This is a genomic window from Exiguobacterium sp. NPDC077395 (genome assembly GCF_050269125.1).
Taxonomy (GTDB): Bacteria; Bacillota; Bacilli; order Exiguobacteriales; family Exiguobacteriaceae; genus Exiguobacterium; species Exiguobacterium aestuarii_A.
In genome coordinates this window covers 1,948,158-2,005,828 of the sequence record NZ_JBNNHU010000001.1, presented here as the reverse complement: position 1 = coordinate 2,005,828, position 57,671 = coordinate 1,948,158, and the positions used below count along the sequence as shown (strand labels likewise).

The window sequence follows — 57,671 nt, the reverse complement described above, 5'->3', positions numbered from 1 at the left end:
TTCCGTCACCGAATGAGAGGCCGAATCCGACCGCCCAAAAAGCGAGTGCCGCCACAGAGAGGCTGATAATTTGTTTGACCGCGACGTGACCGGCGTTCTTCGCCCGAAGCGTCCCTGTCTCGAGTAATCCGAAACCTAATTGCATCGTCAATACGAGCAATGCAGCGATGAGTACATACAGCGTGTCCATATAATAGAGAATGTCTTCCATGTTCATGCCCTCCTTTTTCTTAGGTGCTTTCCAAAAGTTGACTTCAGTTTAAAACGAAAATTTGATGTTGGATTGCATTTTGTCAGATTATCTGACATAGTTTTTTTATTAAGGAGGGCGAGGGTGAATGGACTATAAATCGAAGAAAGTAATCGGGATGGGCGTCGTGACTGAGTTGACGGGACTTTCTGAGCGTCAGGTCCGTTATTATGAAGAAAAAGGTCTCGTCTTTCCTGAACGCACGAAAGGCGGTTCGCGTAAATATTCTTTCCATGACGTGGAGCGTTTGGTCGAAGTTGCGACCAAGCTAGAAGATGGGTGGCGAATTCAAGATATTAAAGAACGCGAGCGTCGATTGTCGGCGAAGCAGCGTGACGATTTGATTCGCGGTCAGTTGAATTCGGCTTTCCGAACTTTTCCGACAAAAAAATGACACAAAGAAAACACAATGAAAATGCTTCACATTAGCATAATTCTAATTAATTTCTGTATAATGTTTTTGAGTTCACAAACACGAGAATAAAGAGTGTAGGAGAAATTTAGAGGGGAATGACGCGACGTATGAACGATACTATTTTAAAAGCGTTTAAAGGAGAGGCGACGGACTATGTACCTGTATGGTATATGCGCCAAGCCGGACGCTATCAACCGGAATATCGAGAGATTAAAAAGACGAGGTCACTATTCGAGATCACGCATGATCCTGAACTTTGTGCATATGTCACGGAACTTCCGGTGAAACAACTCGGAGTCGACGCGGCCATTCTATATAAAGACATCATGACGCCACTTCCGTCGATGGGAGTGGATGTCGAGATTAAGAGCGGGATCGGACCGGTCATCGACAACCCATATCGAACGATGGAAGATGTGGAACGCTTAAAGCCGTTAAACCCAGATGATATCTCATACGTCTTCGACACGATTCGTTTACTTCGGGAACGATTAGAAGTACCGCTCATCGGCTTTTCAGGGGCGCCGTTCACATTGGCGAGCTACATGATCGAAGGTGGTCCATCACGGAACTACCATCTCACGAAAGCGCTCATGTATGCAGAACCGGATGTATGGAATGCGTTGATGGAAAAACTCGGTGACATGGTCATCACGTATGCGAAGGCGCAAGCGGATGCTGGCATTCAGGCGTTCCAATTGTTTGATTCGTGGGTCGGGACGCTCAGCCGTAAAGACTACGCGCGTTACATCAAGCCGACGACGGAACGTATTTTCAAAGAATTACGTTCTCTTGACATCCCGCTCATCATGCATGGAGTCGGAGCGAGTCATCAAATCGAAGAATGGCACGACCTTCCACTTGATGTGGTCGGACTCGATTGGCGTCTATCGGTACAAGAAGCGCGCGACCGCGGGATCACAAAGGCTGTCCAAGGAAACTTGGACCCATCGTTCTTACTGGCACCGTGGCCGGTCATCGAAGAGAAGGTAAAAGAAATTTTGGATGAAGGAATGAAGCAGCCAGGATACGTCTTCAACTTGGGACATGGGGTTTTCCCAGAAGTCGATCCAGCCGTACTCGTCAAATTGACGGCATTCATTCACGATTACTCACGCGAAAAAATGGGAGGCAATGAATCATGAAAACAGTCGGACTACTTGTCATGGCGTACGGGACACCGTACAAGCCGGAAGATATCGAACGCTACTACACGCACATTCGGTACGGACGTAAACCATCGCCGGAAGCGCTCCAAGATTTGACGGAACGCTATGAAGCGATTGGCGGCGTATCTCCGCTCGCAAAAATCACGATCGATCAAGCGGAGACGCTTCGTGACATCTTGAATGAGCGCCATGTAGGTGAAATCGAGTTCAAACTGTATATCGGATTGAAGCATATCGAACCGTTCGTAGAAGATGCGGTCGCGCAAATGGCGAACGACGGCATCAAAGAAGCGGTATCCGTCGTCTTGGCACCTCATTACTCGTCATATAGCGTCAAGTCATATAACGGTCGTGCCCATGAAGAAGCAGCGAAGTATGGCATTGACATCCGTTCAGTCGACTCATGGTATGACGAGCCAAAGTTTATCAATTGGTGGGCAGAGGCGATCAAAGAGACGTTCGCGAACTTGCCTGTACCGGCTGAAAAAGCATGTCTCATCGTATCAGCACATAGTCTTCCTGAAAAGATCTTGGCTGGGGGCGACCCGTATCCAGATCAATTGAAAGAGACGGCAGACAAAATCGCTCAGGCGACAGGTGTACCAAACGTTGAAGTCGGTTGGCAGTCAGAAGGAAATACACCGGATCCATGGATTGGACCGGACGTGCAAGATTTGACGGCTGAACTTTATGAAAAACATGGCTACGAAGCGTTCGTCTACACGCCGGTTGGCTTTGTCGCAGACCATCTCGAAGTATTGTTCGACAACGATGTCGAATGTAAAGTCGTCTGTGACCGCCTTGGTGTCCACTACGCACGTCCAGCTATGCCAAATGCAGAGCGAAGCTTCATCGAAGCCATCGCGGATCGAATGGAAAGCGTGATTGTGCATCATGCGTAATTTTACGATTGTCGGTGGTGGGATCACAGGTCTCACCGCCGCTTTTTATGCGGAGCGTTATTTGCCGGAAGACGTATCAATCACATTGCTCGAGGCGACAGACCGTCTCGGTGGGAAGATTGACACGTATGAGACGGGCGAGTTTGCGGTTGAACGCGGACCAGATTCGTACGTTTTTCGAAAGACAGCCATGACAGAATTGATTGAAGACGTCGGTTTAGGTGATGAACTCGTTCGAAACGGCGTCGGACAGGCTTACGTTCTCCATCGTGATGGACTCCATCCAATTCCAAAGCAGACAGTGATGGGAATTCCGCTTGACGTCAACGCGTTTCGTGAGACGACGTTGCTCTCGGAAGAAGAGCACGAAGACTTGAAACAGATGTTACTGACACCACCTGATGTAGAAGCGCCAGATTCGGACGTTTCCCTTGGTCTTTACCTTCGTGAACGTGTCGGGGATCCGATTGTCGACCGCTTGATCGAACCGTTGCTCTCTGGCATCTACGCCGGGGACATCGATCAAATGAGTGCGATGTCGACTTTCCCACAGTTCATCGAGGGAGAAAAGAAATACGGGAACTTGTATGAAGGGATGCGTCATCTACGTCCCGAACAACGGGTCGCTGAGGTCGGGGCGAAAAAAGTAGGGCAGTTTGCCTCATTAAAAAGAGGACTCAAATCGCTCACGGATCGTCTGGCCGAACGATTGGAACGGACGGAGATTGTATTGAACTGTGCCGTCGAACAAGTGTCCGAGCGCGAGGACGGGTATCGGTTATTTACGAATCGTGGAGATATCGACACGGATCATCTCGTATTGACGGTCCCACCACGCCTCATTCGTCAGTTCCTCCCGAAAGTCGATAGTGACTTTTTGGCGGATATGAAACCACATGCGACGGCGACTTGCTCGCTTGTCTTTAAAGAAGAAGATATCGAGCTCCCATTCGTCGGGACGGGATTTGTGACGAGTCAGGAAGCAGATGTGACGATTACGGCTTGTACGTTCATCGACCAGAAATGGCCACATGCCGTGCCGGAAGGGTATCACGTCCTCCGTGTCTTTTTAGGTCGTCCGGGGGCAGATGACATCGTGGAAGCGTCCGATGAAGAAATTATCGAGACAGCGTTGCATGATCTTCGAGGTCTCATGCAAATTCACCGTAATCCGATTCAGACAGTCGTCAGTCGACTTCGTGACGGACTGCCGCCGTATGCCGTTTTTCATGCGGACCGCGTCAAAGCGCTCCGTGCCGAGATGAGCCGGGTATATCCTGGAGTCATTCTGGCTGGAATCGCCTATGACGGAATCGGGATGCCGGACTGTGTGAAGAGTGTGCGGGAACAAGTGAAGGCATTGCGTGAAAAAAATTGAGATTTGATGAAGGGAGGGTTCGGATTGTTCCGAATCTCTCTCTTTTTGTTATAGTTAGAAGCGAAAGAGAAAAGGAGTGATGGAAGATGGCAACGTATAAACTTTTTGTATCAGACATGGACGGTACGATTTTGCACAACCACACCAAGATTGCGAACGAGACGGCAGAAATCGTTCGTGAAGCAGAGGCAGCAGGCATTCGATTCGCAATTGCGACGGGGCGCAACTATGTGAATGCGAAACAAATCTTAGATGAGGTCGGCCTTTCTTGCCCAATCGTATCGTCGAATGGGGGACGTGTGCTCGACACATCAGGAGAAGTCCTTCATGAGATCGACTTGACGATTGAAGAGGCACTTCAGGTCATCGAAGTCCTTCATCAAGACCATAAGTATGCGGACGTCTTTTACGAGATGTACACGGAAGCTGGGCTCGTGGCGAGCCGTGGCGACTTGATTGAAGCATCGATGAAAAACTTGAAAGCGAATGGTGACGACCGCTCGCTCGAGATGTATGAATTCTTTAAGAATCGCTATTACGTCAATGAAGATGTCAAGATTGTCGACGATATCGAGAGCTTCATTCGTGAGGAAGCAGGACGTGTCTATAAGTTCATCGCGTTCTCAAGCCATCTCGAGAAAATGACGGCGCTTTGGAAAGAAATCGAAGCACAAGTCGAAGGTGTGTACGTCACATCTTCAGGTAATGACAACATTGAAGTGATGGCGCACGGCGCAGATAAAGGGAACGGTGTGACGAAGCTCGCTGAACATTATGGCATCGATTTATCAGAAGTCGTTGTGATCGGCGATAACTTAAATGATGTACCGATGTTCAAAGTGGCTGGAAAAGGGATTGCGATGGGGAACAGCCATGAGGACTTGATTGCTATCAGCGACCACGTCACAGAGCGTCACGACGAGTATGGGGTGGCGAATGCCTTGAAACGAGTGATGACAGGTGAGTGGAAGTAAAAGATTTGTCGAGTCATCGTCTCGTCTCGTATAATACGAGTAACGAACATCCGACTAGGAGGAAATAGACTGTGAAATTTATTTTTAATCCAGATATCCGCGACCCGAAGCTTAACTTGGCGGTCGAAGAGTATATCTTAAAACATTTGAACGTAGACCATGAAGACTACTTCTTGTTTTATATCAACGGTCCATCGATTATCATCGGGAAAAACCAAAACACGTCTGAAGAGGTCAACTTGAAGTACATCGAAGAGAATGGCATCGATGTCGTACGTCGCCTCTCTGGTGGCGGTGCCGTCTATCACGATGAAGGAAACTTGAACTTCAGCTTCATCACAAAAGACGATGGCAACTCGTTCAATAACTATAAGAAGTTCACGCAACCGATTGTGGATGCGTTACGTAACCTCGGTGTCGAGGCGGAGCTAACAGGCCGTAACGATATTCAGGTCGGTGAACGTAAAATCAGCGGGAACGCACAATTCACGACGCGCGGACGCATGTTCAGCCACGGGACGCTCATGTTCAACTCGAACATTGAAGAAGTCGTCAACTCGCTCAACGTCTCGGAAGAGAAAATGCGTTCAAAAGGAATCAAGTCGGTCCGTAGCCGTGTGGCGAACATCACTGAATTTTTAGAGCGTGAGATGGAGATGGAACATTTCGTCGAAGCGTTGCTCCATTCGATTTACGATGGAGAGCAGCCAGAGCGTTACGTGCTTCGTGACGAGGATTGGGAAATTGTCCACGATATTTCGAAAGAGCGTTATGCGAACTGGGACTGGAACTTCGGGAAATCGCCGAAGTTTGATGTCGAGTCGAAACGTCGCTTCCCAATCGGGACGATCGATGTCCGCTTGAACGTCAACAAAGGGACGATCACTGAGGCGAAGATTTACGGTGATTTCTTCGGTGTCGGTGACATCCAAGATGTCGAGCAGGCGCTCGTCGGGACTCGTTTCGAACGTGCGGCCATCCGCGAGCAATTGATGCAACTCGATCTGAAGCACTACTTCGGAAATGTTGAGCTTGAGGAATTGGTTGATTTGATTAGTTAAAAGTAAAAAGGTGTTTCGGGATGAATTTCCGAAACACCTTTTTGATGTGATTCAAGAAAGGTTAACTTATTTCTGCTTTAAGGATGTCTAGGTTTCTCTCATAAAAATCTATATTTTGTTCAAGTCCTCTACGGTTACACCACCCAATACTGTTAAAAGCATCAGTAAATCGATAAAACGGAAGAACGCGTTCGAGATCGATCAATGGTCGAATACTTGTGTAACCTTCTTGATAGGCTTCGTATAACTGTAAGTCATGACTCAGATAGTCCCGATAAATCTTAGTGAAATCGACTTCTGTTGAACCAAAACGAACGGTTTCAAAGTCAATCAAACTTGAGACTTCAGATGATGTGACGAGGATATTACCTGGTCTAAAATCCATATGTATAAAACTAGGTCCATCAGGTTCCGGGAGCTGCAGTTTCATTTTTTCAAAAGTATGAATGGCTTTGTTATATAATGATTCCTCCAACAAAGGCTTTGCATCTGTCGCAAAACTATAAAATTGACGATCTAGAAATTGCGGCCACTCTTGAAAAACATTTTCGATATATGTGATTTTTTGATTAGTTGGTGGTGGAATGGAATGCATCTTAGCGTGCACTTCTCCCACCTGAAAAGCGATTGTGGCCGATGAATCTACGGAAAGTTGTACACCGGTTGATTCTTTCAAGAGCAGGGCACCGCTTGAATGTTCATCACCGGTCCAAAAGTCTAGCAATGTCGGAATTGGAATGTGAGCTTTTAAAAGTCGGTAAGCTTTAAGTTCACGAAATAATTTCACTTTCGAGAATGGGATTTTGATATAGACAGTCTCACTATTAGCTTGCACACACCGATAAACAGTTGAACTAAATGAATTTTCAACAGGAGCGGAATGTTGAATGTCCAAATCAAAAATATGGATAAGTTTTTCGAGCAATGTTCTCCCCCCTCAACACAAAAATCTATACATCTGACTAAAATACTTCACTCCAAAGTATAGCACCAGATTGTAGATGTTTGGCAGTTTCGTGAACGATGATGCTACGGATTGCACCTAGAAAAAATAAGGCGTATCATAATTTATGCAAACGCTTTCGTAGAGGCTGATCAAAACAGGAGGAGTAACGATGTATCGAAAGCTCAGTGAATGGATGGATCCAAGTCGGATGTGGGTGACGGAACAAGCGACGTTTGAACGTGCGATGATGGCGGTAGGTCTTGAATTAGAACGAAAAGGCATGGTCAGTTCTTCATTTACGCGAGTTGTTCTCGATCAAGAATCGATTATTCCTTCCGGGGTAAGTGATGTCGCTGTGCCAGTTGCGGTCATTGATGTTCCCATCTCTATAGCGAAACGAGACGGCATTTCCCTGCTTCACCTGTTGAATCCGTGTGAAGTAAAAACCATCACGGGAGAAACGATTCAAGCGAAAGCGATTTTATTGATTACGGCTACGAATGAATCGAAAAAACAGGGCTATCATAAACTGATTGATGATTTGCTCATGGATGATGAGTCACTCCAAGCGCTCGTTCACGTTCAAAGCCGAACGGGATTATATCACTTACAGACGAACTTTTTGGAAGCGTTTTCTTATTGAAACATTTCATGTACAATAGAAGTAATTGAAAAGAGCGCGGACAACGTGCTCTTTTTTATGGCTCAAAAGTGAATCATCATTCATTTAAAGGGGGATTACCATGGCAAACTTAGTCAAGTCACTACAAGAAGTGGTGGCCGCTCACCCGCAAAAAGCAGCGTATGTGTTTGGGGAAGACACAGTGAGTTACGGACAGTTTTATGGGCAAGTCAAGGCGATGGCATCGACGCTTGAACAAAAAGGGATTGGACAAGGCGATCACGTCGCCCTTGTTCTCGGCAACAGCCCAGCGTTCTTGATCGCGTACTTCGCCGTGTTGTCACGTGGAGGGGTCGTCATTCCGATCAACCCTACATACACGCCTGATGAAATGGCCTACATTCTGCTTGATGGGGACGTCAAAGGGATTGTCGGATTGTCACCGCTCGTCGCGCAGGCAGAGCCGGCACTCTCGAAGTTGCCTCAGTTGAAACTCGTCATCTCTGTCCCTTATGCGGATGTACCGGCATTGAAGCGTGAAGGTGAAATTGAGTTTATCCCGTTCGCGGAAGCGTTCGCACAAGCGGAAGGAACGTTCATTGAAGTCGATGAAGAAGAGGTCGCCGTCATTCTCTATACGAGTGGAACGACTGGAAAACCAAAAGGTGCGTTATTGACCCACCGGAACCTGTTCTCGAATGCGCATTCGATTGGAGAGTATTTGGACATCACACCGGAAGACAAGGCGTTGGCGGCATTACCGATGTTCCATGTGTTCTGTTTGACGGTCATCGTCAACGCGCCACTCCTTCGTGGGGCTACGATTGTCATCTTACCGAAGTTCTCACCACAAGACGTATTCGACTTGGTGCCGAAGCATCGTGTGACATTGTTTGCGGGAGTACCGACGATGTACAACTTCTTGCTGCAGACGGCGATGAAAGTACCGGCCTATACGTCCGCGTTGAAACATGTCCGCGTGTTCGTCTCAGGAGGGGCAAGCTTACCGGTCCAACTGCTCGAGTCGTTTGAGCAGATGTTCGAATGTAAGATTCTCGAAGGCTATGGTCTGTCTGAGGCGTCACCGGTCACTTGCTTCAACCCGCTCCACGGCGAGCGAAAAGCGGGATCGATTGGACCTTCAATCGTTCATGTCGAAAACAAAGTCGTCGACGAGCTTGGGGAAGAAGTCGGCGTCGGTGAAGTCGGGGAATTGATCGTACGTGGACCGAACGTCATGAAAGGGTATTACAAGTTGCCGGAAGAGACGATGATGACGCTTCGCGACGGCTGGCTCTATACAGGAGATTTGGCTCGACGTGACGAGGACGGCTATTTCTATATCGTCGACCGGAAAAAGGATATGGTCATCGTAGGAGGTTATAACGTATACCCTCGTGAGGTAGAAGAAGTTCTATATCAACATCCTGATATTGTGGAAGCAGCCGTGATTGGTGTGCCGGATGCGGAGCAAGGGGAAGCGGTGAAAGCGTTCGTCGTCACGAAACATGAAGACGTGACAAAAGAGGATATTCGTGCGTACACACAAACAAAGTTGGCGAAATATAAGCAACCGACTTATATTGAAATCATCGAAGAGCTTCCGCGAAATACGACAGGTAAGATTTTACGAACCGTCTTGAAGAGCGAGGCATTCCAAAATAGTTGAGCAGAGAGGAGCGACTTCATGTCGTTCCTTTTTTTATCATTTCATTTGACACTGTTACGGGGTAGGGGTATATTGGTGGTGAGGTGATCAACATGGATGAATTTTTGCATGACCAACCACTCGTTCCGCGTGATGATGCTGAACGGGAGGCACTCGGAAAGCGTCTAAAACGAATCGAAGGACAAGTCCGGGGGATTCAAAAGATGGTCGAGAACGACCGCTATTGTGTAGACATTTTGACACAGACATCAGCCATTCAGGCCGCACTGAAGCAAGTCGAGATGCAACTGTTAGAACGTCATATGCGCAAGTGTTTGGTTCATGCAAGTGAGACGGAAAACATGGAACCTTACATTGATGAATTGATGACGACTGTCAGCCGCATCAAAAAATAAGGAGGGATTTCATGAAAACCGTTGAGTTATCCATACAAGGAATGACCTGTGCGGCTTGTTCGGCACGAATTGAAAAAGTGTTGAACAAGATGGACGGTGTCGAAGCGACGGTTAACCTGCCGCTCGAGACGGCAACCATTCGTGTCGATGAAGGCATTACAGAAGAAGAACTGATCGCCCGAATCGAAAAAATCGGATACGGAGCTGAACCAAAAGTGGAGATGGCGCCACCGCATGACTTACGTCCATTACAGCGGAAAGTCATCATCTCTGCTTTATTGTCGGCACCTTTACTCCTCGTGATGTTGACGCATATACCAGGACTCGGATTTCATGCACCGTGGCTGATGAACCCGTGGTGGCAACTCGCTCTTGCCACACCCGTCCAGTTTTGGATTGGGGCACAGTTTTATCAAGGGGCCTATAAGAGCTTGAAGAGCGGTTCGGCGAACATGGATGTACTCGTCGCGACGGGAACGTCGGCCGCATATTTTTACTCTGTTTTTGAAATGATTGTGCACCCGATGAATCCACACCTCTACTTTGAGACGAGTGCCGTCCTCATCACGCTCGTCTTGCTCGGGAAATGGTTAGAGGGACGAGCGAAAGAGAAGACGACCGATGCGTTGAAATCACTCTTGTCACTTCAAGCGAAAGAGGCAATCCTCTTTGTCGATGGAGAAGAACGCTCTGTCGCCGTTGAACTCGTCAAAGTAGGTGACGTTCTCGTTGTGCGTCCAGGAGAGAAGATTCCAGTGGACGGACGCATCATCGAAGGGGAGACGGTCATTGATGAATCAATGTTGACGGGTGAATCAATTCCAGCCGAGAAAACGGTCGATGCTGAAGTTGTCGGCGGTACGATCAACCAGTCCCACCGAATCCTCATGCGGGCAGAACGAGTCGGGAAAGAGACAATGCTCGCTCAAATCGTCCGTGTCGTCGAGCAGGCACAAACGGATAAGGCACCGATTCAACGGCAGGCCGACCGTATCTCTGGTGTGTTCGTGCCAATCGTCGTAGCCATAAGTGCCGTCACATTTGCCGTCTGGGCATTTCTTTTAAATGATATCGATACGGCCATTCGCGCATCAATCGCAGTACTTGTCATCGCTTGTCCGTGTGCGCTCGGTTTGGCAACACCGACATCGATCATGGTCGGAACGGGACGAGCGGCCGAACAAGGTGTATTGTTCAAAGGTGGCGGGCAACTCGAATCACTTAATGAAGCAAACATCGTCGTTTTTGACAAAACAGGAACATTGACGAACGGGACACCGGAAGTGGTAGAAACGTTCGGAGATGAAGCGGCGCTCCGCCGTGCTGTCATGGCAGAACGGCAATCAACACATCCTTTGGCGGCAGCAATCGGTCGAGAACACGGTGATGGTATCGTGACGAAAGTGGAAGAGCTAGCGGGTCGTGGTGTCAAAGCGGTCGTTGATGGGAAAGAACTCATCATCGGGTCTGTTCGAATGATGGAAGAGCTCGGATATAACTTGCCAGATTGGTCGATGCGGGCGATGACCCCGGTCTATGTCGCAGATGAGAGTGGGATTGTCGCAGCGTTCGGACTACAAGATCAATTGAAACCGAAAAGCCGTGATGTCGTGCAAGCACTTAGCCAAACACGTGACGTGTATGTGTTGACGGGTGACCGAAAAGAAGTCGCCTATGCGATTGCCGATGAACTTGGCCTTCCACACCATCAAGTCATTGCCGAAGTCCTTCCGGTCGAGAAGGCAGACCAAATCGAACGCTTGAAGCAATCAGGTCGTGTCGCCATGGTAGGGGATGGGATGAACGACGCTCCGGCCCTTGCAGTCGCAGACGTCGGGATTGCATTCGGTAGCGGTACAGATGTCGCGCTCGAGGCGGCAGATGTTACAATTGTAGGGCAAGATATTGAAGGCGTGAGTCGAGCGATGAATATGAGCCGCTTGACGATGAAAAACATTCGTCAAAACTTGTTCTGGGCGCTCGCTTATAATAGTCTTGGCATACCGGTCGCTGCAGCGGGGTTACTTGCTCCATGGATTGCCGGTGCGGCGATGGCGTTCAGTTCGGTGTCTGTCGTCTTGAACGCATTACGATTAAAAACACAAGGAGGATCATCATCATGAAAGAAACAACGTTAACAGTAGAAGGTATGACATGCAATCACTGCAAAGCTGCCGTTGAGGGAGCATTGAACGAATTGAACGGTGTCGAATCAGCAACCGTATCGCTTCAAGAGCATCGTGTCGACGTGATTCACGAAGATTCTGTCTCACGCGAGGCGATGGTCGAAGCAGTCGAAGAGCAAGGATACGACGTAAAGGCATAAGAAGGGTCCCGAGTGAAATCGGGACTTTTTTTGTTGTATTCAACAAATAGGATGTGTGCTATATTTAAGTTGATAATGAGAATCGGTATCAACGGGAGGCGGACATCATGGAAATCATCATGATCAGTGGAGTATTGGCGTTGATTAGTGGGGGCACAGCGTTTTTGGCGCAACAGCTACGAACAAATTCAGTACGTTGAAGAAGGTGCGATTTCGTTGCCTTCTTTTTTTTGACTCTAAACCTTTCCCATCATTTCACGACAATTGTTTGATATGATGAGAAAAAACGTGTTGAGGTGACTTGAATGTATACAATCTACTTAGTCGACGATGAAGCAAACTTGAATAAAATGCTCGTCACGTATCTAGAACAGGAAGGATACAACGTTCGCTCATTCGCGGACGGGACATCCGCGCAAGAAGCGATCCCGGATCAGCCAGACTTATGGGTGCTTGACATCATGCTGCCGGACTTGGATGGTTTTCAATTGCTGAAACAAATCAAGGCCGTCAATGCCAATACACCGACCATCTTCATTTCAGCCCGAGACGAGGACATCGACAAAATCATTGGTCTTGAGATGGGATCGGATGATTACATTGCGAAGCCATTTCTCCCGAGAGAACTTGTCATTCGCGTCAAAAAACTGATTGATCGTGTCTACGGATCGAAGTCGAATGAACATATCGAGTACGGAGAGTATACAATCTATCCGGACAAACGACTCATCAAACACGGGGATGAAGAGATTGATTTGACTTCGAAAGAATTCGACTTACTCCTTCTCTTCCTCGAACATCCGGGTTCGGCTTTATCGCGTGAACAGATTCTTGAAGGAGTTTGGGGGAACGATTATTTCGGTTCGGACCGAGTCGTCGATGATTTGGTGCGCCGCGTTCGTAAGAAATTGCACCGTCTCGAGCTCGAAACGCTTTACGGTATCGGCTACCGTCTCGTCAGACCATGATGAACGCCATCAAGCCGAAGCGTCTCATGTGGAAGATTTGGGTGCTCATCCTTCTCATCATCGTGACCCTTGCGCTCATGATTTTGATCACGGTCCGCTCTTCTATTACCCAGTTCATCGATGAACAAGTATATGAGACGTTACGAGATGTAGACTATTATTTGGGAAATACGAACGAGTTGGAGAATTATCCGCAAAATCCGATCGAGTATGATCGACGTCAGCAAGAGTCGCGTTCGGTCAATCAATTGATTTTTCTTCCGAACGGACGAATCATCTACGGATCGGCACCGCTCGAATTGACGAATCGCATGTATCAGGAGGCGTTGAACCAAAGTGGGCAAGTCGAGCGATATCAGACGACGATTGACGGGGAAGACGTCTATTACATCATTCGTCAAAATGAATATGATGGTACGATCGTCTATCAAGCATCCTACGCTTGGGATGCGTACCGTCGTGAATTAGTCTCGACGTTGTATTTGCGCATTTCAATTCTGATCGGTGTCATCAGTCTCTTATCACTCATCCCGGCACTGCTCATGTCTCGCCAGTTGACGAAACCGATCGTCGAGATGGAACGTGCGGTCGAGAAAATTTCGAATCGCCAATGGGAGACGGCTCTTCCGCTAGATCGACAAGATGAACTTGGACAATTGGCCCATTCAATCGATGCGATGCGCAAGGAATTGAAGGAGCAGGATCTCGCTCAACAAGCGTTACTCCAAAACATCTCACATGATTTGAAAACGCCAATTATGGTCATCCGTGGATATGCCCAGTCGATCGGGGACGGGATCTATCCGACGGGAGACTTGAAAGGGTCTTCTGAAGTTATTGACGAAGAAGCATCTCGACTTGAAAAGAAAGTTGTCGACTTGCTGTATGTGACGAAGCTCGAATATTTCAAAGGACAAGAAATGAAACTTGAACCAATCAATCTGGATAAATTGATGGAACTCCTTGTCGCGCGCTTTAAACTGAGAGGACAGCTTGATTGGGAAATCAATGGAGAAGGCGGAGAGATGCTCGGGGACGGGGAACAGATTCGGGTCGCATTTGAGAACGCTCTCGACAATGCGCTTCGTTATGCGGAGACACGCATTCGCATTGACTTAAACCGAGATGAGTCTGGCGTGGAAATCATCATCTTTAATGATGGGCCACCCGTTGACGAGAGCCTTGATTTATTCCATCAGTTCTCTCGTGGCAAACAAGGAAAGTTCGGACTCGGGTTATTTATCGTCCAACGGATTGTGACACTTCACACAGGGGAAGTTTCCCTTCGAAATACAGGAGACGGAACTGCGGTGAGATTTTATTTTCCGCGACTCAAACCGAATCATGCTTTAAAATCTAACGCTTGATTTTGAAAACCAGCCAGGAAACGGCTGGTTTTTTTATGGGAAATGTCAAAAAGTCGATTTGCGGGGCGTGCAGAATCCTGGTATGAATGACATGTAAGTCATTACATACGTTATGGGGGATGAAAAGATGAGTAGATTGACCAATGAAACGAGAGCTTTAATTCCTGTATTTAACGAGTTTGGCGAAGCGGAGACGCTCGTGTATCAACCGGAAGGCGTGATGCGAGTGAAAGGGTCACCCATCGACCTATTAGAACATGCATGTTTGTACTATGGATCGAGCATTCAAGGTAGAATCGAGGCTGCGCGTCACGTTCTGGGTCCACATCGGAAAACACCTGTTGTGATGGATTGGCACGCTGACGCGGTCTTCTTTCCGACGATTGCAAAGGAGAGCCCAGACTGTGCGTGGATCAATTTTCAGCACGTGACAGCCATCAAAAAAGACGGAAATCAGACACTCATTCAGTTTTTGACAGGTGAATCCGTCAAGGTTCACGTATCCGACCATACGGTGGCAAGGCAAAAACAACGGTCAATCGAATTATCATACGCTTTTCAAAAACGTTTCCATGGCAGCACATTGCAACACGCTTAAGGATTGAATTCAATACGAAACCCCTCTATGATGAAGAAGAGATATCATATGTGTATTTGCACATCTTCCGAAAGTGAGGGGTTTTTATGTTTTTTGAAAAAATGATTGAGCGAGGGAAACTGGTCATCGTGTTTCTTCTCGTCGCAATCGTCGTAGGTGTGCTGACGTTCTTCCAGCTCCCTAAACGTGAGATTCCTGAAACGGGAATCAACATCGTACTCGTTCAAACACCATATCCTGGTGCGACTGCCGAAACGGTTGAACGTAGTGTGACCGGCGTGTTAGAAGAAGAACTACGTAGTCTAGAAGGAGTAGAGAACGTGACGTCGATTTCGGCTTCAGAGTTCTCAAACATTACGGTCGAGTATGCAGATGGGACTGACCAGGCAGAGTTTCAGGCGAACGTACGCCAAGCTTTGTCTGACGCGACACCAAAGCTACCAGAAAACGCACTTGCACCGACAGTCAATGACTCGCTCGGTCAATTACCGGTTGCCTCATACTTATTGACGGCAGATGATCGTGAATCATTCGAGGATGTTCGTGCAGACATCGAGGAATTAGAATCGAACCTTCTGCGAACAGATGGTGTGACAGGGGTCACCGTCAAAGGTCTACCGGAGCAAGAGTATGTCGTCTCACTCGACTCCGAAGAACTCAGTGCACGGCAGCTCGCCTTCCCTGACGTGTTGACAGCAATTAACGAAGAGTATAAGACGACACCACTCGGTCGCCAATCGACCGATGAAGGCATCTATCAACTGGCGATCGACAACTTGACGAATGTGAACGACATGGAGCAAGTCATTGTCGGTTCGTTCAATGGAGAACCAGTCTTGTTAGAAGATGTCGGAACGGTTGAAGAGACGGCGAAAAGTGAGACGGACCTCGTTTCATTAGACGGAAAACCAGCCGTTTCCATCACTGTACCGATTGAGTCAGGTTTAGATATCCCAACGATGCAAGACCGTGTCAACGAGGTAGTGGAAGACGGTCTTGGAGATTTGGACGGTTTTGAGCTTGTTCCGTATTATGAACAGGCGAAGGCTGTCGATGCAATCTTCTCGTCACTGACGCGTGAATTCATTATCGCGATCATCGCCGTCATCGCCGTGACAACGATTGGTCTCACGTTCTCTGGGTCAATCATCGTCAGTTTGGCGATTCCGCTGTCATTCTTGATCGCGTTGATCCCATTACAATTCACCGGGGTCGACTTGAACCAGATTTCGATTATTGGAGCAATCATCGCCTTGGGGATTTTGGTCGATGACGCGATCGTCGTCAACGACAACATTTTACGACGGTACCGTAGTGGTGATTCCGCGATGCTCGGAGCAGTGCGGGGAACGAAAGAAGTATGGGGCTCGATTGTCACGTCGACACTCGCGGTCGTCTTCGCCTTCCTTCCGCTCACGTTGCTATCTGGAGCGAACGGAAACTTCATCCGTGCCTTGCCGACGGTGCTCGCGCTCTCTGTTTTGGCCTCGATGGTCATCAGTTTGACGCTCGTCCCGATCGCGCAGTATCGCTTGAACCGAAAAGAAGTGAAAGTATCGAAGCGTGAACCGGGTTGGCTCGGCGGACCGCTCAATCGTCTCAGTAACTTCTATGCCGACCGTCTGTTACCGAGTGTCGCGAAACGTCCTTGGACGTTCGGGATTGTCGGTTTCGTCATCACGACAGCGTTATATGGCTTGATTCTTCTCACGCCGTTTGAGTTCTTCCCGGCGGCGAACCGTCCGGAAGTCGTGACAAGTGTGACGTTACCAGTACAGACGGATTTAGAAGAGACAGAAGCACGTCTTGAAGAAATCGAAGCAAGATTCCAGGAAGAAGAAGGGGTCGTTGAAACATCGATCTTTGCAGGTGGTGGACTTCCTGGTCTATTCACGGGTGGACTCGATCAGTCCGGTGAGAACACAGGGCAAGTCGTCGTCCGTGTCGATAATGAATCAATCGATGCCATCGAGTTGATTGATCAATACACGAATGAGTTGCGTGAAGCATATCCTGATGCAGAAATCTTCTTAGATACGCAACAACAAGGACCACCGGCATCGGCTCCTGTCGAATTCACGATGCGTAGCGAAACGATTGATCAACTCGTCGCTGCACGGGATCAAGTGAAGGCCGACTTGGAAGAAATCGATGGTGCCATCGTCCTCGATAACATCAAAGAGCCGTTCCAAACGCTCACATACGAGCTAAATCGTGAGGAGATGGCCCAAGCGGGTGTCACAGCGAAAGCCATCAGTGATCAAATCCGACTCGTCACAGACGGGATTCCAATCGGCACGTTCGATGACGGTGTGGAACAGCGTGACGTGAAGATTGTCATCGATGCGGAAGCGAACCGTGAGGCACTTGCGCTTGATGACATTTTAATCCCGGTCGAAACGGAAGCCGGTCCACCGGTTGCACCGCTTAGCACGTTCGTGACAGAAACGACGACTGAGCAAATTCAACAAATTCCTCGCGAGAACGGGGAACGTTCGGTCACACTCCAAATTTATGCGAGTGAAGGCATGGATGAAGATGCGTTCAAGCAAGATGTCGAGCAAGTGTTGGATGACGCGAAGTCTGGATTAGAAGATGAAGGAATCACGTTTGACCAGTCCGGAGCGAGTGATACGCAGAACGAGTTCTTCTTAGAGCTTGCGACATTGTTCGTCGTCGTCTTGTTCCTGATTTACTTGATCATCGCGTTCCAGTTCAACTCATTGTCATTACCACTTCTCGTGTTGTTCACAATCTATCTCGCGATTGCTGGAGCGGTCGTCGGGTTGTTCGTGACACAGACGCCGTTCAGTTTCATGGCATCGATGGGGATGGTATCGCTTGCGGGAATCGTCGTCCGGAACGCAGTCGTCCTGTTCGAGTTTATCGAACAGCGCATTCGTGAAGGCTTACCGGTCACGACCGCCGTGTACGAAGCTGGACGTGCTCGGATTCGTCCGATTCTCTTGACAGCACTTACTGCAGTCGTTGCCCTCCTACCGGTCGCACTTGGAGAAGACCCGCTCTTCAAACCGCTTGCGATTGGTATTGTATCGGGTATTCTATTCTCGACTGTGTTGACTCTCGTGCTTGTTCCGGCATACTACCTGATTTTGGCGAAACGCCGTCACAAGGACAAACCGTTTACAGAATGATTCAGCTTGAAGATGTGATGCCGTATGGTGTCACATCTTTTTTTGAACCATTTGTCACATGTTTTGGGTGATGTTGTATGGGTATAATTAGAAGAGAGGTTTTGAACAGTATGGGAGGGAATTGAAAATGAACGATTCATATACTTGGCTTAATCGCCGTAAAGTACGACCCGCATACAGTGTGACGGGGAGCCGTTCTTGGTCGAGTGAGCGTGTCGTTCGACCGGACCGCGCACGTGGGAAGATGGTACGCGACGTGAAACGTGTACGTCGTCCATATGTGGACGAGCATGGGAACCGTCGCTGGACGACAGGGCGTGTCGTCGTCACGGATGCGTCACGTAAGGCACGGGCGCATGGACACGGTGATACAGCCGTACAGTTAGAGTTCTCGACACCAACACCGTATGAGCGTGTGAAAGAGATGATTCCGACGAAACGTGTGCTCGTTCCGGTTGTCGCTGGACTTGCCGTTGTCGGTGGGATTGCTGGTGTTGCATATGCACTCCGTAAAAAGAAACGAAATAAAAAGAACTAATAAAAAAATCGCCGAAAAAATCGGCGATTTTTTTATTTGAAGCGTTCAGCGAGGATGCGCTCGAGTTCACGTTGCCCGAGTTCACGCATTTCTGCCTCATTTTCTTCGTCGTATGCATCGTCCGTGAAGCGTCCGACAAATTCGACTTTGCCGTTTCCAAGTTCACGGAACACTAAGTTTTTGCGATCGTTGTAAAAGACGACACGGTACTCACGACCATTTTCATGATCGTAGTTGAAGACGCCTTTGATGTGATCCATGTTCTTCTCTTCCGGTTGATCCTCATCATCGTCCTCATCTTCTTCTGCTTCAGCAGCTTCGTTAGCTTCATCAAGCGCGTCGGCGAGGACTACCGTTTCTTCTTTTTCTTCTGTCTCTTCTTCTTCAGATGAGACGACTTCTTTTTTTTCTTCTTCTGTCATGTGAAACGACCTCCTTTACTTACTTTCCTATCATACCCACTTTTTATAGTTGTGACTACTCAAAATGATGCGAGCAAACGCGGACGACATTCGAAGAGGACATGATCAAGCGCTGGAAGAGCTGACGTTTGATCGATTCTGGCGCATCGACTGTCTTGAGCGCTTGCTCCATGCATCCGAGCCAATGTCCGGCATGTGTCTCAGAAATCGGATGTTCATGATGAATCATCGCTAAATTTCCACCACCGCGACGTTCCGAATACAACTTCGGACCACCGAGCAATTGGGTCAAAAATTCGAATTGGTGTTGCTTCACCCGCTCTTTGTCTTCCGGAAACAGCGGAAGTAGAATTGGGTCGGCATAGACGAGGTCATAAAACGCGTCAACGAGTTGTTGAACGCCGCTTTCGCCTCCAAATTGTTCATAGGCACTCACATTCATTCCCCCTCATACGTTCAGTCTAATCGATTTCGACTAAAAATGGGAATGATGCAAGCTGTGACTTTTTTGACTAGGGTAGAGAGGAGGTTTCCCTCTACAAATAAGAGCAGATGGTTCATAATGAAAGAAAAAAGGGAAGGAGTGTTCGCTAAAATGACAGTAACCTTTCACGTTGGTCGATCGGGAACGGGGAAAAGTGAACGGATGATCGAACAGGTCATTCAAGAACTGAAACAAAATCCGAGCGGACCAACGATTTATATGATCGTGCCGGACCAAATGTCGTTTGAAATGGAAAAGAAGATGGCGACAGTGGACGACCTACGCGGCTCGACAAGAATCCAAGTACTATCGATGCGCCGTCTTGCATTTTTGATGATGCGGGATGCGGGAGTGGCAACCGACCAATTTTTAGATCAGACGGGGACACATCTGTTGTTGCGGAGAGTCGTCGAGATGAGCGAGGAACGATTGACCTTGTTCCGTCGAACGATGAACCAGTTCGGATTTTATGAAGAGTTGAACCAACTGATTTCGATGTTGAAGCGAGGGCTTGTCGAACCTGAACATCTGTTGCGGTTGAGTGAACAAGCGCAACACCGTGCCTTGAAGTTACAGGACCTCTCCATCATCTATGAAGGATTTTTAAAGGTGACAGAAGGGAAGTCGCTGCATGCGGAAGATTACTTCAACGTCCTGTTGCAATTGTTGCCCGAGACGGATTTGACGGGAGTCCGTGTTTACGTGGACGGATTTAATGAGTTCTCGGAGCAGGAATTAGCCGTCCTCGTCGGTCTTGCGGAAAAAGTCGACGTCGATGTGTTGCTGACGCTTGACCCTTCATCGATGTATCGCCCTGATCCATTGTTTGGACCGACACAACGGACGCTCATGCGCTTCAAAGAACTTTTGTCGGAACGACAACTTCCATCGGTCGACAAACCGTATGACTCCATCTATCGCTACACACATCCGAGCCTTCGCTATTTAGAGGCGACATTTGACCAGATGACGGCAGAGCCGTATACAGGGGCAGAGAACCACGTTGATTTACATGCTGCCGTCGACCGAACTGTCGAGGTGGAGGCGGCTGTTCGAGAAGTCATTCGACTCACCCGTGAAGAAGGATATCGTTACCGAGATATCGCGCTCATTTCACGTTCACTCGAAGAGTATGGCGATTTGGCATCGCAGGCGTTACAAAAGATGGGACTTCCTTACTTCCTAGATGAACGGCAACCGATGCTTGACCATCCGCTCGTCGAATTGTTGAAAGCAACCATCGACATCGCCTTGCGTAGCTATCGGGAGGAGGCGGTCTTCCGCGCATTGAAGACGGAACTCGTCGTCCTCGACCCGACACATCGACGCACGTCAGTTGACCGTCTCGAAGCATTCGTCATTGAGCGCGGGATCAAACACTACCACTGGCACGATGCATGGCAATTGCGTCGTCGTACAGGTGAAGAAGCGCGACTGACGAGTGAAGAGCTAGACGTCGAAGCGGAGTTGAATCGATACCGGGAACGCGTCATCGAAACGTTCGATCCGTTGTTAGCGGATTTGAAGCAGGCGAAGACGATGCAAGCCTATACGCATGCCATGTATGCCTTTTTGGAGCGGATTGGTGTATCGGACTGTCTGACGCATTGGCGTGACGAGGCGATTGAAGAAGCGCAGTTGCTCGAAGCGCGTGAGCATACCCAAGTGTGGGACGCGGTCTTGCATCTACTCGAACAATTGGAAGCGGCAGCTCCGGAAGAGACGTTGTCGACGGAACTGTTTCTCCAGATGATGGACACTGGGCTAGACAGTCTACGTTATGCGCTCATCCCACCTTCACTCGATCAGTTGACGGTAACGGACTATGTCCGTGGTCGATTGATTGATAAAAAAGTGGTGTTCTTGCTCGGGGCAAATGAAGATCAAATCCCTCTCGTCACGACACAGTCTAAACTGTTGACCGATCACGACTTGGACTTCATGCATGAGAACGGACTGCGTGCCGGGAAAGCGACCGAGCACTTGTTTGATGATGAAACGTATTACTTATATAAAGCAGTGACGGCACCGAGTGAGCGTCTCTATATTAGCTACGCCCTCGTCGACAGAACCGGCAAGGCGGTTCAACCGGCACGTTTTATTGCTGATTTGAAGGTGCGTCTCCACAAAAACATCATCAAGACACACTTTGCTGAAGCAGGAGAGCACCGACCACGTGACCAGTTCGCCTTTTTGACGAACGTGAACCAGACGGCAGCGGTCACGGCTCTTGAACTGCAACGATTGAGTCGTCATTATCCGATTCAAGATATGTGGTTCGCCGTCTATAACGAACTGTTAAAACATCCGGACGGCCGTGAACGTTTGCAGTTGTTGACGAGCGCCCTGTTCTATCAAAATATCCCGAAATCACTAGACGACGATGTGGCTAAATCTCTTTATACACCGTCGATTCGGGCGAGTGTCTCGCGACTTGAGACGTTCCAAGCATGTCCGTTCAAACATTTTGCCAGTTATGGCTTACGTCTGAAAGAACGCCGATTGTATCGACTCGAGGCACCGGATATCGGAAACTTGTATCACCGGACGATTGAACATATGTCACAAACGGTGAAGATGGACGGAAAAGAATGGCGAGATGTGGCACCTGATGAATGTGTGAACTTAGCGGAACAGGCAGTAGAACTCGTGACGCCTGAAATCCAACACGCCATTCTGATGAGTTCAAATCGTTACGCCTATTTAAAGAAAAAATTGACGGACGTCGTCAGCAAGACGGCAGAAGTATTGATTGAACAGTCGAAACGGGACGGATTTGACCCGAAAGCGTTTGAACTCGCATTCGGGAGTGGGCAGTTCCCACCTGTCTCATTCACGTTATCAAATGGGGCCACGTGTGAGCTCATTGGCCGAATCGACCGTGTCGACACGGCGATGGTCCACGATCAGCTGTACGTTCGTATCGTCGATTATAAGTCGAGCAAGCGTGAAGTCGACTTCGCGGAAATTTATTATGGTCTTGCCATGCAGATGCTCATCTACTTGAAAGTACTGATTGAACAGGCGGAGGTATGGACGAAAGAGAACGTAGCGCCGGCTGCGGCACTGTATTTCCACGTTCATCGCCCACTCGTCCCACCTGCTGGTTCTGAGGAAGAGACGCGACAGAAAGTTTTGGAGTCTTATCAGATGCAGGGGTTGTTGGTCGACGATCCGGAGATTTTGGAGATGATGGACCGCTCTGCGAAAGGATCTTCGAAAAAATCGATTGTCATCCCCGTCAAATATAAAAAAGATGGCACACCTGATTCGAATACGTTGAAGAAGATTGTCACACCTCCTCAACTCGAACAATTGATGGACCATGCGTTTGACGTCGTCAAATCGAGTGCAGAAGAGATGTATGAAGGAAAGATTGACGTCGAGCCGTACGAATATAAAGAGCGTCGACCGTGTCAGACGTGTCCGTACCAGAGTGTCTGCCATTTTGACGAGGCGCTTGCGAATGAACCACGCAAATTGAAAAAGTTAGAGAAAGAAGATGTATTTCAGGAGTTAGGAGGGGATGACCGTGAAATGGACGAATGATCAGTTCGCCGCAATTGAAGCGAGGGGAAGTCACGTACTTGTCTCGGCTGCGGCCGGGTCGGGGAAGACGGCAGTTCTCGTTGAGCGGTTGTCTAGCCGATTGCTGGACGAAACGGATGCGTTGACGGCGGACCGTATGCTCGTCGTCACGTTTACGAACGCGGCAGCTGCAGAAATGAAGCGACGCATCGCAAAGGCGCTCGAAGAGGCGTTGCGCGACGACCCGACGAATGAGTACGTCCGAAAACAGCGACAAATGTTGAACCGGGCTCTCATTACGACCATCCACTCGTTCTGTTTAGAAGTGATTCGCGAGAATTACTATTTGTTAGACCTCGACCCGGCATTCAAGATTGCGGAAGAACGCGATCTCGTGCTCTTACAAGATGATGTGTTAGAAGAGGTGCTTGAAGAGGAGTACGGGAAGCAGGATACGGACTTTTTCGCCCTCGTCGATGCCTATACGTCAGACCGTGGCGATAGTGAAATCGAAGACTTGATTCTCGGTCTGTATCACTATGCTCGTACGCTCCCGGACCCGGATGCCTATTTAGACAAACTCATTTCGATGTATTCGTTTGGCGATGACCCGGATCAAGAAGCCATCCTCATCGAGTTCGGTCACATGCTGTGGCAAGACATTGAAAAAGCGGTGCGTGACCTTCGGAAGCTCGAGGCGGAACTTCGGGTTGCAGGCTATGAACCGCAGTCGGAAAACATTCGTCAGGCGATTTTCCCGTTTGAACAGTTAGAAGGGGAAGAGATTGTCTGGAGTGAACTTGAAACGGCCGCACGTGCTATGAAGTTTGGGACGATGAAAGCCGTCCCTAAAAAAGAAGAGCATCAAATTTATCATGAGGTGCTCAAACCGGCGTACGATCAAGCGAAGAAGAAGTTGACGGCAGCTGTCGAACGGGCACGTGTCAGTGGGGCGGATCTATTAGAGAGCGTCGCGATGCAACAACCTCTCGTCAAGACGCTCGTCCGAACGGTCCGCGCGTTCGGAACAGCGTATGAGCAAGCGAAACGTGACCGAGCCTTCGTCGACTTTAGCGACTTGGAACATTATGCGCTCGCCATCTTGAGGCAGGAGGATGGACCGTCTGATGTCGCGGCTCTATACAAGGAACGTTTCGTCGAGGTACTAGTCGATGAATATCAAGATACGAACGAAATTCAAGAGACAATCATCAACCTGGTCGCAAATGAACGGGAAGAGATTGGGAACCTGTTCATGGTTGGAGACATCAAGCAGTCGATTTATCGATTCCGTCATGCGGAGCCGGGTCTCTTCATCGATAAGGCGACGCGTTTCAAACAGGCGGACACGGGAAAACGAATTGATCTCTCTCAAAACTTCCGAAGTCGGGCAGAGGTGCTTCATGGCATCAATGACTTGTTCGTCCAGCTCATGGACGAAGAGGTCGGAGAAATCGCTTATGATGAGGCCGCTCAGCTCGTCCCGGGTCGTGAATATGAACCGATTCCAGCGAATCCTGAATTCATGATCGTCGACGGCACAAGTCGTGAATTATCGAAACAGGAAGTCGAGGGACGAGCGATCGCAACCCGAATCCTAGAATTAGTATCTGGGGAAGAACCGTTCAAAGTGACGGATGAAGTGACGGGCCAACTAAGAAACTGTGAGTACCGGGACATCGTGATTCTCGTCCGTTCGAAAAAAGGGCGGGTTGAACAGTTGATGGACATTTTGACACAGTATAACATTCCGGCTTATACGGATTCAGATGGCGGCTATTTTCAAGCGACAGAGATTCGAATGATTCTTGCTCTCTTGAAAGTGATTGATAATCCCCTACAGGACATCCCACTCGCCGGTGCGCTCCGTTCCCCGATGTTCCGATTTGATGATGGGGAATTGGCACGAATCCGACTCGAATCCGAAGATTCTTTCTTTGAAGCCTTGAAAGCAAAAGCGGATGATGATGACGAGCTTGGCGTGAAGTGTGGAGATTTTCTCGATCGTCTTTCCCTCTGGCGTACGTATGCACGCAACCATAGCTTATCCGAATTGATTCAACAGCTGTTTAACGACACCGGGTTTTATGACTTCTCGGGTGGATTGCCTGGTGGGAAAGGGCGCCAGGAAAATTTAAAAGCACTTTATGACCGTGCCCTCTCTTATGAGCGAAGCGGCTATCGTGGACTGTATCGCTTTTTACGTGTCATGGACCGTTTACAAGATACAGGGGAAGATTTATCCGAGGCGCGTTCTCTCGGCGATGAGGAGAACGTTGTTCGCATCATGACCGTTCATAAATCGAAAGGCCTCGAGTTCCCGGTGACGATTGTCGCCCAGCTCGGGAAACAGTTCAATACACTCGACCAGAAACAGCGCGTCATTTTCCATAAGCAATATGGGATTTCGCTCGATGCGATTGATGTCGTGACACGCACGAAATCAGAAACGTTCGTGAAAGAGATGATCCGACGAGATTTGGACGCGACGATGAAAGCCGAAGAGATGCGTGTCCTCTATGTCGCATTGACACGGGCAAAAGAGAAACTCATTCTCGTTGGTACGGTTGGAGATTCAGCCAAGCAGCTCCAACAATGGCTACAGGTCGGGCAATCTGGGGAACTGTTAGCGAGTGAGGCGAGACGAGAGGCGAAAACGTACTTGGATTGGATTGCCCCGGCTCTCTTACGTTTGCCAAGTGCCACAACATTTATCGAGTCGTTCGGCTTCACGGTACCCGCTTCATTTTATGAATCGACTTCGTGGACGTACCGTTTGATTGGAGAAGACGATCTTGCAGAGATTGCGACACTTCAAGAAATGATGGCACAACTCCACCATGTGCAACGGTTTGAAGCGATTGATTTCCCTATTCAAAATGAGGATGAGACGATTCGTGCCGTCCACAAAGCGTTAACTTATACCTATCCAGCTCAGGATGCTGTACGTACAGCGGCGAAACAGACGGTGACGGAATTAAAACGGGCGATGCAACTGGAACAAGCTGCCTTCGAAGACCCGGTTCGCCCGATCGATACACCTTATCGGGAACCGAAATGGCGTCAAGTGAAACAGACCGGTGCCGAACGAGGGACCACGTTACATTTGATTTTCCAAATGGCTGACCCGAATCACCCGATTGTCGACCAAATCGACAAATGGGAGCAGCAAGGAATGCTCAGTCCGGTCGAGGCTGAGACGGCGCGTCTTGCCATTCCTGACGTCGAAGCATTTTTCCAGACCGACGTCGGGCAGGCGCTCGCTGGCGCGCTTGAGCGCGGCACGGCGTGGCGAGAGCTTCCGTTCACCTATACCGTACCGGCTGAACGAGTCAACCCGGATGGACAGTTTACGGATGAGGATGTCTTGATTCAAGGGATTATCGACTGTCTGTATTTCGACGGAACATCGTATGTCCTGTTGGATTATAAATCAGATGCCGTTGTCTATTTGTCTGAATCTCGTGAAGATGCACACGAGCGACTCCGTGAGCGATACACGATTCAGTTGCAGCTGTACCGAGAGGCCATTGAGACGATTTGGGAGGTTCGCGTCGAACAGACGCTCATTTACTCACTTGATTTACAAGAAATCGTCACGGTGACAACTTCATAGAAGTTACACGTTGAGCGATGTCAGCTACATGACATCGCTCTTTTTGCTATGTGCATCTTCACATTCTAAATCGTTGACAAGTGAGCTATGGAGGAGTAATTTATTTTATATAAGTAATTGTTCCATATAGAACAATCCGAAACGGAACGATAAAAGGAGTGAACAAATATGACCGAGATGAGCGCAACAAGAGCGCGGGAGATGATGCAATCGTTTTGGCGTGTCCAGCGTGTGTTGATTCGACTCATGCATCAGACAGCACAACAAAACGACCTTACTTTGCCACAGCTTCACGGACTGATGATGTTGAATGAACAAGGGGCGATCACTCAAAAAGAATTGGTTCGCCGCACAAGGATGCCGAAGAGCACGTTGAGTCAATCATTGGATGGACTTGTGGAAAGAGGGCTCATTCGTCGAGACATCAACCCGGACAATCGGCGCGAAGTAGTATTGACGATTGATCAATCCGGCAAGCGATTGATTGAGGAGATTGAACAGCAAGAGGAAGGAACCGAACAACAGTTGAATCAAATCCTCGCTCGCTTAGATGAAGGGACATATCGCCATATGATTGAAGCGCATCAACAGATTGCAGATGGGTTGAACGAAGGGTTCACTGATTGTGAAGGAGGATGTCGTCATGATTAAGTTGTTAAAACGTTTGATTACTTATAAATGGGCCGTTCTCATGGTCTTGTTATTTGTGTTCGCGCAGTCGTTGGCAGATTTATTCTTACCGACACTAATGGCGGATATCATCGACAACGGGGTCGTGACAGGAGACACGGGCTACATTTGGCAAATGGGCGGCATCATGCTTGGTGTGACCGGGCTTGGGGCACTCGCAGCGGTCGTGGCAAGTTTTTATTCGTCGAAAGCGGCGATGGGATTCGGGCGTGATTTACGAAGACGTGTGTTTAACCATGTCGAGCGTTTCTCACTAGAAGAGTTCGATCGTGTCGGCACAGCCTCGCTCATCACACGGACGACGAACGACATCACGCAAGTCCAGCAAGTCATCATTATGATGCTTCGGATGGTCGTCAGTGCACCGATCATGTTCGTTGGTGGTTTGATTATGGCGACGTCAAAAGATGCAACGTTGTCCCTTGTCATCGTTGCCGCCATGCCTGTTCTCGTCATCTCGATCTTCCTCATTTTCTGGAAAGCGATGCCGCTCTTCAAGAAAGTGCAAAAACGATTGGACCGCTTGAATCTCGTCTTACGAGAAAATTTGACGGGTATTCGTGTCATTCGGGCCTTCAATCGTGAAAAAGAAGAGCAAGTTCGTTTGACGGAGGCGAATGAACGATTGACGGACGTCTCGATTAAAGTCAACCAAATCATGGCGTTCCTCATGCCGGTCATGATGCTCGTCATGAACTTGACCGTCGTCGGCGTCATCTGGTTCGGAGGCATCCGAATCGATAACGGGGCGATGCAAATAGGGGATTTGATGGCGTTCATTCAATATGTCATGCAAATCATGTTTGCGCTCGTCATGGCTTCTGTCATGTTCATCATGATTCCGCGAGCATCTGTATCTGCGAATCGCATCAATGAAGTGCTCGAGATGACTCCTTCACTCGTCGATGACGGAACGAAGACGACCGATGTGGAGCACGGGACACTCGTGTTTGATGATGTCACGTTCTTTTACCCAGGTGCCGAAGAGCCGGCATTATCACATGTCAGTTTTTCAGCAAACCCAGGAGAAATCACAGCGGTGATTGGTGGAACGGGGTCTGGTAAATCGACGCTCGTCAACTTGATCCCACGTTTTTATGATGTGACGTCTGGCGAAATTCGCGTGAACGGGGTCGATGTTCAAGCCGTACCGCAAGAGGAACTCCGTTCGAAAATCGGATTCGTTCCGCAAAAGGCGTTACTGTTCACCGGTACGATTGCTGAGAACATTCGATATGGAAAAGCCGATGCGACGATCGAAGAAGTCGAACATGCCGCATCCATCGCACAGGCGAGCAACTTTATCGAGAAAATGCCAGAGCAATATGAATCTGTGATTGAGCAAGGCGGGTCGAACGTATCGGGTGGACAGAAGCAACGTCTATCCATCGCACGGGCACTCGTTCGAAAACCAGATCTATATGTATTCGACGACAGCTTTTCGGCACTCGATTTCAAGACAGATGCCGCGTTACGTAAGGCGTTGAAAGAGGAAACGAAAGATGCGACCGTATTGATTGTCGCGCAACGGGTGAGTACGATCATGGATGCCGATCGCATCATCGTACTTGAAGAAGGAAGTGTGGCCGGGATTGGTACACATGACGAATTGTTTGCGACGAATGCGGTTTATCAGGAAATCGTGAAGTCGCAATTGTCTGAGGAGGAAATCGCATGAGTGAGAAACAAACGACAACGCGACAAACTCATGGTGGGCATGGTGGTCCAGGAGGTCCTGGCGGTGGAAATATGATGATGATGGGTGAGAAACCGAAGGCGTTCAAAGTCACGTTCCGTCGTCTGCTTGCCTATCTGAAACCACGACGCAACACATTGATTGCGGTCTTTGTCGCGGCGATTCTGAGTACGGTCTTTATGATTGCCGGTCCTAAGATCATGGGAATTGCCATTACGGAACTCTTTGAAGGCGCCTATGCGAAATTCACGGGTGTACCAGGCGCGGAGATCGATTTCACGAGAATCGGGCAAATCTTGTCGTTACTCGCAGGACTTTACGTCATCAGCAGTCTATTCAACTACGTGCAACAGTATTTAATGTCAGGCGTTGCGCAAAAGACGGTCTATGATTTGCGAGAAGACGTCAATAAAAAATTGGAACGATTGCCACTCAAATATTACGATGGTCGTTCGAATGGAGAGACGTTGAGCCGAGTGACGAACGATATCGATTTGATTGGGAGCACGCTTCAACAAAGTGTGACGTCATTTATTACCTCGATCGTCACGATTGTCGGGATTTTGATTATGATGCTGTCCATCAGTCCGCTGTTGACGGTCATCTCTCTCGTGTCTTTACCACTCACGATTTTTGCGATTCGTCCGATTTTAAAACGGTCACAACAATATTTTTCCGATCAACAACGCCATCTCGGACGATTGAACGGTCACGTGGAAGAAATGTATACGGGGCACGCAGTCGTCAAAGCGTTCGGTCGTGAAGAGACAGCTGTCCGTGAGTTTGATGAGGTGAATGAAGAACTTTATGATGCCGGACGCAAGGCGCAATTTATCTCTGGGATCATCATGCCGATGACGATGTTCATCGGGAACATCAGTTACGTGTTGATCAGTGTCGTCGGTGGGATTTTAGTCACACAACGAAGCATCTCGATCGGGGATATTCAGGCGTTTATCACGTATACGCGACAGTTCACCCAACCGATTACGCAAACAGCGAACATCGCGAACATCGTCCAGTCGACGGTCGCTGCGGCAGAACGTGTTTTCGAGTTGTTAGACGAAGAGGAAGAAGTAAAAGAAGTAACGACTTATCGCTTGGAGCGAGCTGAAGGGAATGTCGCATTCCGTCACGTCGACTTTGGATATGGAGAGAGTTTACTCATTCAAGATATGAACCTTGATGTGAAGACGGGACAAACCGTAGCCATCGTCGGTCCGACCGGTGCCGGGAAAACGACATTGATTAATCTGCTTATGCGTTTCTATGAGTTGAACGGCGGAGAGATATTAATCGATGGGAAAGACTCTCGTAAAATGTCGAGACAAGATTTGCGTCATACGTTCGGGATGGTCTTACAGGATACGTGGCTCTTTAACGGGACAATCCGTGACAACATCGCTTACGGAAAAACCGGGGCGACAGAAGATGAAATTGTCAACGCGGCGAAGACAGCACATGCGGACTCGTTCATCCGGACGTTGCCAGACGGATATGACACCGTCTTAAATGAAGAAGCGAACAACATTTCGCAAGGTCAAAAACAATTACTGACAATCGCGCGAGCGGTTCTCGCCAATCCGCCAATTATGATTTTGGACGAAGCGACATCGAGTGTAGATACACGCACCGAGATTTTGATTCAACAGGCGATGAAGCGGTTGATGAATGGGCGAACGAGTTTTGTCATTGCACACCGTTTATCGACCATCAAGGATGCGGATCTCATCTTAGTGATGGACCAAGGTCGCGTCATCGAACAAGGCACACACGAATCACTGCTCGAAGCAGGTGGATTTTATGAAGATTTATATAATAGTCAGTTCGCTGAAAAAGAAGTTGTATAAGAAGAATACAGGTTTTGCGCTCCAGTGATTAGGCAAAAGACGTACGAAGATGAGTTTCGTACGTCTTTTTATTTTGTGTAACAATTACAAATCCGTTAAAATAAAAAAATGGGATAAAAAATGGAGGAACGATTATGGTTAAAATCTTACTTGCGGAAGACGAAGAAGTACTACGCATGCTCGTTATGGATACATTAGAAGATGAAGGATACGATATCGATGAGGCGCAAGATGGCGTAGAGGCCTATCGATTGATTGAAGAGAACGAATATGATTTGGTGATTGTGGACCATATGATGCCTGGCATGACGGGGCTTGAGGTCATTGAAAAAGTACGGAAGTTACCAGGGCGACAAGATACGAAAGTGATGATGTTGACAGCGAAAAGCCAACAATCTGACCGTGATTGCGCGAATGAGATTGGTGTCGACTACTTCATTTCAAAACCGTTCAGCCCACTTGAACTTGTCAAAATCATAGGAGGCATCGTGAAGTGAAAAGGTGGTTTAAACAAAAACTCGGGCGCGACATCATGGTCGTCCTCTATTCATTCCTCGTCCTCGCGTTGGTCGGATCGGTACTGACATATGTCTATATCGAGAACCGTTTAGAGGCGAATGAGGCGAAGTTGCGTCAAGTAGACGAACGCGTCGATCGCTTGACGACCATGTGGGATGAGTGGCAAGCCGACCAGTACGACACACGCGGATATCTCTTATTTGGGGACATCGCGTCCCTCGAACGGGCAAGTGCGAATGAAGCAAAATTCCAACAGGAGATCAATTGGTTCAAATCGCAAGTGCAGACTCGTCAAGGTGAGTTGTTCGCAGAAGATTTGCAGCAGTTCCATGACTTTTATTACGACGTCATCATTCCGGTGACGTATGAATATGCGCAAGCACAGCTTGATGGTGAGGTTACGGAAACGTTTATCGATGCTGAAACGATTGCCGAGTTACCGACGGCACAGCGTTTAATTGATCAAGGTCTTGTCCAATTTAACCCAGAGCGTGGCATCGATATTTTAGCCCCGATTGATGAAGTGGAGTCGTCTCTTGAAAACTACCGTCAGTTGATGGCTGCTGAAAAAGAGAACGTCTATGCGGAATGGCGCCAAAACAATAACATTCTTCAATTCTTGTGGATTATGAGCATCGCCTCATTTGCCGCATTGATCTTGTTATTCGTCCAACCGTTCCTTCGTCGTCAAACACGCTTAATTTCAAAACTCTCGATTGCATCGAACCGTTTGTTGAAAGGTGAAATCGTCGACTTGAGCGATCAAATGAAGCGTGAAGACGAAATCGGGACGATGTCTCGCTCGTTCCACAAGATGGCCGAGACACTTCGCGACAATGAACGTCATTTGATTGAAAAGAACCATGAACTTCAAGCGCAACAAGAAGAATTGATCGCCCAACAAGAAGAGCTTCAGGCACAGCAGCAAGAGCTTGAAGAGATTCTCGAACAGACACAACAAAACGAACAACATCTCGCGTACCGAAACGAATTGACGGAGACGTTAGCGTCACGTGATTCGCTTACGGCTTATCCAGAGATTATCGAGAAACTCGTTACGATTACGGATTCGGAAGTCGGTGCCCTCGTTTTCGTCGATGAATCGGGTACGTACCGCGTGACGAGTCATGGTTTGAATGACACGTTGTCACGTCAATTGCTCGATAGTGAGAATTCTGTATTGACGCGAGCGATGACGTTGAAGACGACGGTGCATTCATCGAAACAAGTCGCAAGTGACCATCCACTCCCGTATCCATACTATATGTTCGAGACGGCGGTGCCGGTCCATGACCCGACGGATGACTCAATCATCGCGTTCATCTATCTGGTCCGTTATAAAGATCGTTTCACACAGACGCAGATGGGTGACATCATGTCGTTCGCTCGTCAGCTTTCACTCTCGCTCTTACGGATGCGTCTATTCGAAGAGATGAAACGGGAGAAAGGAAAGACGGAACGCATTCTTGACTCGATTCGGGAAGCGGTCGTCTATATCGAACATGCGACCGATGATGTGTTTGTGAACCGACCACTCTACGAGATGTTCCCAGAATTAAGTGATGTCAGTATGACAGACCTTGAAGAAGAGTCATGGGAAGAGTGGCGAAACCAGCTTGTTGAGACGGTTGATCAGGCCGAAGACTTTATGAAATATACGAATCGTTTGTTCACTGATGATTTCCCGCATGAAAGTGTCAGCTTCTCGATCCGTAAAGGTGAGATGAACTTGCAGATGTATGCGGAGCGGATTATCGTCGGCGGTCTATCGAAGGGGACGCTTCTCGTCTTCCGGGATATTACGAGTGAGACAGAGGCTGAAAGATTGAAGAGTGAATTCATCTCTACGATTTCTCATGAATTGCGAACACCGCTCTCATCCATCTATGGATTTACAGAATTGATGGTGAAGAAACAGTTACCAAATGAGAAACAAGCAAAATATTTAGAGACAATTCATGCGGAAACGGAACGTCTGACGCACCTCGTCAACGACTTCCTCGATGTGCAGCGGATGGAATCCGGCAGTCAGATGTACGATCGGGAACAACTTGATATCGAACCGGTCGTCCGTGATATGTTGACGTTCTATGAAGCGTCTTCTTTGAAGCACGAATTCGAATTGATCTCAGATGATGCACGTCCGTACGAGTTGTTCGTTGACTGCCAGAAGTTCAAGCAGTTGATGAGTAATCTATTGTCGAATGCCGTGAAGTATTCTCCACGTGGTGGAAAGATTACGGTGGAACTTGCCCATCATGAACAAATCGTATCCATCAAAGTGAAGGATGAAGGAATTGGAATTCCGAGTGACGCGCTCGACCGATTGTTCGATAAGTTCTATCGCGTCGATAACTCCGATAGCCGCGAAATCGGCGGAACGGGTCTTGGGTTACCGATCTGTCAAGAAATCGTTCGTGGCCATAACGGTCAAATTCATGTGGAATCGATTCAACATGAAGGGTCGACCTTCATCGTTGAAATTCCTAGCTATGAATACGCTGTCCAAGAGGCAGAGACGACACCAGTATAATGAAATGAGTCATCCTCGAAGGATGGCTCATTTTTTAGGTAAGCGTTCGCTTGACCAATCAGGAGAGGGTTCGTGTACAATGAAGACTGTACAACAACATAAAGGGGGGCATTAGAATGCCACTGATTGCATTCTTGCACACGCACGTTACGAGCTGGATTTTGTTACTTATTTTGTTTGCCGTGGCCTATATCGGTTATAAGAACGGCAACAAGAGTGGAAAGATCGCACATATGGCGTTTCGACTCATGTTACTCATCGCATTCGGAACAGGACTTTATCTCTACCTTCAATTAAACGGAGGCGGCACGTTCTATCACGTGAAAATCACAGTCGGTTTATTGACACTGATCTTCGGTGAGATGACGCTCGTTAAAGTGAAAAAGAAAAAACCATCAAACGCCTTGTTCGGCGGATTTATCATATTGGCACTCGTGACAATCTTTATCGGTTACGCATTACCATATGGTCAATCATTCTTCAACAGCTTCATTCAATAAGGTTTTCCCACTTCGCACACCGAAGTGGGAATTTTTTGTTTGTAGACAAATTATTAGGGGAAAATAAAAAAATCAGTAATCATGACGATGAGGTGAAATGATGGATCAACAAATGATGGAATGGACACGCGTATTACATGCACGGAAATGGATGAAACAAACAGAATCTTTCTTACCATTATGGCACGGTTATATCGGCTATAAATTTGGCCTATTCGATGCACTTCAAGGTGGCGCAAGTATGGCAGAGATGAATTTACGACTCAAACGCCCATTGACGCAACTTGCATTAGAGCGTTGGTTAGAAGTCGGAGTCGCAGTACGTCATTTGAAGAAGAGAGGCTGGCGCTACTATCCGACACGTGGCTTAAAATATCAATTATCCGGTAACGACGAGCGAAGCATCGGATTCATGCTTCAAGAGATGATGGAACTCCACATCCCTGCGTTGATCGCTTATCCGGAATTTTTAGAGTCTGGAAAACAAAAGACATTCGATGGGGCAGAGCATGGTCAAGTCGTCGCGAAAACGTCGACCCTCGTGGAGACGGTCGCGTTCCCGATTGTACAGCAGTTATTACGCCAGGCGAATGTCCAATCGATGCTTGATATCGGATGTGGCCACGGTGGCTATTTACGGAAATTACAAGCGCTCGAACCGAGTTGGGAACTGACAGGCATCGATTTAGAGGAAGAGGTCATCGAAGAGGCGCGATCTCGTGATGAACGGGGCGATATTCATTTTGAAGTCGCCGACTTTATGAACTGGGAAACGGACGAGCAGTTCGATGCGGTCATGATGAACAATATGCTCTATTACTTTTCACCAGAAGAGCGGATCAAACTGCTTGAGAGACTTCGGGATCGTTTAGAAGAGAACGGGGTAGCAGTCCTTGTGACGCCGCTTGCAGAGACGGCACTTGGCGGACGATTCGCTTCCGCATTCAACGCATTTATGACTCTCCATGACAACTTGTATCCGCTCCCGACCATTCCACGATTACGCCGACAGATGCAAGAAGTCGGATTTGAACAAATTCGATTCATCCCATTCATCCCAGAAGGATCTTGGTACATCGTCATCGCTGAGCGAGGAAGAAAGAACCTGCTCAATCAACCGATTGAAAATTGAACTTGTCTCCGGTCATTTCTATAATGATAGAGAAGCATAAGAGACTATTCACATAGGGAGTTGTTGAGTGTGTCGAAACAAAGAGTTGCCGTAATAGGGGCAGGACCTGGTGGATTGGCTGCTGCGATGCTACTGGCGCATCGTGGGGTAGACGTCACCGTATTTGAGAAACAACCGTTTGTCGGAGGAAGGACGTCACGTCTCCAAGTCGGCGAGTTCACGTTTGACCGAGGACCTACGTTTTTAAATATGCCGTATATTTTAGAAGAAATCTTTGAAGAAACGGGACGCGATTTACATGATTACGTTGAGATGAAACGACTGGAACCGATGTATGATTTGTATTTCGACCGCGGTACGCGTCAGCTCTCGATGACGACAGATCGTGATCAGATGCATCAAGCCATCGAAGAACAATTCCCGGGAAATGGGGAAGGGTATGAACGATTCATGAGCGAACAGGCAATCAAGCTGTCCAAGTTGATGCCTGTCTTACAGACCGCACATGATAAATTGACCGATTACGTCTCGTTGCGTGTGCTCAAAGCACTGCCGTTCCTGTCGATTGGGAAGTCGCTTTATGATGTCTTGTCCGAGTACTTCACGAGCGAAGAGTTGAAGTATGCGTTCACGTTCCAAGCAAAATATTTAGGCATGTCCGCTTGGGAATGCCCAGGCGGTTTCTCCATTTTATCGTATATGGAACACGCATATGGGGTTCATCACCCGATTGGGGGAGTGAATCAACTTTGCCATGCGATGGCGAAAGTCGTGGAAGAAGAAGGTGGCTCCATTCGTCTAGGAGAACCGGTGGAGCGCCTCCTCATGGAGGACAAGAAAGTGACAGGTCTCGTGGCCGGAAGTGTCCATTATGCGTTCGATGAAGTCGTAATCGGTGCTGATTTTGCACATGCGATGACGTCGCTCGTTCCTGAAGGTAAACTCTCGAAGTGGAGTCCGGCTCAACTGAAGAAGAAGCGCTATTCGTGCTCGACGTTCATGCTCTATCTCGGACTTGATCACATATATGAAGACGTGGCGCACCATTCGATTCACTTTGCAGACGATTATGAGTTGAACGTCAAAGAGATGACGCAAGAGTTGAAACTAAGCGAGGATTTCTCCTTCTATGTTCAAAACGCCTCACGCATCGACCCGACGCTCGCGCCTTCAGGAAAGTCATCGCTTTACGTGCTCGTACCGGTACCGAATAACTTATCCGGTCTCCCATGGGACGAGCTACAGATGACGATGACAGAACGTGTGCTCGACGCCCTTGAGACACGGTCTCCGTACAGAGGCATCCGACAACATATTGAAGTGATGGAGACGTTGACGCCAATGGATTGGGAGACGTTCGGTGTATATGAAGGAGCAACGTTTAACCTTGGCCATAATCTATCGCAAATGATGTATTTCCGTCCGCACAACCAATTTGAAGAGCTCGACAACGTCTGGCTCGTCGGCGGGGGAACGCATCCGGGAAGTGGACTTCCGACGATTTTTGAATCGGCGCGAATCACGACGAACCTGTTGCGTGAACGGGCAGGTGTCGGCCGATGAACATCAGCTTTGTCGGGGCCGGGGTCGGCACTCTTTATGCCGCCCTCTTATTGACGAAACGGAACCCGTCGCTAAACATCACGATTTATGAGAAAGAAGCACTCGTCGGTGGACGGTTGAACTATGTTGAGTTTGAGAATGGGGCGAAAGTCGATGAAGGGCCGACGATCGTCTTGTTACCGAGTAAACTGAAGCAACAGTTGGTTGAAGCAGGGCTACCGGAAAGTGAAGTCGAGTTACTCGAAGTCGACCCGCTCTATCGCTTGCGGTATCAAGACGGGACATCATTCTACAAATATCGCGATATCGAGCGTCAGGCTGAAGAAATCGAGCGAACATTCGGTGAAGGGGAAGCATTTCGTCATTATATGTCGCAGAAGAAAGAAGAGTATCGGATTGGATTCGATACGTTTTTGGACCGAAGCTACGCATCAAAAACGGAATTGTTCGAACCTAAACTGTTGCTCCTCCTGATGCGTCTGAAAGCATATGAAACGGCCCATGCGAATATGAAACGGTACTTTGAGGACGAACGCCTACGTGTCGCCTACAGTTTGCAGACACTCTATATCGGTGGGAATCCTTATGCGACCCCTTCTTTATATGGTCTGATCCCGTATCGTGAACAGGAAGAGGGAGTCTGGTACGTAAAAGGAGGATATTTCTCGCTTGCGGCGAAAATGGAACAAGAGCTGAAGCGTCGAGGTGTCCGTTTCGTGATGAATGCGACCGTCAATCGCGTCCACGTCACGAACGGTGTGGCGGACGGCGTCACGGTCAATGACGAGTATGTGTCTTATGACGCGGTCGTCGTGAACGGGGACTTTCCACTCATGGAGCGACTCATTGATGGCGTCACACCAAAGACATACGAACCGTCCAGCGGTACGTTACTCCTGTACTTCACCGTCGATGGCGCACTCGATTTACCGGTTCATCAATTTGATTTACCAAACGATTTTGAAGGATCGATGCGCACAATCTTTGAGGATGGTAAACTAAGTGAGTATCCGGCGATGTACACGTTCAATCCATCACGGATCGATGCGACACTAGCGCCGGATGGGACGAGCGTGTTATATGTCCTCGTTCCCGTACCTCGTAAATTGGAACGGGAAGACTTTGAGACGCAAGGAACGATTGACCATCTATTCGGACGAATCGAGGCACTCGTACCAGGTTTTCGTGAGCGCGTGACCGAGATGAAGGTCCGGACACCGATGGATGCTGAGCGTTTCGGTCTATTTGAAGGAGGAAGCTTTGGGATTGCACCGAAGTTGTCTCAATCAGCTGCCTTCAAGCCACAGGCAAGACCGTTCCCGAAAATCGAACGATTGTATGCGGTTGGTGCATCTGTCCATCCATGTGGTGGCGTGCCAATCGTCATGATTGGGTCACAGTTACTCGTGAAAAAAATGGAAGAAGAAATGGGGGCAATACATCGTGACGACACAAGAAGCGTATCGTCAATGTGAGGAAATCATGAAGAAAGGCTCGCTGACTTTTTATCGGGCCTTCTCTTTGCTCTCAAAACCAGATCGTCAAGCGGTCATGGCCGTGTATACGTTTTGTCGGACCCTTGATGATGCAGTCGATGAATCTGACCGTCCAGAAGAAAGTCTGGCGTCGTTTTTGCATGCGTTCGATCGTTTTTTGGTCGGGTATGATCAAGACGATGCACTATGGGTTGCCCTTCGAGATGTCTGGCAGCGCTATGAAATGGACGTCGATCCCTTCTTCGAGCTAGCAGAAGGGATGAAGTGGGATTTACATAAGTCGCGATATGAGACGCTCGAAGAGACCGAGCAATATAGCTACTATGCGGCGAGTACGGTCGGTCTGATGCTACTCCCGATTCTTGTTCCGAATCAAGATGCCGCTACAAAACGTCAGCTTCGGCAAGGGGCCATTGACCTTGGAATTGCGATGCAACTGACAAATATTTTGCGAGATGTCGGGGAAGATTTGAACCGAGATCGCATTTATTTACCACGGACGATGATGCGACAGTTCGGTGTAACTGAAGAGATGTTACAGCAACAAGAAGTGACACCTGCCTTTATCGAACTATGGGAGGCGTTGGCAAAACGCGCGGAGTTCTTGTATGAACGCGCACGTGAGACCCACGACCTCTATCCACTGGCCAGTCGAAAGCCAGTTCAAGCGGCAGCGCTCCTATACGAAGGGATTTTAGATGCGGCTCGAGCGAACGGATACGATGTCTTCACAAAGCGTGCATACGTATCGACGCTTCAAAAAGGAAAATTGCTAGCAAAACTATAAGATGTCAGGTTTACTGTAGGCGCTTTTAGGCGTCTACAGTTTTTTTGCGCAAAAAAAACCACTTTTGGCGGGGGACCAAAAGTGGCGTAAGCGTTATGTGATCCATTCATCGGGGAAATGAATGAATCGATTTGTGATGAAGCCCTAAAGATGTGCCGGGATTCATGGGGAATGAATCAATTGGGACATCTTCGTTGAAACAGGATGCTTGATGGACTAAGGGGGAACATCATACGCAAGCTGTCTCAACTACGGGATACGAGTGGGGAAACTCGCTCATCACTTTTTCTCGGGTGTGACAAGTTCAAAACGCGATAAGGCTCGGGGAAGCCATTCGATCGCTACAGGTGTAACCAACGTTACAGAACTGCTTGAACTCGAATATGATATTATCACGTCTTTCAATTGTCGACAAGTGTCGAAACTCGCGTTCACAAAATGTTCATATTGTCAGAGGTATGTCCTCTAACATCGACCGTGCAGCGAATTGTCCTGAAAGCGTGACCATTGGGCTCCCTCCCCCAGGATGAGTCGAACCACCTGCGAACCAGATGTTCGAGACGTCCGTCGAGCGGGCTGCCGGTCTAAAGAATGCACCTTTTTTCGAATTGGCCGACGTGCCATAAAGTGCACCGTAATATGCATAAAAGTCACGGCTCAAGTCTTGTGGTGTCACCCGGCGGTGGAAGAGAACCTCTTCTTCTTCCCAATCCACACCGAACGCACGTAACCGACGACGAATCAAATGTTCATACGTATCGGCATCGATGTCCGTCAAATGAGCGGGGGCATTGACGAGGATGAACAAGTTGTCTCCTGCCTCTCCCATCGATGGGTCAGTTGCGGATGAATTAGAGATATAAATGGTCGGCTCGTCCGCATAGCGTTCTTCTTGGAAGAGTGCCTTAAATTCTCGCTCGTAGTCGTCAGAGAAATAGACATTATGATGGGCGAGGTTCAATCGTTTTGTTAACCCAATCATTAAAACGAATGCAGAGATGGACGGCTCGACGGTATCGCGTGTCGGGACCGGGAAAGAAGGACGGTTTTTCGCATCGACAAGTCGAGGATATTGCGTGAGCAGCTCGCCATTGAGCAGAACAGCATCGCAAGAGATGACTTCTTTGTCATCAACGACGACTTCATGAGCTTTCCCGTTCAAGACTTCAATTTTCGTCACTTCGTGTCCGAGACGGAATGTCACCCCGAGTTCACTTGCTCGCTTCGCAAATCCTTTGGCGATATTCCAGTTCCCTCCCTTGGCAAAGTAGACCCCTTCATTCAATTCTAAATGAGAGATGAGCGCGAACGTGCCTGGTGTCACGTACGGGCTACTGCCGATATACGTCGCATATCGGTCGAGTGCCTGGATGATGCGCTTATCTTTGAAGTATTTCTGATGAAGGGCATGCAGACTTTGCAGCGGGTGTACTTTTACCATGTCCGCCCAAAGGCCCGGATCTAATTTTGTCTCCATACGGGTGAAGAAGCGTTCGTTCGCGATTCGGAACAACTTCTCTGCTTCATCTAAATAAGCTTGTAATTGATTTTTCTTCATTTGGTCATTCGTCAATCGTCGCACTTCCGATTCAAGCTGTGCCCGATCGGCGCTAAATGTGAACGAGGAGCCATCCGAATAATGATTGACGGTATGTTGATCGAGTTTGATCAATTCAAAATAGTCATCAGGATTGGCACCGCTGTTTCGGATGACGGAACGAAACACATCTGGCATCGTGATGGTGTTCGGACCGAAGTCGAAACGGTGCCCGTCGGTGATGACGGGCATAAGTTTTCCGCCGACATGTTCATTCTTCTCAATGACCGTGACGTCATAGCCGTGTGTGGCGAGCGTGACGGCAGCGCTCAGGCCACCTAACCCGGCTCCAATGACAACAATTTGTTTCATACATTTGTCCCCCTTAAGTAAAACGCTCGATTAGGAATAATGGCGACCTTTCCACGTGATCGGTAGACGTCTCCATTTACGGATGACGGCGTTCCCGAGTAAGGTCAGATAAGCGATCAAGCTGATTGGATGCAACCATGTACCGGATCCATGAGATTTTATGTCGACAGCAAGTCGGGCGAAGAGTACGAAGAGTGCCGCACTGATCGTTTGCCAACTCGGTGAAACTAGCCATGCGAACATGGCTATCAACTGGATCCCGTAGTACGTCAAGAAGTACAAGGCAAGTCCTACTGATTCATTCATTCCCTTGAATACGTTTTTTGAAAACCCGCTCCATACTTCTTCATTCGTCTCATACATATCACAAGAGATGAACGGGGCGACTTGAACGAGTGACGTCACTTTTTGATGACGCTTGAACATACGACATAAATCGATGTCATCAATCAACGATGAACGGATCGAAGCGTGCCCACCAATCTCTTCGTAACTATTTCGTTCGACAAGTACATTCATTCCGTTCGCTGCCGCGAATGCAGGGTGTTTCACTTTACGCCAAAACAAAGGCAGGTGTTGGGCGATAAGCACGTGTTGCATCGGAATCAACAATTTCCCGAGAAATGTCGATGTCGGAAATTGTGGGAATCCGGATAGAAAGACAGCCTTTTCACGAGCGAGTGTCGCATGCATGCGGGGGATGAAGCTCGAATCGATGGTAACGTCCGCATCTAAAAAGAGGAGATACGGTTCAGTCGTGCGTGTTGAAAGCTGATGACAGGCATGGACTTTCCCGGCCCAGTCATCAGGCAAAGGGACACCCTGAATGACGGTGAATCGGGCATCGTCCCCAATCGCGCGATGTAATCGTTCATATGTATCGTCTTCGGAGCGGTCTTCATAAATGTAGACATGAGTATTCTCGGGGATCGCCATTTGTAAATTAGTAATCAATCGGTCGACATGTCGCGCCTCGTTCCGCATCGGGATGCAGACGGCTGTCGCCAAAGCTTTCCCAGGTTTTGCGAGTGGTCGTAAAAACGCTAGATTCACGAGTGTGAAGATGAGCATGAAAAGGGTCACGAACCAAAGAATCATGAGCCTTTCCTCCCGAGTCGAACGAACGTTTCTGTCCACTCGGCTAGATTGCGTCGCGGACGGAACAATGGAGCATAGGCGGTTGAACGTGTGATGACGTCATCTCTGACATCGTCATACAACTGCTCGAGTGCTTGCGCAATCTCTTGTTTTTGAGCTCTCCGAGTCGACGAGGTCACGCTGTATTTTCGGAATCGGACGTAGACAACGGGCTCGGCATGGCTTTCAAATGCATAATACATGGCACATAAATGAAGGGGACGCTCATTCAGTAACAGGGTCGCCCCAGATTCGATTTCAATCGGACGCATTTCTTGAGGGACTTCTCGACCTTGTGGATACATCCATACCGATTTGCCTGAAGCGAGCAACTCATTCGCGTAGGCGAGGGAAGCACGCACATCGGATAGACTTCCTTTTTTTACAGAGAAGGCCCCAAGGTGACGAAAGAACGGGAAACGGCGCAATCCGTCCTCGTCCATCAACACATGGATGTCATGTCTCAAAAAATGTTCATTCACCATATACATGACGAGTCCATCCCACCAAGCACTGTGCGTACTTAAGATTAAACCAGGCGTAGGGATATCATCGGTTCGAATAAAAATATTATGAAACGTTGGACGAATCTGACGTTCCCTTACGAATGTTGAGAATACGTTATTGAACCATTTCTTTTTGTGTGACTCGATCATCGCGACCTCTCCTTTCTAAAAGAATCACCCCAGACGTCAGAATGCTCAGGAAGCCGATTCCATAAAGACCTGCGTTCACGGCCGTGACGCCAAAGAGGGCATGGAGCATGACGAACAAGTAAACGCCGTGCTGGATGAACAAGGAATCGACAGCTCGTTCGTGACGTTGCAAAATCCAGGAGAAAATAAGGGATAATCCAAACCATCCAATAAAGTTTTGCGTCGGGATATCATAATATAGACCGTCATTTGCCCATTCCCAGTAGCCTTTCACGTTTGCCGCTACGGGATCGATTGCCATATCGAGCCATACGGCGAGAATCGGGACGAACCATAAAATGTTGTTGCGGAACGTGAAGAGTCGGGCCACGGCAAAACTAGAACCGATGACAGCGAGCCACGCCGCCCCAATCGTGACAGGGACTCCAAATACAGTTGGACCGAATGCCTCGGCATAGACGTATTCGCTGAACGGGAACCCCGTTTTCACGCCGAGAGTCTCGACGGCGATTGAACCGAAGAAAATAAACGGAACAATCCAAACACCTTGTCGAATCCCTTGATAAAGAATCGTTCCGCCGATCACACCGGCGAGCCATAAAAAGACGGGGTTTGCCCACTCTAGCCAAGGCGGAAGCAGGTCGAATCCGACTAAGATCAATCCAATGAAATACCAGACAAGAAACCATTTCCAAATAAACGGATACACTTTCATTCCATCACCTCTTCTTTCATTCTAAAGCTCATCTCAGTCTTCGTCTAACAAATGCATGTACGAAAAAAGAGCCTCGTCGAACGAGACTCTTAATTGGCCATCCGCTTCCGTCTTTTCACGAACGAGAAAGCGATGAATAAGACATAGAACGGGACGGCGATGAACCAGAACGTCGGCCATTCTTTCCAACGTGCGAACATCATATACGTCACATAGACGAGGCTGATGGTAATGATGAACGAGTGACGTGGCAGTGGCACGTCTTTAAAACTCGGGATGCGGACACGGCTGACCATCAACAGGGCGAGCCCTGTGAAGAAAATCGGTGTCAACAGTTCGCTGACGCGGTCCCCGAACGTCGTGATGACGGCGAGAAGTCCACCGGCGGCCGTAATCGGGACGCCTGAGAAGTAACTTGCCGCAACGTTTGTCGCAGACAAGTTGAAGCGGGCGAGACGGTATGCCCCGAATAGCGGAAAGAGTGCCGCAAAGAACAATCCATAATTGCCATAATCAATGAAAAACGTATAATAGGCGAGCATCGCTGGTGCGACACCGAACGTGACGATGTCAGCGAGTGAGTCTAGTTCCTTCCCGAAGTCCCCAGCGACTCCGAGCATACGGGCGAGTCGCCCATCTAAACTATCGAGCATCATCGCGATGATGATTAACAGTGTGGCGTTTGAGAAGTCACCACGTGCGGCGTAGACGATGGCGACGACACCACAAAATAAGTTTCCGAACGTAAAGGAGTTTGGAACCCACGAACGGATGCGTTCTTTCCACATAATTTTGCCCCCAGTAAGGTCATTGGCTGAACCAGCGACCGTTTGTGAATTGCAGTAAATCTTCTGGCTTCAACTCGATTTGATAGCCACGTTTCCCGGCAGAGATCGTGATGGTCTCTTTCTCTCTAGCTGCCTCATGCAAGTATACGGGGAACGGCTTCTTCGCCCCGATGGGAGAGACGCCACCCCGGATGTATCCGGTCAGTGCCTCGAGTTCTTTCATCGGGACAGGCGATGCTTTCTTCGTTCCCCAAGCTTTCGCGGCTGCTTTTAAATCAATGTCACGCTCTCCGGAAATGAGAAAGAAGGCGTATTGTTTTTTCTCGTTCACGAGACAAATCGTTTTGTACAGTTCATCGAGAGGTTTATGCAACGTCTCCGCGACATGTTTGGCAGAGACATCGGTTTCATCGACTTCATACGTATGATAAGCGAACGGAATCTTCTTTTGTTTCAGTTGCCGAGCGGCGTTTGTCAGTTGCATCTGACTCATCCTTTCGTGACCGACTCCTTTTAGAATAGCAAATCAACCAACTTCACGGCAATTGAACTTCAAAAAACTTTTCAGTAAAGGAAGGAGTTTGGCGGAATGGCGAAGAAATGAACAGTGATTCATTTTATAAGGGGGAATGAAAGTGGAGACGATTCAATTGACGACGCACAATGGGGTAGGGTGGCTGAAACTCAACCGACCTGAAAAGCTGAATGCCTTGAACGAGACGTTGCTACGTGAAATGAAAACGGCAATCGATGAATTTGATCAGGACGACGCGGTTCGCGTCATCGTCCTTGTCGGCGAAGGACGGGCATTCTCATCTGGACAAGATTTAACGATCGAGAGCGATGCAGATTACGGGGAATATTTAGAAGAGGTGTATCATCCACTCGTCCGTGCGCTCTTCTCATGCCGTAAGCCGATCATCGCGGGCATTCATGGCGTTGTGGCAGGAGCGGGACTTAGTTTGGCACTCGCAGCAGACGTTCGAATCGTCGCCAAGTCGACGAAGTTCAGCTCGGCGTTCATTAAAATCGGGTTGGTCGCAGATGCAGGAGGACCGTATCACTTACGTCGACTCATGCGCGACGACCTCGCATTAGATTGGTTGTGGAGTGGCAGTACGATTGACTCGGAGACCGCGCACACATTCGGACTTGTCACAGAGCTCGTGGAAGATGCGGTATATACGGAGCGATTGACTTCATATGCGGAAACACTCGCTGCGAAATCACCGGTCGCTGTTCAAGGGATGAAGGCGCTCATGCGAGCCGCTTCATTTGAGGACGGATTGAATGAAGAAATTGAATGGCAACGGAAGTGTGGGGACACGGACGTGCACCGCCAAGCGATGCAGGCATTCTTGATGAAATAAAAAAAGCGGCCGCGGCCGCTTTTTTACGTGGTTGATTTGGCTTCGAATTGGAAGCCTTTTTGTTGCCACGTCCCGTATTTCCAACGACGAAACGCGAAGAATCCGCGGAACCACTCATCGAGGGAGAAGGCGAGCCAAATCCCAAGGATGCCGAGCCCCATTTGAAGACCGAACAAGTAGCTGAACGCCACGGCGACACCCCACATCGAGGCAATCCCAATCATGACCGGGAAGCGGACGTCCCCAACGGACTTCAACGATCCCATCAAGACGATGTTCATGGCGCGCCCTGGCTCTAAAATGAGCGTTGCCCATAAAATTGGTACTCCGACCGCGATGATGTCAGGATTTGACGTGAAGAGACCGAGTAGCGACTCGCTGAACACCGCCAATCCGAGAGAGGCGACGAACGAGGCGAACATGGCGATCTTCAATGTCTTGACGGCGCGATGATACGCCTCTTTGAAACGTTTGCCCCCGATATCTCGCGCAATCAAGAGCTGTGTTCCTTGTGCGACGGCGACGGTGAACAAGAAGGCGAGCATTGACAAGTTCATGACGTATACCCGTGCGGCGAGGGAAGCTTCTCCCATCGTCGCGATGAAACCGGTGATGATGATCTGTGAAGCTTGATAAGACAAGTTCTCTCCTGCAGAAGGGACACCGATTTGAAGGAGCGACTGGATGTCGTCTTTCTTCGGACGAATCACTTCTTTTAACGGGAAGCGGATCATGAGCTTCCGTTTGACGAGCCAGAACAACAGTACCATAGCGGCGAATCGTGCGATCACGATGGCCCAAGCGACACCGGCAACACCTGTGACCGGAAGTCCGAACCAGCCGGTAACGGCAAAAATGGCACCGACTGCGGTGATGATATCAATCAGAAGCGTCGCGAGCATGGCGTGTTTCGTCATCCCGTGACTCCGGAGGATCGAACTGAGCGCCATGATGAGCGCTTCGGTGAATAACGACAAGCCGACGATTTGCAGGAACAACAGCCCGTGTGCAAACAGTTCATCCGATAGACCGAATAGGCGCAAAAACGTTTCACCGAATAAGAAGATGACGACGACCATGATCGCACCGAGCCACATGTTCAAACTGACGGCGGAGCGGGCGAAGTCACGACTCTTCTTCATGCGCCCAGCCCCGATGGCCTGACCGATCAAGATGGTCGCCCCGACAGACGTCACACTGAAGACAATCAAGAACACGTTTAAAATTTGGTTGGCAACCCCGACGGCCGAAGCGGCGGCGTCTGAGTAATGTGCGAGCATCAATGTGGCGATGATCCCGGTTCCCATGTGGAGGGCAAGTTCGATGAAAATCGGCCACGACAGTTTGAACAGGGTGAGCTGTTCCGTTTGTTTCGTCTGCATGTAGTGTATTCTCCCTTTTCTCTATAATTCTTTCTGTTAACTATTTGTTTTATAAAAATGTCAAAGGTCATCTTACTCCTTATGAAATGAAAAAGAAAGGGGTTTGCTAAATTATTTTCAACAAAAAAATCACCCGAAGAAATCAGGTGATTTTCGAAATTATTTCAATTTCAGAATAGCAGCACTAAATGGTGCAAGCTCGATTTCGAGTGACTCGAGATCACGGTCGTGTAACAAGTCGTAGGCGGCGCCACGATAACCGAGCGGACTTAGTTTCGACGTAGAGTCCGAGTTGTTGAAGTAGACCAAGTACGTCTCATCTTTCGTGCAACGCTCGATGATGACGGCATTATTGGCGTCGTCGACCAAGTTGAAGCGATACGAGCCGGCGTTTGCGAGTACGGGATGATCTTTCCGAAGCTGGATGAGCTTTTGAATGTAACGGAAGAGGTTACGGTCTTCTTCGGCTTCGTCCCACGGCATACAGCGGCGGCAACCCGGGTCTTGTTCTCCCTCGAGTCCGATTTCATCCCCATAGTAAATACACGGGCTACCTGTGTACGTAAGCATGGATGTCATCAAGAGCTTGAATTTGCCTTTATGACCTTTCGCCCGCGTCAACGCGCGTGGCGTATCATGTGAGTCGATCAAGTTGAACGTGACTTCGTTGACGTTCATCGTGTTCATCATCTCGACGCGCGTCAATTCGTTGCGGAACTCAGAAGCTGTCGTCCGATCGAGTGCGAAATAGTTCAAGCTCGCGTTCGTGAACGGATAGTTCATGACGGCATCGAACTGGTCGCCTTGTAGCCAAGGTTGCGCGTCGTGCCAAATTTCCCCGAGGATGTAGGCTTCCGGGTTCGCTTGCTTGACTGCTTTTCGGAAGTCACGCCAGAACGCATGATCGACTTCGTTGGCGACGTCTAGGCGCCATCCGTCGATGCCAAATTCTTCGACCCAGTAACGGGCGACATCTAATAAGTAAGCTTTCAACTCTGGATGCTCCGTATTGATCTTCGGCATGTTCTTCTCGAACGCGAACGTATCGTAGTTCGGCTTCGGCTCCGTCACGATTGGGAATTCACGGAGATAGAACCAATCGCGATACTCAGACACCGGACCGTTCTCGACGACATCTTGGAACCATGGGTGGTGATATCCAACATGGTTGAAGACGGCATCGAGCATGACCTTGATGCCATTCTTGTGTAAGAGGTCGACCATTTCTTTAAATTTCTCTTTTGTCCCGAACTGTGGATCGATTTCCATATAGTCGAGCGTATCGTACTTGTGGTTCGTCGTCGCTTTAAAGATCGGGCAGAAATAGATTCCGGTAATCCCGAGTTCGACCAAGTGGTCGATATGGTCGATCACCCCTTGGAAATCCCCACCGAAGAAGTTTGTGATTGTCGGCTCTGTCGAGTTCCATGGCAGTGTCTCTTCTGGATTAAGTGAAGCATCTCCATTGGCGAAGCGATCCGGGAAGATTTGATACCAAACCGTGTCCTTCACCCATGACGGTGCGTGGAAGATATCAATCGGATTGATGAACGGGACACAGAAGTAATAGCCCGTGTCATCGAGCGGTTTTTCTTCGAACCACCCTTTTTCGGTATAGACGGCTGTCTCTTGTCCATCATTCAAACGGAATCCGTAGCGAAGGCGACGGAACGGCGGCTTGATGGCGATGAACCAGTAGTCATAGGCGTCGTCAAAACCGATTTTCTCCATTGGAGTCTCGTATGTACGCCAGTAGCTCGGCTTGTCCGGGTCAAAATTCCACATGGCCGGGTCTTCAGAATGCCAATCGTAAGGGTCGTTCCAAATCAAATCGACCGATTCAATATCTCCACGTTTCGTATGAAAACGGATGTGGATCGTCTCACGGTCATATTTGTAAACGAACGGGGACATGGCACGATGATAAATCGCTTCTTTCATCATAAGGAAAACATTCCTTTCTTTAAGGGGGATGACATCATTTTACAACACTGTGAATCAAAGAGAATAGGTGTTGCGAAAACGTTTGCTCAAGCAAAGGGTAATAAAGCGTTTACATTTTGTCAATTGCTGAAACTCATAAAAAGTGAAGATTTGAGAACAAAATTTTATAAATTACATAAATGGGTCAACAGACGTAAAAAAAGTGTAAAAAAAGACTTGTAAAACGCTTTCACAAATGTATAATAAAAATTGAGGTGAGGATGCAAACGTTTTCACTACCGTGTCAATTTCGTAGCGGAGTTTTAAAATTGACGTGGTCGTGCGATTGCGCAAATCTGACCATACTATTTCCTTGGGGAGGTTTTTCATCATGAAGATGAAAAAAATGGTAGCAGGACTTTCAACAGCAGTATTCGCATTCGGTGCACTTGCTGCATGTGGTGGCGGAACAGACAACGGATCTTCTAACGAAGGTGGTTCTTCAAGCGAGAACAAACCTGAAAAGATCGTCATCTGGGAAGACATCGAAAAGTCTGAAACAACGAAAGAAGTTGCGAAGGCGTTCGAAGAAGAACATGGCGTAAAAGTTGAAGTCGTCGAAGTACAGATGACAGACCAAAAAGACAAGCTTGCGCTTGACGGTCCAGCTGGTAAAGGTCCAGACATCGTTCTCGTACCGCACGACCAAATCGGTACAATCGCTGACCAAGGTCACTTGGCTCCAATCGCTGACGAAGGATCACTTGACGCATTCACAGACGCTGCGAAATCAGCTGTCATGTTCGATGGTCAAGCTTATGGATATCCAAAATCAGTTGAGACACCAGTTCTCATGTACAACAAAGATTTGATGGCTGAAGCTCCAGCATCAATGGACGACCTCTACAAGTTGTCAAACGATGTGAAAGCTGATGGGGAGTATGGATTCCTCGCACTTTGGGATAACTTCTACTTCGCACACGGTGTTGTCGCTGGATTCGGCGGATACGTGTTCAAAGAAGACGGTGGCGCACTCGACCCATCTGACATCGGTTTGAACAACGAAGGCGCAGTTGAAGGATTCGAATACATCGGTAAATGGTACGAAGAAGGCCTCTTCCCTAAAGGATTGATCGGTGAGTCTGGTGGCCAAGCGATGGACCAACTCTTCACTGAGAAGAAAGCACATTCAGTCATGAACGGACCATGGGCTGTAGCTGGTTACACAGATGCAGGCGTAAACCTCGGAGCGGCTCCAATGCCAACACTTCCGAACGGTGAGCCAATCAAGACGTTCATGGGTGTGAAAACATATGCCCTTTCAGCTTACACAGAAAACCAAGAGTGGGCTGAAATGTTCCTTCAAGAGTTGACGAATGAAGAAAATGCATTGGCAATGTTTGAAGCATACAACGAGATCCCACCAGTAGCAGCACTCGAGTCGAACGAAACAATCACGTCGAACGAAGTTGCGAAAGCGGTATTCGACCAAGCGACAAACGCAATCCCAATGCCGAACATTCCTGAAATGGGACAAGTTTGGGAGCCAATGGCACAAGCACTTCAGCTTGTAGCGACTGGTAAACAAGATGCACAAAAATCTGCAGACGATGCAGTGAAAGTCATCGAGCAACAAATCCAAGCAAACAACCAATAAGGAATTGAAATGACGGGGTGCGCCACATGGCGTTCCCCCTCATTTTCTAGCATTGAGCAAACGTTTGCTTGATTGATTTGCTCAAATCGAAAGGAGAAACTGAGGATGGCTGCAATTGCGAACCCTAAAACACCGGACCAACGCCCGGACAAGCCTACAAACCATGCTCGGAACGCGGGACTACTTTCCATCATTCCGGGACTCGGACAGTTATATAACAAACAATACGCGAAGGCGGTAGCGTTCTTTATCGTCGTCGTATCTTATTTTGCCGTAAACTATGATCTATTTTTCAAAGGGGCGGGCGCCGGACCAGGTGACCGTGGAGGACTTTGGGGATTGATCACGCTTGGTGAAGTGCCAGGACCTCGTAACGACCACTCCATCTTCTTGATGGTCGAGGGGATTGTCGCGTTAATTTTACTTTTCTTCGGAATCGCGTTCTATGTTTGGAACATTCGTGACGCCTATCGTGTCGGTCGCGCTCGTGATCAGCATCTAAACCTTCCATCGTTCCAAATGCAACTTCGCAACTTGCGTGACCATGGATTCCCATACTTAATGTTAATCCCATCACTCATTTTGTTAGTGTTTACAGTTATTCTTCCATTGATCTTTACGTTCTTGATCGCCTTCACGAACTATCGCTATAACAACGCACCACCAGCGAAACTCGTCGAATGGGTCGGATTCGAGAACTTCACGCGTATTTTTGAAATCGATATCTTCCGTGACACGTTCGTCGGGGTACTCGGCTGGACACTTGTCTGGACGGTCGCTTCAACGACAGGTGTCATCGCGATTGGGATCTTCCTTGCGGTACTCTTGAACCAAGAAGGTCTTCGTTTCCGTCGCTTGTTCCGTTCAATCTTGATTTTGTCTTGGGCAGTTCCGGCATTCATCACGATCTTGATCTTCCGTTCAATGTTCAACGAATCGTTCGGGGTGTTCAATACGACAATCTTGCCGGCACTCGGTCTTGACCCAGTCAACTGGATGACCGATCCGACAGCTACACGAACAGCACTCGTTCTCATTCAATGGTGGCTCGGCTTCCCGTTCATCATGACGCTCATGACAGGAGTCCTTCAGTCGATTCCTGGTGACTTGTATGAAGCGGCAACGATTGACGGAGCGACAATCTTTGATAAGTTCCGCTTGATCACATTGCCGATGCTCTTGTTCGCGACTGCACCGATCTTGATCACGCAGTTCACGTTCAACTTTAACAACTTCAACATCATCTATCTCTTTAATGGCGGTGGCCCTGCTGTACCTGGACAAACGGCCGGCGGTACCGACATCTTGATTTCTTGGATTTACAAATTGTCTCTCGGTGCCAACCCGCAATACGGACTTGCGGCTGCGATTACACTCATCTTGTCATTCTTCATCATGACACTTGCCGTGATCCAGTTCCGTCGGACAAAATCTTTCAAAGACGAGGATATGATCTGATATGAAAAAACAAAAACGAATCAATTTGGCGATCTCGTATGTCATCTTGACGCTTGCGTCGATCATCATTCTCTATCCGATGCTTTGGGTTGTCGGTACATCATTCAACCCGGGGCGTACGATTACGTCAACGATTATTCCAGCGAACCCGACGTTTATTCACTATAAAAACTTGTTTGACCTAACGATTTCGGATTATAGTTTATGGTATGTGAACACGTTGAAAATCGCTTTCATCACGATGGCACTCTCAGTCGTCTTGGTGACGATTACTGGTTACGTTTTCTCACGCTACCGTTTCGTCGGACGCAAGAACTCACTCGTCTTGTTCCTCGTCCTTCAGATGGTGCCACAGTTCGTTGCGATCATCGCGATTTATGTATTGCTCAACATGCTCGGCCTTCTTGACACACATACAGCGCTCATCTTGCTCTATGCGGGTGGTGCGATTCCGATGAACACGTACTTGGCGAAAGGGTACTTCGACACGATTCCTAAAGAACTTGACGAAGCTGCTCGCATGGATGGTGCAGGTCACCTCCGAATCTTCTGGCAAATCATCTTGCCACTTGCGAAGCCGATTGTCGCAACGATTGCTCTCTTTAACTTCATGGGACCATTCAACGACTTTATCTTGGCATCGCTCGTCCTTCGTTCACCAGAGAAACAAACATTGGCAGTTGGTCTTTACAACATGATTTCGAAACAGTTCGATAATAACTTCACGTTATTCGCGGCGGGTGCGGTTCTTTCAGCCCTTCCGATCGTCATCTTGTTCTTCATGTTCCAACGCTACTTCGTTTCTGGCCTTACAGCGGGTGGTACGAAAGGATAATACTCGTAAAAGGAGGAAGCGATATGAGGCGAGGCGTCGTGCTCGTGCTCCTGTCGCTTCTTTTGTTTCCGACCGTCGTCGGTGCAAAGGAAGCTGCTACTTGGGAACAAGAACGCATGTATTTTATTATGGTCGACCGATTTGTTGACGGGAACCCGGACAACAATGAGCAAGTCGACAAAGATGATCCGAAAGCGTTTCATGGCGGAGATATCCGTGGGGTCATCGAAAAGCTCGATTATATCGAGTCACTCGGCTTCACATCGATTTGGTTGACACCCGTTTTTGAAAATATGCCGGACGGCTATCACGGGTATTGGATTAAGGATTTTTATAACATCGACCCGCAATTCGGGACGAAAGAGGACTTACAAGAACTTGTCGAGGAAGCACACAAACGAGACATGAAAGTCATTCTCGACTTCGTCGTCAACCACGTCGGCCCGAACCATCCATGGGTGGAAGAAAAACCGGAATGGTTCCACGAACAGCTGCCGATCGTGTTCTGGAAAGACCAGGAGCAAGTCGAGACACACTGGTTATTCGATTTGCCGGACTTTAAAACAGAGGATCCGGAAGTCAAATCGTATTTGATCGACGCGGCGAAGTACTGGATTGAAGAGACGGACATCGATGGCTATCGCCTCGACACGGTCCGTCACGTCGATAAGGCGTTCTGGAAAGACTTTGTCGAAGGTGTTCGGTCGGTCGACCCAGACTTTTACTTACTCGCTGAAGTGTTTGACCCGGACCCACAATATGTCGCGCAATATGACGACCTTGGATTCAACAGCATCACGAACTTTACATTCTACGACCGGGTATCAAAAACGATGACGCAACAGCAGGCGAACGTCGATGAAATCGATGTTGCCGCAAGTTATGCCGAAACGTTTTTTAACGACCCGAATCAGATGGCGACGTTCCTCGATAACCATGATGTCGAACGGTTCATGCATATGGCTGAACTCGGCGGTGTGGAATCGGCGGAACGACGGTTACGTCTTGGGTTGTTCGCACTCTATGCGTCACCGGGTATGCCAATCGTCTTCCAAGGGACAGAAAATGCACAGACAGGTGGAGCCGACCCGGCGAACCGTGTCATGACTGAATTCCCGGGAAATGAAGAGTTACACGAATACGTCGCAACGATGAACCGCATGCGTGAAGAGTATCCTGTGTTTGCGACAGGTGAACAGCGTATGATTGCATCGGAGGATGGAATGGCCGTCTTCGAACGGAAAGACGGAGATGACGTCGCGTTATATGCGATCAACATGAACAGTGAGGATCGAGAGATTGAGATCGAGGTCAGTGAAATCGGGGAAGATACAAGACTTCGTGGTCTATTATTCTCACAACTGGTCACAGATCAACGCGGAACGTTTACAATTGAACTATCTGGCGAAAGTGCGAACGCTTACATCGTTGAGGAGTCATCGGTAAATCCGTGGATGATTGGGTTGATCGTTGTCACGATTCCGATTTTCTTGACAGGTTTGGTCATGTGGAAGCGTCGCAAATAAAGATATGACACGCCGAAAGGCACGAATTGAATTCACGGAAGCAGGGGGGAACACCATGCAAATCACAATTAAAGATGTTGCGAAGCACGCGAACGTCGCGCCGTCGACGGTATCTCGCGTCATCGCCAACAGCCCAAGAATCAGTCAGAAGACAAAAGAACGAGTCAGAAGCTCGATGGAAGAGCTCGGTTACCATCCGAACATTCATGCGAGAAGTCTTGCCAACCGCTCGACACAGTCGATTGGTCTCGTCATGCCGAGCGCGGCAACAAAGACGCTTCAAAACCCATTCTTCCCAGAAGTGTTGCGAGGAATCAGTACGAAGGCGCACCAAAACGGTTATTCACTCTATATGACGACCGGTGTGACAGAAGAAGAGGTATTGTCGGGTGTGATCGAGATGGTACAGGGACGCCGTGTCGACGGTGTCATCGTCCTCTATTCACGTGAAGACGACCAAGTCGTCCAATATCTACGTCAGACGAAGTTTCCGTTCGTCGTGGTCGGGAAGCCGTTCGGGGACGCTTCTTCGATTACGTACGTCGATACGGACAACTATTTGGCCGGACGCGAAGTGACGAAGCACCTCTATAATCTAGGTCACCGACGTATCGCCTTCATCGGGGGATCGGACAAACTCGCCGTGACACAAGACCGCCGGAACGGATACGCGACGGCTCTCATGGAAGCGGGCATCCCGGTATGTGAGGACTATATCGCAAGAGCCGAGTTCATGACGAAGGGTGGCGCAAAAGCCGTCCGTGAACTGCTTCAAAATGAAGAGCCACCGACAGCTGTCGTCGTCAGTGATGACATGATGGCACTCGGGGTCATCAGTACACTCAGCGAGATGGGACTCAAGATTCCTGAAGATGTGGCTGTCGTCAGTTTCAATAACGTGTATATCGCCGAACACTCGAACCCGCCGCTCACTTCGGTCGAGATCAACATTTTCGGTCTCGGCTTTGAGGCGACGAATTGCTTGATTGAACAAATTAGCGATAATGCCCCACCATACGGAAAACGTGTCATCGTTCCACACTATTTGGTCGTCCGCCAATCATGTGGACAAAAAAAGAGTAAAGCGGAGACGCTCGAATCAAATTCTTAATCGTCTAGACGGTCTCGCGAGGAGCGAGGTCGTCTTTTGCATATCCTGTTGATTGAAGTTATCTGAAGTGGGGAACATTTCTCACGAACGGATTGAAATTGAAAGGATGGATTGAGATGAGTGAAAAACGATTTGTCGGAACATACGATACGAAAGAGAGCCTGCTTTCTAAAATGAACGAACTGAATGAAAATGGCTACGATGAGGGAGAATTATATGTCGTGACCGAACAGAAAGACGCTGTCCATGTGCTCAAACATGAGACGAACGTAAACGTGGAAAATGGTGACGCGTCTTGGTTAGACAACCTTCAGGACGATACAAGTCAGGGCAAAGATATGAAACAGGCGCTACACGATTTAGGCATCTCAGATGATGAGGTGGAGCGAGCACATGCACAATTGAAACAAGGCGGATATGTGCTCGTCATCGATGAACCTGATACGGGGTTCAATGATGGTCGGAGCGCTCTATTCGAAGGGCATGAGGCGAATGCGGCGTTCGGTGAGGATGAAGAAAATCAAAAGTGATGACCCATTAAGACTGTCTCCGCGAGAGGCAGTCTTTTTGTTTAAAAATGTGATGAAAAAAAGAAAGAAAAAGTTTTATGCAAACGATTGCATTCTCTCTTCAGTTGTGTAAAATGAAAGGTGAGATTAAATACAGCGCTTTCATAGACAAACGGTTGCATGAACTTGTTGTCCGTCGAAGGTAGCCTTGTAGAGAAAAAGGAGTGGCAGACAGATGAAACGATTGTTTGCAGTCGATGAATGGAAAGTAACAGAAGAAGGTCTTCACCCGAAAGAAAACCGTCTTGCTGAATCGATCACATCGCTCGGAAACGGGCACATGGGAATGCGAGGAAATTTCGAGGAAGATTACTCGAATGATACGCACCAAGGATTCTATGTGGCGGGCGTCTATTACCCGGACAAAACACGTGTCGGTTGGTGGAAGAACGGATATCCTGAATACTTTGCCAAAGTATTGAATGCGACAAACGTCATCGGTCTACGCGTCGCGATCAATGGGACACCTGTCGATTTGGCGAAATGGGACGTGAAGGACTTTACACGTGAACTGGATATGCAGCGTGGTGTCCTCACGCGAACGTTCACATTGATGAACGGGACAGAAGAGACAAACGTAGAAGTCGTCCGTTTCTTCTCCATCGTCGACAAAGAAGTATTAGCGATTCGTTACAACGTCACACCGGTGAACTACGAAGCGAAAATCGAGTTCACACCATACTTAGACGGCGATGTCGAGAACGAAGATTCGAACTACGATGAGAAGTTCTGGCTCCCGGTTGACCGTGGCATCGAAGAACGCTTCGGTTTCGTGACGACGAAGACGAAAAAACTCGATTGGCACGTTACGGCATCGATGATTGCGGACGTAGAAGGCGCTCGTTGCGAAGTGCTCGAAGCGACAGACCTCTTCGTGGCGAACAAATTCACGGTCAATGTGACTGCTGGCGAGACAGCGACAGCCTATAAATATGTATCTGTCGTGACGAACCGCGACCATGCGATTGAAGACCTTCAATCTGCAGGGATGAAACGCGTCGAAGCGGCGTTTGAAAAGGGCTTTGAGACGCTTCTCACTGAACAGACGGAAGCATGGCTCGCACGTTGGGAAGATGCGGACGTTCG

General features: G+C 48.6%; 48 protein-coding genes (2 of these 48 cut by a window edge). 36 read left to right on the top strand and 12 right to left on the bottom strand.

The genetic code is table 11. From position 1 onward, the window contains the following. Positions 1 to 217, bottom strand: partial view of an ammonium transporter gene (locus tag ACQKD4_RS10235; protein WP_224860203.1) — the beginning only. It extends 1,088 nt beyond the left edge of the window; only the first 217 of its 1,305 coding nucleotides appear in the window; its start codon is at positions 215 to 217; its stop codon lies beyond the left edge, outside the window. Between the two features lie 121 nt (positions 218 to 338). Between ACQKD4_RS10235 and ACQKD4_RS10230 the strand changes: the two genes are divergently transcribed. The 6 genes from ACQKD4_RS10230 to ACQKD4_RS10205 all read left to right on the top strand — a co-directional run bounded on the left by ACQKD4_RS10230 (position 339) and on the right by ACQKD4_RS10205 (position 6,149). Further along, a complete protein-coding gene (locus ACQKD4_RS10230; protein WP_074032630.1) occupies positions 339 to 644 on the top strand; it encodes a MerR family transcriptional regulator in 306 nt (101 codons plus the stop codon). A gap of 116 nt (positions 645 to 760) precedes the next feature. Then, complete coding sequence (hemE, locus tag ACQKD4_RS10225; RefSeq protein WP_427373231.1) at positions 761 to 1,810, top strand: uroporphyrinogen decarboxylase; 1,050 nt, start codon at positions 761 to 763, stop codon at positions 1,808 to 1,810. After that, positions 1,807 to 2,736 (top strand): ferrochelatase, encoded by a 930-nt coding sequence (hemH, locus tag ACQKD4_RS10220; RefSeq protein WP_214696193.1) that lies wholly within the window; start codon positions 1,807 to 1,809, stop codon positions 2,734 to 2,736. Before hemE ends, hemH begins: the two co-directional genes overlap by 4 nt. Next, positions 2,729 to 4,114: a protoporphyrinogen oxidase gene (gene hemG, locus ACQKD4_RS10215; protein ID WP_427373230.1), complete on the top strand. Its 1,386-nt coding sequence runs from the start codon at positions 2,729 to 2,731 to the stop codon at positions 4,112 to 4,114. The genes hemH and hemG overlap by 8 nt, the downstream gene beginning before the upstream one ends. A gap of 86 nt (positions 4,115 to 4,200) precedes the next feature. After that, positions 4,201 to 5,088: a Cof-type HAD-IIB family hydrolase gene (locus tag ACQKD4_RS10210; protein ID WP_214785398.1), complete on the top strand. Its 888-nt coding sequence runs from the start codon at positions 4,201 to 4,203 to the stop codon at positions 5,086 to 5,088. A 71-nt stretch (positions 5,089 to 5,159) separates the two neighbouring features. Further along, complete coding sequence (locus ACQKD4_RS10205; protein WP_074037667.1) at positions 5,160 to 6,149, top strand: lipoate--protein ligase; 990 nt, start codon at positions 5,160 to 5,162, stop codon at positions 6,147 to 6,149. Positions 6,150 to 6,210: 61 nt separating this feature from the next. Here ACQKD4_RS10205 and ACQKD4_RS10200 read toward each other — a convergent pair whose 3' ends face one another. Then, positions 6,211 to 7,074 carry an aminoglycoside phosphotransferase family protein gene (locus tag ACQKD4_RS10200; protein WP_427373228.1) on the bottom strand — a complete coding sequence of 288 codons (864 nt, stop codon included), beginning with the start codon at positions 7,072 to 7,074 and terminating at the stop codon, positions 6,211 to 6,213. 190 nt (positions 7,075 to 7,264) lie between these two features. Here ACQKD4_RS10200 and ACQKD4_RS10195 point away from each other — a divergent pair, with 190 nt between their 5' ends. The 10 genes from ACQKD4_RS10195 to ACQKD4_RS10150 all read left to right on the top strand — a co-directional run bounded on the left by ACQKD4_RS10195 (position 7,265) and on the right by ACQKD4_RS10150 (position 18,733). Next, entirely contained in the window at positions 7,265 to 7,738 is a 474-nt protein-coding gene (locus ACQKD4_RS10195) for a PTS sugar transporter subunit IIA (RefSeq protein WP_427373227.1), read from the top strand. Positions 7,739 to 7,838: 100 nt separating this feature from the next. After that, positions 7,839 to 9,386, top strand: coding sequence for a long-chain-fatty-acid--CoA ligase (locus ACQKD4_RS10190; protein WP_427373226.1), 1,548 nt, complete (start codon positions 7,839 to 7,841; stop codon positions 9,384 to 9,386). A gap of 92 nt (positions 9,387 to 9,478) precedes the next feature. Next, positions 9,479 to 9,781, top strand: coding sequence for a metal-sensitive transcriptional regulator (locus tag ACQKD4_RS10185; RefSeq protein WP_427373225.1), 303 nt, complete (start codon positions 9,479 to 9,481; stop codon positions 9,779 to 9,781). Positions 9,782 to 9,792: 11 nt separating this feature from the next. Continuing rightward, positions 9,793 to 11,904, top strand: a complete 2,112-nt coding sequence (locus ACQKD4_RS10180; protein ID WP_427373224.1) for a heavy metal translocating P-type ATPase — start codon at positions 9,793 to 9,795, stop codon at positions 11,902 to 11,904. Further along, positions 11,901 to 12,107, top strand: coding sequence for a copper chaperone CopZ (copZ, locus tag ACQKD4_RS10175; protein WP_074032640.1), 207 nt, complete (start codon positions 11,901 to 11,903; stop codon positions 12,105 to 12,107). Before ACQKD4_RS10180 ends, copZ begins: the two co-directional genes overlap by 4 nt. A 305-nt stretch (positions 12,108 to 12,412) precedes the next feature. Beyond that, positions 12,413 to 13,075 (top strand): response regulator transcription factor, encoded by a 663-nt coding sequence (locus ACQKD4_RS10170; protein ID WP_015880954.1) that lies wholly within the window; start codon positions 12,413 to 12,415, stop codon positions 13,073 to 13,075. After that, the gene (locus ACQKD4_RS10165) at positions 13,075 to 14,442 is read left to right on the top strand and encodes a HAMP domain-containing sensor histidine kinase (protein ID WP_427373223.1); all 1,368 of its coding nucleotides are present in this window, start codon (positions 13,075 to 13,077) and stop codon (positions 14,440 to 14,442) included. Before ACQKD4_RS10170 ends, ACQKD4_RS10165 begins: the two co-directional genes overlap by 1 nt. Positions 14,443 to 14,569: 127 nt before the next feature. Then, positions 14,570 to 15,040: a competence protein ComK gene (locus ACQKD4_RS10160; RefSeq protein WP_214875202.1), complete on the top strand. Its 471-nt coding sequence runs from the start codon at positions 14,570 to 14,572 to the stop codon at positions 15,038 to 15,040. Positions 15,041 to 15,126: 86 nt separating this feature from the next. After that, entirely contained in the window at positions 15,127 to 18,195 is a 3,069-nt protein-coding gene (locus tag ACQKD4_RS10155; protein ID WP_427373222.1) for an efflux RND transporter permease subunit, read from the top strand. Positions 18,196 to 18,322: 127 nt separating this feature from the next. Further along, on the top strand, positions 18,323 to 18,733 hold the full coding sequence (locus ACQKD4_RS10150) for a hypothetical protein (protein ID WP_214696166.1): 411 nt from the start codon (positions 18,323 to 18,325) through the stop codon (positions 18,731 to 18,733). A gap of 32 nt (positions 18,734 to 18,765) precedes the next feature. On the opposite strand, the gene ACQKD4_RS10145 is transcribed toward ACQKD4_RS10150, so the two are convergent. After that, on the bottom strand, positions 18,766 to 19,155 hold the full coding sequence (locus ACQKD4_RS10145) for a hypothetical protein (protein ID WP_214761089.1): 390 nt from the start codon (positions 19,153 to 19,155) through the stop codon (positions 18,766 to 18,768). Between the two features lie 55 nt (positions 19,156 to 19,210). Beyond that, a complete protein-coding gene (locus tag ACQKD4_RS10140; protein ID WP_251125659.1) occupies positions 19,211 to 19,597 on the bottom strand; it encodes a truncated hemoglobin in 387 nt (128 codons plus the stop codon). Positions 19,598 to 19,750: 153 nt separating this feature from the next. On the opposite strand from ACQKD4_RS10140, the gene addB reads away from it, so the two are divergent. From addB to ACQKD4_RS10080, 12 genes are all read left to right on the top strand, one after another. Then, positions 19,751 to 23,188, top strand: coding sequence for a helicase-exonuclease AddAB subunit AddB (gene addB / locus ACQKD4_RS10135; protein WP_427373220.1), 3,438 nt, complete (start codon positions 19,751 to 19,753; stop codon positions 23,186 to 23,188). Beyond that, positions 23,166 to 26,783, top strand: coding sequence for a helicase-exonuclease AddAB subunit AddA (addA, locus tag ACQKD4_RS10130; protein ID WP_427373219.1), 3,618 nt, complete (start codon positions 23,166 to 23,168; stop codon positions 26,781 to 26,783). The genes addB and addA overlap by 23 nt, the downstream gene beginning before the upstream one ends. Positions 26,784 to 26,951: 168 nt before the next feature. Further along, positions 26,952 to 27,434, top strand: a complete 483-nt coding sequence (locus ACQKD4_RS10125) for a MarR family winged helix-turn-helix transcriptional regulator (RefSeq protein ID WP_214696154.1) — start codon at positions 26,952 to 26,954, stop codon at positions 27,432 to 27,434. Beyond that, positions 27,427 to 29,151, top strand: coding sequence for an ABC transporter ATP-binding protein (locus ACQKD4_RS10120; RefSeq protein ID WP_427373218.1), 1,725 nt, complete (start codon positions 27,427 to 27,429; stop codon positions 29,149 to 29,151). Before ACQKD4_RS10125 ends, ACQKD4_RS10120 begins: the two co-directional genes overlap by 8 nt. Next, positions 29,148 to 31,019, top strand: coding sequence for an ABC transporter ATP-binding protein (locus ACQKD4_RS10115; RefSeq protein ID WP_427373217.1), 1,872 nt, complete (start codon positions 29,148 to 29,150; stop codon positions 31,017 to 31,019). Before ACQKD4_RS10120 ends, ACQKD4_RS10115 begins: the two co-directional genes overlap by 4 nt. Before the next feature lie 134 nt (positions 31,020 to 31,153). After that, on the top strand, positions 31,154 to 31,516 hold the full coding sequence (locus ACQKD4_RS10110) for a response regulator (RefSeq protein WP_074032651.1): 363 nt from the start codon (positions 31,154 to 31,156) through the stop codon (positions 31,514 to 31,516). Beyond that, entirely contained in the window at positions 31,513 to 34,071 is a 2,559-nt protein-coding gene (locus tag ACQKD4_RS10105) for an ATP-binding protein (RefSeq protein WP_427373215.1), read from the top strand. Before ACQKD4_RS10110 ends, ACQKD4_RS10105 begins: the two co-directional genes overlap by 4 nt. Positions 34,072 to 34,187: 116 nt before the next feature. After that, the gene (locus ACQKD4_RS10100) at positions 34,188 to 34,571 is read left to right on the top strand and encodes a YisL family protein (protein WP_214761080.1); all 384 of its coding nucleotides are present in this window, start codon (positions 34,188 to 34,190) and stop codon (positions 34,569 to 34,571) included. A gap of 100 nt (positions 34,572 to 34,671) precedes the next feature. Then, a complete protein-coding gene (locus ACQKD4_RS10095) occupies positions 34,672 to 35,703 on the top strand; it encodes a class I SAM-dependent methyltransferase (RefSeq protein WP_427373214.1) in 1,032 nt (343 codons plus the stop codon). Between the two features lie 69 nt (positions 35,704 to 35,772). Continuing rightward, a complete protein-coding gene (locus tag ACQKD4_RS10090; RefSeq protein ID WP_427373213.1) occupies positions 35,773 to 37,266 on the top strand; it encodes a phytoene desaturase family protein in 1,494 nt (497 codons plus the stop codon). Further along, complete coding sequence (locus ACQKD4_RS10085; RefSeq protein WP_427373211.1) at positions 37,263 to 38,741, top strand: phytoene desaturase family protein; 1,479 nt, start codon at positions 37,263 to 37,265, stop codon at positions 38,739 to 38,741. Before ACQKD4_RS10090 ends, ACQKD4_RS10085 begins: the two co-directional genes overlap by 4 nt. Continuing rightward, positions 38,707 to 39,549, top strand: coding sequence for a phytoene/squalene synthase family protein (locus ACQKD4_RS10080; protein WP_427373289.1), 843 nt, complete (start codon positions 38,707 to 38,709; stop codon positions 39,547 to 39,549). The genes ACQKD4_RS10085 and ACQKD4_RS10080 overlap by 35 nt, the downstream gene beginning before the upstream one ends. Positions 39,550 to 39,991: 442 nt before the next feature. On the opposite strand, the gene ACQKD4_RS10075 is transcribed toward ACQKD4_RS10080, so the two are convergent. From ACQKD4_RS10075 to ybaK, 6 genes are all read right to left on the bottom strand, one after another. Next, positions 39,992 to 41,458 carry a phytoene desaturase family protein gene (locus ACQKD4_RS10075; RefSeq protein WP_427373210.1) on the bottom strand — a complete coding sequence of 489 codons (1,467 nt, stop codon included), beginning with the start codon at positions 41,456 to 41,458 and terminating at the stop codon, positions 39,992 to 39,994. 30 nt (positions 41,459 to 41,488) lie between these two features. Next, the gene (locus tag ACQKD4_RS10070) at positions 41,489 to 42,556 is read right to left on the bottom strand and encodes a glycosyltransferase (RefSeq protein WP_427373209.1); all 1,068 of its coding nucleotides are present in this window, start codon (positions 42,554 to 42,556) and stop codon (positions 41,489 to 41,491) included. Then, a complete protein-coding gene (locus ACQKD4_RS10065; protein WP_427373208.1) occupies positions 42,553 to 43,251 on the bottom strand; it encodes a lysophospholipid acyltransferase family protein in 699 nt (232 codons plus the stop codon). The genes ACQKD4_RS10070 and ACQKD4_RS10065 overlap by 4 nt, the downstream gene beginning before the upstream one ends. Then, positions 43,217 to 43,966, bottom strand: a complete 750-nt coding sequence (locus ACQKD4_RS10060) for a carotenoid biosynthesis protein (protein WP_427373206.1) — start codon at positions 43,964 to 43,966, stop codon at positions 43,217 to 43,219. The genes ACQKD4_RS10065 and ACQKD4_RS10060 overlap by 35 nt, the downstream gene beginning before the upstream one ends. Positions 43,967 to 44,055: 89 nt before the next feature. Then, entirely contained in the window at positions 44,056 to 44,754 is a 699-nt protein-coding gene (pssA, locus tag ACQKD4_RS10055) for a CDP-diacylglycerol--serine O-phosphatidyltransferase (RefSeq protein WP_031421233.1), read from the bottom strand. A 19-nt stretch (positions 44,755 to 44,773) separates the two neighbouring features. Next, a complete protein-coding gene (gene ybaK, locus ACQKD4_RS10050) occupies positions 44,774 to 45,238 on the bottom strand; it encodes a Cys-tRNA(Pro) deacylase (RefSeq protein ID WP_427373205.1) in 465 nt (154 codons plus the stop codon). A gap of 151 nt (positions 45,239 to 45,389) precedes the next feature. Between ybaK and ACQKD4_RS10045 the strand changes: the two genes are divergently transcribed. Continuing rightward, the gene (locus ACQKD4_RS10045; RefSeq protein WP_427373204.1) at positions 45,390 to 46,124 is read left to right on the top strand and encodes an enoyl-CoA hydratase/isomerase family protein; all 735 of its coding nucleotides are present in this window, start codon (positions 45,390 to 45,392) and stop codon (positions 46,122 to 46,124) included. A 23-nt stretch (positions 46,125 to 46,147) separates the two neighbouring features. Here the strand turns inward: ACQKD4_RS10045 and ACQKD4_RS10040 are convergent, their stop codons facing one another. Next, positions 46,148 to 47,506 carry an MATE family efflux transporter gene (locus ACQKD4_RS10040; RefSeq protein WP_211781580.1) on the bottom strand — a complete coding sequence of 453 codons (1,359 nt, stop codon included), beginning with the start codon at positions 47,504 to 47,506 and terminating at the stop codon, positions 46,148 to 46,150. Positions 47,507 to 47,665: 159 nt separating this feature from the next. Continuing rightward, the gene (locus ACQKD4_RS10035; protein ID WP_427373203.1) at positions 47,666 to 49,450 is read right to left on the bottom strand and encodes a glycoside hydrolase family 13 protein; all 1,785 of its coding nucleotides are present in this window, start codon (positions 49,448 to 49,450) and stop codon (positions 47,666 to 47,668) included. Between the two features lie 370 nt (positions 49,451 to 49,820). Here ACQKD4_RS10035 and ACQKD4_RS10030 point away from each other — a divergent pair, with 370 nt between their 5' ends. From ACQKD4_RS10030 to ACQKD4_RS10000, 7 genes are all read left to right on the top strand, one after another. After that, a complete protein-coding gene (locus tag ACQKD4_RS10030) occupies positions 49,821 to 51,086 on the top strand; it encodes an extracellular solute-binding protein (protein WP_337874666.1) in 1,266 nt (421 codons plus the stop codon). 105 nt (positions 51,087 to 51,191) lie between these two features. Continuing rightward, positions 51,192 to 52,544, top strand: coding sequence for a sugar ABC transporter permease (locus tag ACQKD4_RS10025; protein ID WP_074032667.1), 1,353 nt, complete (start codon positions 51,192 to 51,194; stop codon positions 52,542 to 52,544). Position 52,545: 1 nt separating this feature from the next. After that, positions 52,546 to 53,379 (top strand): sugar ABC transporter permease, encoded by an 834-nt coding sequence (locus ACQKD4_RS10020; protein ID WP_214696113.1) that lies wholly within the window; start codon positions 52,546 to 52,548, stop codon positions 53,377 to 53,379. 23 nt (positions 53,380 to 53,402) lie between these two features. Then, positions 53,403 to 54,905 (top strand): alpha-amylase family glycosyl hydrolase, encoded by a 1,503-nt coding sequence (locus ACQKD4_RS10015; RefSeq protein WP_214875221.1) that lies wholly within the window; start codon positions 53,403 to 53,405, stop codon positions 54,903 to 54,905. 55 nt (positions 54,906 to 54,960) lie between these two features. Further along, entirely contained in the window at positions 54,961 to 56,016 is a 1,056-nt protein-coding gene (locus tag ACQKD4_RS10010; protein ID WP_214785373.1) for a LacI family DNA-binding transcriptional regulator, read from the top strand. Positions 56,017 to 56,132: 116 nt separating this feature from the next. After that, the gene (locus ACQKD4_RS10005; RefSeq protein WP_427373202.1) at positions 56,133 to 56,546 is read left to right on the top strand and encodes a general stress protein; all 414 of its coding nucleotides are present in this window, start codon (positions 56,133 to 56,135) and stop codon (positions 56,544 to 56,546) included. A gap of 214 nt (positions 56,547 to 56,760) precedes the next feature. Then, positions 56,761 to 57,671, top strand: partial view of a glycoside hydrolase family 65 protein gene (locus tag ACQKD4_RS10000; RefSeq protein WP_214785370.1) — the 5' portion only. It continues 1,387 nt past the right edge of the window; the window shows 911 of its 2,298 coding nt (coding positions 1-911); its start codon is at positions 56,761 to 56,763; the stop codon falls past the right edge of the window.

What these genes read in the sequence shown, in the direction of transcription:
- copZ (WP_074032640.1), top strand. Translation starts at nt 11,901, where the DNA reads ATGAAAGAAACAACGTTAACAGTAGAAGGTATGACATGCAATCACTGC.
- ACQKD4_RS10230 (WP_074032630.1), top strand. Translation starts at nt 339, where the DNA reads ATGGACTATAAATCGAAGAAAGTAATCGGGATGGGCGTCGTGACTGAG.
- ACQKD4_RS10155 (WP_427373222.1), top strand. Translation starts at nt 15,127, where the DNA reads ATGTTTTTTGAAAAAATGATTGAGCGAGGGAAACTGGTCATCGTGTTT.
- ACQKD4_RS10165 (WP_427373223.1), top strand. Translation starts at nt 13,075, where the DNA reads ATGAACGCCATCAAGCCGAAGCGTCTCATGTGGAAGATTTGGGTGCTC.
- ACQKD4_RS10110 (WP_074032651.1), top strand. Translation starts at nt 31,154, where the DNA reads ATGGTTAAAATCTTACTTGCGGAAGACGAAGAAGTACTACGCATGCTC.
- ACQKD4_RS10170 (WP_015880954.1), top strand. Translation starts at nt 12,413, where the DNA reads ATGTATACAATCTACTTAGTCGACGATGAAGCAAACTTGAATAAAATG.
- ACQKD4_RS10160 (WP_214875202.1), top strand. Translation starts at nt 14,570, where the DNA reads ATGAGTAGATTGACCAATGAAACGAGAGCTTTAATTCCTGTATTTAAC.
- ACQKD4_RS10060 (WP_427373206.1), bottom strand. Translation starts at nt 43,966, where the DNA reads ATGAAAGTGTATCCGTTTATTTGGAAATGGTTTCTTGTCTGGTATTTC.
- ACQKD4_RS10075 (WP_427373210.1), bottom strand. Translation starts at nt 41,458, where the DNA reads ATGAAACAAATTGTTGTCATTGGAGCCGGGTTAGGTGGCCTGAGCGCT.
- ACQKD4_RS10005 (WP_427373202.1), top strand. Translation starts at nt 56,133, where the DNA reads ATGAGTGAAAAACGATTTGTCGGAACATACGATACGAAAGAGAGCCTG.
- ACQKD4_RS10190 (WP_427373226.1), top strand. Translation starts at nt 7,839, where the DNA reads ATGGCAAACTTAGTCAAGTCACTACAAGAAGTGGTGGCCGCTCACCCG.
- ACQKD4_RS10035 (WP_427373203.1), bottom strand. Translation starts at nt 49,450, where the DNA reads ATGATGAAAGAAGCGATTTATCATCGTGCCATGTCCCCGTTCGTTTAC.
- ACQKD4_RS10085 (WP_427373211.1), top strand. Translation starts at nt 37,263, where the DNA reads ATGAACATCAGCTTTGTCGGGGCCGGGGTCGGCACTCTTTATGCCGCC.
- ACQKD4_RS10140 (WP_251125659.1), bottom strand. Translation starts at nt 19,597, where the DNA reads ATGAATGTGAGTGCCTATGAACAATTTGGAGGCGAAAGCGGCGTTCAA.
- ACQKD4_RS10020 (WP_214696113.1), top strand. Translation starts at nt 52,546, where the DNA reads ATGAAAAAACAAAAACGAATCAATTTGGCGATCTCGTATGTCATCTTG.
- ACQKD4_RS10120 (WP_427373218.1), top strand. Translation starts at nt 27,427, where the DNA reads ATGATTAAGTTGTTAAAACGTTTGATTACTTATAAATGGGCCGTTCTC.
- ACQKD4_RS10185 (WP_427373225.1), top strand. Translation starts at nt 9,479, where the DNA reads ATGGATGAATTTTTGCATGACCAACCACTCGTTCCGCGTGATGATGCT.
- ACQKD4_RS10025 (WP_074032667.1), top strand. Translation starts at nt 51,192, where the DNA reads ATGGCTGCAATTGCGAACCCTAAAACACCGGACCAACGCCCGGACAAG.
- ACQKD4_RS10100 (WP_214761080.1), top strand. Translation starts at nt 34,188, where the DNA reads ATGCCACTGATTGCATTCTTGCACACGCACGTTACGAGCTGGATTTTG.
- ACQKD4_RS10095 (WP_427373214.1), top strand. Translation starts at nt 34,672, where the DNA reads ATGGATCAACAAATGATGGAATGGACACGCGTATTACATGCACGGAAA.
- ACQKD4_RS10145 (WP_214761089.1), bottom strand. Translation starts at nt 19,155, where the DNA reads ATGACAGAAGAAGAAAAAAAAGAAGTCGTCTCATCTGAAGAAGAAGAG.
- ACQKD4_RS10210 (WP_214785398.1), top strand. Translation starts at nt 4,201, where the DNA reads ATGGCAACGTATAAACTTTTTGTATCAGACATGGACGGTACGATTTTG.
- ACQKD4_RS10180 (WP_427373224.1), top strand. Translation starts at nt 9,793, where the DNA reads ATGAAAACCGTTGAGTTATCCATACAAGGAATGACCTGTGCGGCTTGT.
- ACQKD4_RS10115 (WP_427373217.1), top strand. Translation starts at nt 29,148, where the DNA reads ATGAGTGAGAAACAAACGACAACGCGACAAACTCATGGTGGGCATGGT.
- ACQKD4_RS10195 (WP_427373227.1), top strand. Translation starts at nt 7,265, where the DNA reads ATGTATCGAAAGCTCAGTGAATGGATGGATCCAAGTCGGATGTGGGTG.
- addA (WP_427373219.1), top strand. Translation starts at nt 23,166, where the DNA reads ATGACCGTGAAATGGACGAATGATCAGTTCGCCGCAATTGAAGCGAGG.
- ACQKD4_RS10030 (WP_337874666.1), top strand. Translation starts at nt 49,821, where the DNA reads ATGAAGATGAAAAAAATGGTAGCAGGACTTTCAACAGCAGTATTCGCA.
- ACQKD4_RS10040 (WP_211781580.1), bottom strand. Translation starts at nt 47,506, where the DNA reads ATGCAGACGAAACAAACGGAACAGCTCACCCTGTTCAAACTGTCGTGG.
- addB (WP_427373220.1), top strand. Translation starts at nt 19,751, where the DNA reads ATGACAGTAACCTTTCACGTTGGTCGATCGGGAACGGGGAAAAGTGAA.
- hemG (WP_427373230.1), top strand. Translation starts at nt 2,729, where the DNA reads ATGCGTAATTTTACGATTGTCGGTGGTGGGATCACAGGTCTCACCGCC.
- ACQKD4_RS10010 (WP_214785373.1), top strand. Translation starts at nt 54,961, where the DNA reads ATGCAAATCACAATTAAAGATGTTGCGAAGCACGCGAACGTCGCGCCG.
- ACQKD4_RS10070 (WP_427373209.1), bottom strand. Translation starts at nt 42,556, where the DNA reads ATGATTCTTTGGTTCGTGACCCTTTTCATGCTCATCTTCACACTCGTG.
- ACQKD4_RS10015 (WP_214875221.1), top strand. Translation starts at nt 53,403, where the DNA reads ATGAGGCGAGGCGTCGTGCTCGTGCTCCTGTCGCTTCTTTTGTTTCCG.
- hemH (WP_214696193.1), top strand. Translation starts at nt 1,807, where the DNA reads ATGAAAACAGTCGGACTACTTGTCATGGCGTACGGGACACCGTACAAG.
- pssA (WP_031421233.1), bottom strand. Translation starts at nt 44,754, where the DNA reads ATGTGGAAAGAACGCATCCGTTCGTGGGTTCCAAACTCCTTTACGTTC.
- ACQKD4_RS10125 (WP_214696154.1), top strand. Translation starts at nt 26,952, where the DNA reads ATGACCGAGATGAGCGCAACAAGAGCGCGGGAGATGATGCAATCGTTT.
- ACQKD4_RS10065 (WP_427373208.1), bottom strand. Translation starts at nt 43,251, where the DNA reads ATGATCGAGTCACACAAAAAGAAATGGTTCAATAACGTATTCTCAACA.
- ybaK (WP_427373205.1), bottom strand. Translation starts at nt 45,238, where the DNA reads ATGCAACTGACAAACGCCGCTCGGCAACTGAAACAAAAGAAGATTCCG.
- hemE (WP_427373231.1), top strand. Translation starts at nt 761, where the DNA reads ATGACGCGACGTATGAACGATACTATTTTAAAAGCGTTTAAAGGAGAG.
- ACQKD4_RS10150 (WP_214696166.1), top strand. Translation starts at nt 18,323, where the DNA reads ATGAACGATTCATATACTTGGCTTAATCGCCGTAAAGTACGACCCGCA.